Source organism: Bradyrhizobium sp. Arg237L (genome assembly GCF_029990105.1).
Classification (GTDB): domain Bacteria; phylum Pseudomonadota; class Alphaproteobacteria; order Rhizobiales; family Xanthobacteraceae; genus Bradyrhizobium.
On record NZ_JAQMIL010000001.1, the window covers coordinates 171,050 to 228,720 of the forward strand.

The 57,671-nt window shown below is 58.2% G+C and carries 43 protein-coding genes and 1 pseudogene (2 of these 44 running past the window's edge); 28 read left to right on the forward strand and 16 right to left on the reverse strand.

From position 1 onward, the window contains the following. On the reverse strand, positions 1–773 hold the 5' portion of the coding sequence (locus tag OZ411_RS00780) for a DUF4082 domain-containing protein (protein WP_282526380.1). The gene continues 3,790 nt to the left of window position 1, outside the view; only the first 773 of its 4,563 coding nucleotides appear in the window; its start codon is at positions 771–773; its stop codon lies off the left edge, out of view. A 2,272-nt stretch (positions 774–3,045) separates the two neighbouring features. Continuing rightward, a complete protein-coding gene (locus tag OZ411_RS00785) occupies positions 3,046–3,414 on the reverse strand; it encodes an H-NS histone family protein (protein ID WP_130576751.1) in 369 nt (122 codons plus the stop codon). Between the two features lie 743 nt (positions 3,415–4,157). Between OZ411_RS00785 and OZ411_RS00790 the strand changes: the two genes are divergently transcribed. Next, positions 4,158–4,526 (forward strand): H-NS histone family protein, encoded by a 369-nt coding sequence (locus OZ411_RS00790; protein ID WP_130576749.1) that lies wholly within the window; start codon positions 4,158–4,160, stop codon positions 4,524–4,526. A 238-nt stretch (positions 4,527–4,764) separates the two neighbouring features. Here OZ411_RS00790 and OZ411_RS00795 read toward each other — a convergent pair whose 3' ends face one another. The 3 genes from OZ411_RS00795 to OZ411_RS00805 all read right to left on the reverse strand — a co-directional run bounded on the left by OZ411_RS00795 (position 4,765) and on the right by OZ411_RS00805 (position 10,302). After that, on the reverse strand, positions 4,765–6,243 hold the full coding sequence (locus OZ411_RS00795) for an exopolysaccharide biosynthesis polyprenyl glycosylphosphotransferase (RefSeq protein ID WP_130576747.1): 1,479 nt from the start codon (positions 6,241–6,243) through the stop codon (positions 4,765–4,767). A 299-nt stretch (positions 6,244–6,542) separates the two neighbouring features. Further along, a complete protein-coding gene (locus OZ411_RS00800) occupies positions 6,543–7,871 on the reverse strand; it encodes a polysaccharide biosynthesis/export family protein (protein ID WP_130576745.1) in 1,329 nt (442 codons plus the stop codon). A gap of 97 nt (positions 7,872–7,968) precedes the next feature. Continuing rightward, positions 7,969–10,302 (reverse strand): polysaccharide biosynthesis tyrosine autokinase, encoded by a 2,334-nt coding sequence (locus OZ411_RS00805; RefSeq protein WP_282526381.1) that lies wholly within the window; start codon positions 10,300–10,302, stop codon positions 7,969–7,971. Positions 10,303–11,022: 720 nt separating this feature from the next. Here OZ411_RS00805 and OZ411_RS00810 point away from each other — a divergent pair. From OZ411_RS00810 to OZ411_RS00865, 12 genes are all read left to right on the forward strand, one after another. Then, positions 11,023–11,349 carry a hypothetical protein gene (locus OZ411_RS00810; RefSeq protein ID WP_130576743.1) on the forward strand — a complete coding sequence of 109 codons (327 nt, stop codon included), beginning with the start codon at positions 11,023–11,025 and terminating at the stop codon, positions 11,347–11,349. 49 nt (positions 11,350–11,398) lie between these two features. Continuing rightward, a complete protein-coding gene (locus OZ411_RS00815; protein ID WP_282526421.1) occupies positions 11,399–13,549 on the forward strand; it encodes a peptidase domain-containing ABC transporter in 2,151 nt (716 codons plus the stop codon). After that, positions 13,546–14,964, forward strand: coding sequence for an HlyD family type I secretion periplasmic adaptor subunit (locus OZ411_RS00820; RefSeq protein WP_282526382.1), 1,419 nt, complete (start codon positions 13,546–13,548; stop codon positions 14,962–14,964). Before OZ411_RS00815 ends, OZ411_RS00820 begins: the two co-directional genes overlap by 4 nt. A 196-nt stretch (positions 14,965–15,160) precedes the next feature. Then, a complete protein-coding gene (locus OZ411_RS00825) occupies positions 15,161–16,222 on the forward strand; it encodes a Gfo/Idh/MocA family oxidoreductase (RefSeq protein ID WP_282526383.1) in 1,062 nt (353 codons plus the stop codon). A 3-nt stretch (positions 16,223–16,225) separates the two neighbouring features. Beyond that, entirely contained in the window at positions 16,226–17,743 is a 1,518-nt protein-coding gene (locus tag OZ411_RS00830; protein ID WP_282526384.1) for an oligosaccharide flippase family protein, read from the forward strand. Between the two features lie 37 nt (positions 17,744–17,780). Further along, complete coding sequence (locus tag OZ411_RS00835) at positions 17,781–18,275, forward strand: acyltransferase (RefSeq protein ID WP_282526385.1); 495 nt, start codon at positions 17,781–17,783, stop codon at positions 18,273–18,275. 130 nt (positions 18,276–18,405) lie between these two features. Next, on the forward strand, positions 18,406–19,515 hold the full coding sequence (locus OZ411_RS00840; protein WP_282526386.1) for a DegT/DnrJ/EryC1/StrS family aminotransferase: 1,110 nt from the start codon (positions 18,406–18,408) through the stop codon (positions 19,513–19,515). Between the two features lie 75 nt (positions 19,516–19,590). Beyond that, positions 19,591–20,586, forward strand: a complete 996-nt coding sequence (locus OZ411_RS00845) for an NAD-dependent epimerase/dehydratase family protein (protein ID WP_282526422.1) — start codon at positions 19,591–19,593, stop codon at positions 20,584–20,586. Positions 20,587–20,644: 58 nt separating this feature from the next. Further along, positions 20,645–21,505, forward strand: coding sequence for a glycosyltransferase (locus OZ411_RS00850; protein ID WP_282526387.1), 861 nt, complete (start codon positions 20,645–20,647; stop codon positions 21,503–21,505). 225 nt (positions 21,506–21,730) lie between these two features. Further along, the gene (locus OZ411_RS00855) at positions 21,731–22,870 is read left to right on the forward strand and encodes a DegT/DnrJ/EryC1/StrS family aminotransferase (RefSeq protein ID WP_282526388.1); all 1,140 of its coding nucleotides are present in this window, start codon (positions 21,731–21,733) and stop codon (positions 22,868–22,870) included. 79 nt (positions 22,871–22,949) lie between these two features. Continuing rightward, positions 22,950–24,011: a glycosyltransferase gene (locus OZ411_RS00860; RefSeq protein WP_282526389.1), complete on the forward strand. Its 1,062-nt coding sequence runs from the start codon at positions 22,950–22,952 to the stop codon at positions 24,009–24,011. Next, on the forward strand, positions 24,012–24,956 hold the full coding sequence (locus OZ411_RS00865) for a glycosyltransferase family 8 protein (RefSeq protein WP_282526390.1): 945 nt from the start codon (positions 24,012–24,014) through the stop codon (positions 24,954–24,956). 130 nt (positions 24,957–25,086) lie between these two features. On the opposite strand, the gene OZ411_RS00870 is transcribed toward OZ411_RS00865, so the two are convergent. Beyond that, entirely contained in the window at positions 25,087–25,983 is an 897-nt protein-coding gene (locus tag OZ411_RS00870) for a class I SAM-dependent methyltransferase (protein ID WP_282526391.1), read from the reverse strand. Positions 25,984–26,410: 427 nt separating this feature from the next. Here OZ411_RS00870 and OZ411_RS00875 point away from each other — a divergent pair, with 427 nt between their 5' ends. From OZ411_RS00875 to OZ411_RS00890, 4 genes are all read left to right on the forward strand, one after another. Then, positions 26,411–27,418: a glycosyltransferase family A protein gene (locus OZ411_RS00875; protein WP_282526392.1), complete on the forward strand. Its 1,008-nt coding sequence runs from the start codon at positions 26,411–26,413 to the stop codon at positions 27,416–27,418. Positions 27,419–27,536: 118 nt separating this feature from the next. Further along, positions 27,537–28,886 carry an O-antigen ligase family protein gene (locus tag OZ411_RS00880; RefSeq protein WP_282526393.1) on the forward strand — a complete coding sequence of 450 codons (1,350 nt, stop codon included), beginning with the start codon at positions 27,537–27,539 and terminating at the stop codon, positions 28,884–28,886. A gap of 263 nt (positions 28,887–29,149) precedes the next feature. After that, a complete protein-coding gene (locus OZ411_RS00885) occupies positions 29,150–30,316 on the forward strand; it encodes a glycosyltransferase family 4 protein (protein ID WP_282526394.1) in 1,167 nt (388 codons plus the stop codon). Next, positions 30,313–31,038, forward strand: coding sequence for a polysaccharide deacetylase family protein (locus tag OZ411_RS00890; protein WP_282526395.1), 726 nt, complete (start codon positions 30,313–30,315; stop codon positions 31,036–31,038). The genes OZ411_RS00885 and OZ411_RS00890 overlap by 4 nt, the downstream gene beginning before the upstream one ends. 61 nt (positions 31,039–31,099) lie before the next feature. On the opposite strand, the gene OZ411_RS00895 is transcribed toward OZ411_RS00890, so the two are convergent. From OZ411_RS00895 to OZ411_RS00910, 4 genes are all read right to left on the reverse strand, one after another. Next, positions 31,100–32,398, reverse strand: coding sequence for a glycosyltransferase family 4 protein (locus tag OZ411_RS00895; protein ID WP_282526396.1), 1,299 nt, complete (start codon positions 32,396–32,398; stop codon positions 31,100–31,102). An 18-nt stretch (positions 32,399–32,416) separates the two neighbouring features. After that, entirely contained in the window at positions 32,417–33,826 is a 1,410-nt protein-coding gene (locus OZ411_RS00900) for a nucleotide sugar dehydrogenase (protein WP_282526397.1), read from the reverse strand. Positions 33,827–34,418: 592 nt separating this feature from the next. Further along, complete coding sequence (locus tag OZ411_RS00905; RefSeq protein WP_130576720.1) at positions 34,419–35,366, reverse strand: hypothetical protein; 948 nt, start codon at positions 35,364–35,366, stop codon at positions 34,419–34,421. 288 nt (positions 35,367–35,654) lie between these two features. After that, entirely contained in the window at positions 35,655–36,275 is a 621-nt protein-coding gene (locus OZ411_RS00910) for a 2OG-Fe(II) oxygenase (protein ID WP_130576718.1), read from the reverse strand. Between the two features lie 251 nt (positions 36,276–36,526). Here OZ411_RS00910 and OZ411_RS00915 point away from each other — a divergent pair, with 251 nt between their 5' ends. The 5 genes and pseudogenes from OZ411_RS00915 to OZ411_RS00935 all read left to right on the forward strand — a co-directional run. Continuing rightward, on the forward strand, positions 36,527–37,564 hold the full coding sequence (locus OZ411_RS00915; protein ID WP_282526398.1) for a glycosyltransferase family 2 protein: 1,038 nt from the start codon (positions 36,527–36,529) through the stop codon (positions 37,562–37,564). Between the two features lie 366 nt (positions 37,565–37,930). Beyond that, positions 37,931–38,254, forward strand: a complete 324-nt coding sequence (locus OZ411_RS00920) for a hypothetical protein (RefSeq protein WP_282526399.1) — start codon at positions 37,931–37,933, stop codon at positions 38,252–38,254. A gap of 88 nt (positions 38,255–38,342) precedes the next feature. Continuing rightward, a complete protein-coding gene (locus OZ411_RS00925) occupies positions 38,343–41,084 on the forward strand; it encodes an Ig-like domain-containing protein (protein ID WP_282526400.1) in 2,742 nt (913 codons plus the stop codon). 79 nt (positions 41,085–41,163) lie between these two features. After that, the gene (locus OZ411_RS00930; protein ID WP_245475609.1) at positions 41,164–43,110 is read left to right on the forward strand and encodes a type I secretion system permease/ATPase; all 1,947 of its coding nucleotides are present in this window, start codon (positions 41,164–41,166) and stop codon (positions 43,108–43,110) included. Further along, positions 43,050–44,420: pseudogene (locus OZ411_RS00935) on the forward strand (HlyD family type I secretion periplasmic adaptor subunit); the annotation flags it as partial. The gene OZ411_RS00930 and the pseudogene OZ411_RS00935, both read left to right, overlap by 61 nt. A gap of 642 nt (positions 44,421–45,062) precedes the next feature. On the opposite strand, the gene OZ411_RS00940 reads toward OZ411_RS00935, so the two are convergent. From OZ411_RS00940 to OZ411_RS00950, 3 genes are all read right to left on the reverse strand, one after another. After that, positions 45,063–45,569, reverse strand: a complete 507-nt coding sequence (locus tag OZ411_RS00940) for a hypothetical protein (RefSeq protein ID WP_282526402.1) — start codon at positions 45,567–45,569, stop codon at positions 45,063–45,065. Then, on the reverse strand, positions 45,547–46,377 hold the full coding sequence (locus OZ411_RS00945; protein ID WP_282526403.1) for a hypothetical protein: 831 nt from the start codon (positions 46,375–46,377) through the stop codon (positions 45,547–45,549). Before OZ411_RS00945 ends, OZ411_RS00940 begins: the two co-directional genes overlap by 23 nt. A 356-nt stretch (positions 46,378–46,733) precedes the next feature. Then, positions 46,734–47,600 carry a glycosyltransferase gene (locus OZ411_RS00950; RefSeq protein ID WP_282526404.1) on the reverse strand — a complete coding sequence of 289 codons (867 nt, stop codon included), beginning with the start codon at positions 47,598–47,600 and terminating at the stop codon, positions 46,734–46,736. A 611-nt stretch (positions 47,601–48,211) separates the two neighbouring features. Here OZ411_RS00950 and OZ411_RS00955 point away from each other — a divergent pair. Continuing rightward, positions 48,212–48,838 (forward strand): acyltransferase, encoded by a 627-nt coding sequence (locus OZ411_RS00955; RefSeq protein WP_130576702.1) that lies wholly within the window; start codon positions 48,212–48,214, stop codon positions 48,836–48,838. Here the strand turns inward: OZ411_RS00955 and OZ411_RS00960 are convergent. Both OZ411_RS00960 and OZ411_RS00965 read right to left on the reverse strand, forming a co-directional pair. Continuing rightward, complete coding sequence (locus OZ411_RS00960) at positions 48,835–49,191, reverse strand: VanZ family protein (RefSeq protein ID WP_282526405.1); 357 nt, start codon at positions 49,189–49,191, stop codon at positions 48,835–48,837. The genes OZ411_RS00955 and OZ411_RS00960 overlap by 4 nt on opposite strands. A 348-nt stretch (positions 49,192–49,539) precedes the next feature. After that, the gene (locus OZ411_RS00965; RefSeq protein WP_130576698.1) at positions 49,540–49,752 is read right to left on the reverse strand and encodes a hypothetical protein; all 213 of its coding nucleotides are present in this window, start codon (positions 49,750–49,752) and stop codon (positions 49,540–49,542) included. A 1,280-nt stretch (positions 49,753–51,032) separates the two neighbouring features. Here OZ411_RS00965 and OZ411_RS00970 point away from each other — a divergent pair. Further along, the gene (locus OZ411_RS00970) at positions 51,033–51,392 is read left to right on the forward strand and encodes a helix-turn-helix domain-containing protein (protein ID WP_130576696.1); all 360 of its coding nucleotides are present in this window, start codon (positions 51,033–51,035) and stop codon (positions 51,390–51,392) included. Positions 51,393–51,782: 390 nt separating this feature from the next. On the opposite strand, the gene OZ411_RS00975 is transcribed toward OZ411_RS00970, so the two are convergent. Continuing rightward, positions 51,783–52,424: a ParA family protein gene (locus tag OZ411_RS00975; RefSeq protein ID WP_282526423.1), complete on the reverse strand. Its 642-nt coding sequence runs from the start codon at positions 52,422–52,424 to the stop codon at positions 51,783–51,785. 517 nt (positions 52,425–52,941) lie between these two features. On the opposite strand from OZ411_RS00975, the gene OZ411_RS00980 reads away from it, so the two are divergent. The 4 genes from OZ411_RS00980 to OZ411_RS00995 all read left to right on the forward strand — a co-directional run. Beyond that, positions 52,942–53,901: a calcium-binding protein gene (locus tag OZ411_RS00980; RefSeq protein WP_282526406.1), complete on the forward strand. Its 960-nt coding sequence runs from the start codon at positions 52,942–52,944 to the stop codon at positions 53,899–53,901. Positions 53,902–54,081: 180 nt separating this feature from the next. Next, positions 54,082–54,708, forward strand: coding sequence for a class I SAM-dependent methyltransferase (locus tag OZ411_RS00985; protein WP_282526407.1), 627 nt, complete (start codon positions 54,082–54,084; stop codon positions 54,706–54,708). A 204-nt stretch (positions 54,709–54,912) separates the two neighbouring features. Beyond that, a complete protein-coding gene (locus OZ411_RS00990) occupies positions 54,913–57,147 on the forward strand; it encodes a peptidase domain-containing ABC transporter (RefSeq protein ID WP_282526408.1) in 2,235 nt (744 codons plus the stop codon). Then, a protein-coding gene (locus OZ411_RS00995; protein WP_282526409.1) for an HlyD family type I secretion periplasmic adaptor subunit crosses the window boundary here: on the forward strand, positions 57,137–57,671 show its beginning. Its footprint extends 815 nt past the window's final position; the window shows 535 of its 1,350 coding nt (coding positions 1–535); the start codon lies at positions 57,137–57,139; its stop codon lies off the right edge, out of view. The genes OZ411_RS00990 and OZ411_RS00995 overlap by 11 nt, the downstream gene beginning before the upstream one ends.

Consider the following 57,671-nt stretch of genomic DNA (forward strand, 5'->3'; position numbering starts at 1 on the left):
AAATTGGCTCCGCCCCATCCATTGTAAGCCTGCCAGGTCTCGTCAGAGGTTTGAAATACGACATCGCTGTGGCTGCTGTCGTCCCGCACGATGAAGGGGATTTGATTCTCGCCAGACGTTCCATCCAGCCGCGTGAGCTTTGCGATATAGACGCCCGACACAGCATCCGCGGGAACGTCCCAACTCGCCGAGACGGACCAGTTGCCAGCGTCGACCAGTCCCGTCGTATTGTCCCGCAAGGGCGCGGGCTGATTCTGCAAGCCGGTATGATCTATCGTCCCGACCTTTCGGGCACCCATGCCTCCATAATATCCGAGGCGGTAGATATCGATCCTGTAGTGCGTCGAATTGGTATTGATCTTGAAGCTGACCGTCGTGCCGTGATTGACGCTGATGTCCGTGGCGAAGCCCTCGATGTTCGAGTCGCCCGCGCCGTCGATGCCCCACTCGCTTTCGGGATTTCCTTGCTTTTGATTTTCGAGGACGATCGGGTTGGTTGATGTCGCAGCAGCCGTGGCGTTCGTTGTCGCAGCAGCCGTGGTGGTCGTTGTCGCGGCGGCCGCTCGGAGGCCGGGTGATGCCGCCGGCGCGACTTGCGGCGTGGCGGTTATGACCGAGCCGCCCAGAATCCCGATCTGGCCGGTCATTGTGGTGCCGCTGGCGGTCTCTCCGCCGCCAGGGAGCTGCGTCCAGTTCGCCACTGGTGCCACATCCTGCGTCGACATGGCGGCGCTTGTGGAACTGCCGATGAGTCCGGCCTTGTCGGTCGGCACGAAATCGGCTCCGGATCCCCCGCTATGCACCATCTGACCAGCCAACTGCGTCCCGTTGGTGTTGCCCTGACTCATCGCCTGGGTTGGGCAATTGATGTAGCCGCACGAACCGCAGCAAAGCGGTGCACTGGCCGGGGTGGCCACTGCGGGGGTCGTGGGGAGCATGGATCCGGTGATACCCGCGGCAACGGCCGGCGAAGGGGTGCCGCCGAGGATCACGACGGGATTTGACGTTGCGGCTTCAGCCGTCGCGGAGACAGAGGTGGGGCTTGTTGCCGCCGACGCAGCGAGTTCGGCCTTCGCCGCTCCAAGGGACAGAGGCGCTATGAGCGCATGGGCGTTCGCCGACGTTTCCGGCGACCGCAGCGCTGCCAAAGACAAGAACCAGTTTTCGTCTCCCGCAATGGATGCTTCGGTTTCCGGTTTCTTCCCGCGCGGGAGGACGCGTTGCCAATTCTGCAATCCGAGAGCGACACGGCTCCAACCAGAAGCTTCCTCAAAAGCCTTCGTCATATCTGTGTCCTCGAGAAAGAGGGGGAATAAGCCTGAAAAAACCGATCGAGGGGGCAGCCGTCGAGATCGGAAAGGCCTCGGAGCGGCGGCTTCAATGTCAGGGGACCGAGCGCCATCGCGGTACCGCGCGGCCGTGCCGATGGGGATCGTGGGACCGCGACAGGGCGCGTGGCGGCTCGAGAGCTCATGCTTCTCGACACGGCACCCGGCCGTGACTGCAGGCTCGTCTTTGCAGTGGTTGCCGCGACCATGGCACTTTCCCGCTAGCCCCAACGCGATAGGTCGGCTATGAAATTAAATAAGGTATTTAATATTATTTTACCCATTAGTCGAGCGGTAAATTTGCCGCAAAAAATCACAATTAAATCAACGTGTATAACGACATATCCTCAACCTGAGCGGTGTGCGTGTAATACACAAATGCGTTATCCGCTCCTATTTTGCGCTGGATTAAATTCGTGAGGGTCCTGCATCATCGAGAATGTTTGGATGCGGACCGATCCATAATTAAATGCTTAATAATAAATGAGACGAAGAAAAATAAATAATATAATAATCCCGGTCTGGGCCTCGAGCCCTCGGGGACGCACAACGCGAACGCGCGGCTTCCCAGCCAAGTTCTGCTTATTGAATTTTGCTGATCCGATTTCAGAGAGATTTAGACCGGGAGCCGTCGATGGATCGTCATGCCGAGTTCAAGCTAGTTTGCGACAATTGCAACTCACTGAGCATTCGGATTGACCTTGCTGAGGGGGCTCCGTCCTCGACCCCGATCCGGTGTGGCCATTGCGATGCGCCCCGGGGCACGTTGGGTAACCTTCGACGCCTTGCCAGCAAATGTGATTCGCTCAAGTCCGACCTGGACAAGGCGTTCTTTCCAGCGAGACGTACCCCTGACGCGCTTGAAGGCGGTGACCTGCGATAGGGTCCGGAGGCGCATTTCCCATCGTTGCCGTCTGTGGGGCTTTCCGGCCAACGGTCATACGTCGTCCGGCTCGCCCGCGTATGAGCCGAGCGTTCCCCCACCGCAACACTCGCGCGGCGAATTCGTCGCTTCCACGCGGGGTGCATTCAGCGGGCGACGAAACCAGTCACTGTTCTCGGGATGGTCGCGCCGCCGGATAGACTGGCAGGAGCGCACTGCAGCATCGGCGCTATACTTTTATCCGCGAGCGAGAGTCGACTATTGCAAGCCAGCCACACAGAGATCTCGCTCGCATATGCGGGAAGTGTTTAGTTCGATTTGAGAAAAGAGGTAAGGACGCTTCGCGTCGCGCCCGATTTAAGTTGCTTCGTTTCGTGGCTCGATTTAAACTGTTTAAAGCGGACGCGAGTTAGTCTTTCGTCCGGCCGTCGAATTTCCGGGCGGAAGTTTGCGAGACATGCGATGAATTTTCATGCGTAAAATTGTCGCAGGCGGGATGAACCATCATCGATGATCGCCGACTAACGAAAGTGACGATTGCCGACCACCGGTCATTTGTTTGGGTGAGGGGGTCAATAATGAGAAATATTTATAAGTCGAGTGATTGCGTCCTTTGGGATTCCCTTAACGCGATCAAGCAGGCGCAAATTCAGCTTCATCTTTTAAATGGTGAGGGAGCCAACCCAACCGTCATTGCCTCCCGAATTCAACTCTGCGACGTTCTTCTGGGTGAGATTTCGGGCATCCGTACCAGTCTCGCCAGACATCTCGAGTATACACGCGGCGCGGCGCCTGTTCAGTTGCACAGCTAAGATATCTCGGCGAACGACGCGCTCAGGAGCGGTGAGCGTTGTCGTCCGTCGCCTTCTCGCTGTTCTCGATCCTGAACTCCTCCAGCTTGCGCCCGGACTGCAGCGCGGCGACGAGCCATCGGGGTTGCTTGCCGCGACCGGACCAGGTTTCGGTTGGCTCCATCGGGTTGCAGTATTTCGGCGGCACCCGTGGATATCTGCGGCGCGGCCGTTCGGCGCCCGGCTCGGAACCTGCATTATCCTGCATCGGCTCGGGCGGATTAAGTTGAGCCAGGCGTTTCTCCAGCTCGAGCTTCTCTGCCGTGATTCTCTCCGACAAAATCTTCGTGATCTCTTCGTGGAGGAGCCAGAGCTCGTCGAAAGTCATAGTCTCTAAATCGGATTTGCGCATCGTGCTCTCGCGACCAATTTGAGCCTGAGCGGAGGCAATTTCTCTACAAAACACACTCTCTGCTCAGGCGATAAAAAGCGCTGAGCGCCGACGTGAATGGAAGACATTATATGTGACATAAATATTATATCCAATGATTTATTTAATGCTTGATAATTCGTTTTTTATTGGCAAGCTATAGCGGAATTTCAGACGATCTACGGAGTTTAAATAAATAAATAATTGTGCGGAAATGTGGTTTAAGTTGGTATTGTAAGGGTTTGAGAAATGGACCGTATTGAGCTTCCCCTCTGCCATCTTCATGAGACCGTCAGTCGCTTTGTCGTCCCCTCCGCCGCCCTGCGGGACATTCGCGCCTTGCAGGCCCAGATCGAGCTTCGACGTCTCGCCCTGAGGGATATCGAGGTAATTCGCTGCCGGCTACGGCCGCTCATGCGGCGGAGAAGCAAGCGCGTTATCCCGAGCCTGCGTAAGAGGGATGGGAGGCGATTGCGCCAGGCGCCGGCATTCCGCGCCAGGGGCCTGCGCGAGTCCTGCGCCGTGTAGCCTCTTCAAATTTGGTAACATATCTTATTGCGAGTTCCCTTGGGCTGTTGCAGCTTCTGGAATAGGCTGTGGGTACATAAATGTATGCACGGCGGATTTATCCAGAACTTGCCGGGGAACTTTTTGGTATTCCCCTTGATTAATAATGAACGAGGCCATATGACAGCCGATTATTAAGGCGGAACTGCGGGACGACCATGTCGGCGAAAGAAATCGAACTAAAGTCCATGTCTTTAGATGATCTCTGGTCACTTCATGAAGAGATCAGCGCGATATTGTCGGCCCGGATCGAAGCGGAAAAGCGCGAACTTGAGAAGCGGCTGGCGGTTCTTAGCAGGGGTGTGAGTGGCGCGCGTGAGTCGGACGATGCGCGCGCGCTCCAGGGCGGGAAGCCGCGGCGGAAGTATCCGAGAGTACTGCCGAAATACCGTAATCCGAAGACTTCCGAGACCTGGTCGGGCCGTGGCAAGCTGCCTCGGTGGCTTGTCGCCGCGATGAAATCAGGAAAGAAAATCGAAGAGTTTCGGATCAGCGAGAGCGGTTCGAAGGGCCGGCAGCGCGCCTGATCCTCGACGAAGTCCAGGATCGCAAATCCTCGATATCTGGTCGACGGACGACAGCTTGGACAGCATGCGAGCCATGCCATCCGGGCTTAACCGTCTTGCGTTCGTTCATTGGTGCCCCATTGCCGAGGGCGGCTTCGATCCGACCCCTGGAGCGTTTCCGGGCGACGTGGATACCTGCTGGTGTGAAGGAAAAACGTGCCAACAGCGTCGGTTCTGATGCGATCAGAACCGAATACGGTCAAAAGGCGTTGCGCGCGCGCAATACTTCCATTGGGGTCCGGAGCAGAATTGCGAGATCCAGTCGTAGACTCCAGTTGTCGATGTACCACAGGTCGAATTCGACCCGTTGCTCGATCAGGGTCCTCGTGGGCGTCGGGCCGCGGCAACCATGGATCTGAGCCCAACCGGTGAGCCCGGGCTTGACCCGCCGGCGGAACGCGTAGTGCTGGACCGCCTCGTCGAATTGACTGTCGTGCGCCATCGCATGCGGTCGCGGTCCGATCAGGGACATGCTCCCTTCCAGGACATTCAGGAGCTGCGGCAGCTCGTCTATGCTCGTCCTGCGCAGCCACTTGCCAATCCGGGTCACGCGACTGTCGGCGGGCCCGGCTTGGGTGATCGAGGGTCCGTTCTCCAGCACACGCATGGTGCGAAACTTGTAGATCGCAAAGCTCCGGCTGTTGAAGCCGCAGCGTTGCTGCCTGAAAAGGACGGGGCCTGACGAGTCCAGCTTGATGATGACGGCAACGAGCGCCAGCAGCGGCGCCAACATGATCAGGCAAATCCCAGCGCCGATCAGATCAATGCTTCGCTTGGCGGCGCATTCAATTGGGGTGAGAGGCCCGCGCTGCACCTCGACGCCTATGGCGCTTCCGAGATCCCGGGTCGGTCGCGCGAACATCTCCGATGCAGCCCCGACCGGAACGAAGACGACCGGAAACGGCAACACTCTTAGCTCGGCCACGAACTCGCGCAACTCGCACCATCGGTTCGGATCTGCTTCCACAATGATCTGTTCAATGTCGAAGCCGCGTGCATGCCGGACGACAAGGCCGCTAAGTCGCCTGCGGTAGCTTGAACTGGCGCCGGGCCGAGGCAGGCTGAAATGTCCAGCCAAGCGAAATCCCAGTGCCGTGAGCGCCTCCGCCAACCCGGTGTCCTGCGATCGCGCCTGGTCCGTGATCAACACCACATTGCCGCCGGAAAATTTCCGGTCGTTGAGGCCCTTCGAGAGCAGGGCTCTCATGACGCCCCGATGTCCGATCAGCATCGCCAGGCCGACGACGGCAAAGGCGATGCCGGCGCCGCGGGAGAGTTCTGCGCCAATGTTGAAGGCGCCGACCGCTCCGCTGAGCAGAACGAACACGAATATCCAGGAGAGGCAAACGGCGTGGACTTGACGGCGAAATGCGAGCAACTCAGGTGGCCTGTACATGCCTCGCATCTTCAGCAGGGAAACGTAGAGCGCCGCGACGACGATTGCGGAGCCTACGGCCTTGCTGACATCGGCTGCAGTCGCGCCGGCATACAGCCGGTAAAGCAGTGTGGAAAGAATGCCGGCGATCAGGATGATCGCGACGTCGCTGCAGGTCGCGAACAACTCAATGGAGCGATAGCGGATCGGCCATTTTCGTTCTGACTTCAGCGGTGGACTGAAGCTACGAGCGGCAAACTCGCCGTGGACGTCCGCTGCAATGTTGCGGCTTATGAAATTCATGGCTTGCTGAAATGATCAAGGGTGGCCCGTCTTAACCATTATTTAATGTATAATAAACTATTAAATAGAGCAACGATTAATTGCAAAATTAAATGAATTAAATGCGACGCTCGTTCTGGGCCCGCGCGTCGCTGGAGCGGCTCCTGTAGCCGCCGGGCGCGCATCCGGGTGCTTGGGCGGCACGCGATAGCGCTTCTCGCTGCCCATGTGGAGCGGCGCGGTAGCGGCGTAATGGACGCATGATCTCCTCCCGGAGATCATGCCGTGCCGGCAGCGTCGCCGGGCATAAGCCCGCCGAATCACCGAGTGATCGCTGGTGTAATTGTGACCGATGGTGAAGTAATTGGCGTCGGTGTCGTGATCACCGTGCTTGTTCCGCCCGCGGTGGCGGCCTTGAGTGCGTAGCCGTTGGTCGCGTAGATGATCGGGTCGTTTGCCGTGGCCAGGACCGTTCGCACGAAATTCAGGAACTTGGTGGTTTCGACCGTGGCAGAGTTGGACGTGTAGATGACGTCCTTGTTCCGCATTTCAAAGGTTTGAGCGAGGAAATAACCCGAAGGATCGCGGAAATTGATCAGATAAACTATAGGAATGATCGGACCCTTAAAGGGCCTGCAATCGACGCCCATTTCCTTGGCCACCTCGCGCGTCTCGCCCCGATACAGGAAGACCGACGACGGATCAGCCAATCCATCGTTCATGCCGCCCTGCTTGCCTACCGCCTCGGCTAGCGAGATGCGCCACGCATCGAACTTGAATTGCCCCTGCAGGCCGGACGCACCGAACGCGACGAAGGTCTGCGGTTGGCTGTAGAGATAGATGACGTCGTTCGGCAACACGTAGATGTTGTTGGAAGGCTCGTACATCAATGCGCCGAACGGGACGCTAGCCCGGTGTCCCTTGCGCTCGAGCGAGACCCACATGTCATAGCCTTGCGTCGCAGGTCCGCCGGCGCGCGCGATGGTGTCGATGATGCGCTCGGCGGACGGACTCGCACGAAAGCGGCCGGCGTTGCGCACGTCGCCAAGCACGCTGACCAAGGACGTGTTCTGCTCGGCCAGAGCCACGACGACCTGCGGCTCGAGGGCTCGGCCCTTGAGCTTATCCGTGACCTCGTCACGGATCTCCGATGGGGTGCGGCCCAGCGCCCGGATCGTGCCCGCGTACGGAACGGCAATATATCCCTTCTCGTCCACCGCCTGGTTTGGAACCGTAACGAAGTTGCCGGCGCGGACGCCGGCGTCCGATGTAAACAGGCCGCCGGCTGCGGATTCGAATATCGTGATGCTCACCGTGTCGCCCACGCCGAAGCGGAACGCCTTCGCCGGCGCCCTGTCGGCAAAGGCCGAGGACAGCCTTGGCGTATAGCGGCCGAGGACTTCGACAACCTCGGGCGTCAGCTTAACCAAGGCGTAGGGGAGGGTGGCAGGCTCAAGCCCTTCCGACGCCGATCGGACATCCGTCGCCAGCGGGCCGGATCCAGGCGTGATAATGCACCCGGCACAAGATAGCGCCAGGAGGCCAGCAACGATCCTCCCACATGTTTGCAGCGCAATAATGGTGATTATCCCCAAGTCGTCCCAGTAGGGGTAAGGTACATTAATACGCGATTCAGGCCAGCGAATCATCGCGTTAATCTGAAATGCAACCGGTGCTTGTTGCCGATATGCAACATGGCGGGGAGGGGCGGGGGCGCCCGATCCCCGACAGGGTATCGAATCCGCTTCAGTTGGAGACGGTCAGCCCGTAGCGGATATAATGATCGTCGCGATAGTAGTCGCTGCGGTGCGTGTCGTAGCGAGACATCGCCTTAATGTCGGTCTTGTTGAGAACCGCTCCGATGAGGCACTCGTGGATATTGGGGGCGGTGTGCAGCGCATGCTTGACGACGTCGACCTTCGTCTGTCCCCATTCCACCACCAGGACGAAGCAGTCGATGAAGCTTGTCGTCGAACGCACATCGACCAGGGGGGTCAGCGGCGGAAGATCGACGATGACGTAGTCATACGTCGATCTTAGCTGATCGAACAGCTTGCGCATCGAATCCGCCGCCAGCATCTCGCTGGTGTGAAGCACCGGTGTCCGGCTGATGGCAGGCAGGAATGCCAGATTGGTTTTCGGATCGCGCCAGATCGTCTCCTCGATCTGCTTCCCCTGGGTGACGACGTCTACGATGCCTGTAGTGGCGTTCGCGGCGAGGCTGGCGGAAAGCGATGGGTTTCGGAGGTCGCAATCGACGACGATGACGCTCTTGCCGCTATGGGCGATGAGCTGGGCGAGCGAGGCTGCGACCGTTGTCTTACCCTCATTGGGCAAGGCCGAGGTGATGCCAATCACCTGATTGGAGGCTTTGCTGGGATTGAGGTCTATAGCGAGTTTGATGGCGCGGATCGACTCGGCGTACCGAGATAATGGCTTGCCGATGATGGTCCTGTGAAATGTCGAACCAGTGGAAATCTTTCGCTGCCGCATGTCATGATCGGAGTTCCATGACGCTGCCTTTGCTGTCGACGACCGCTTTTCGGCCCGCAATGCCGGCACCAGCGACAGGCACGGTAATCCCAGCGTGGTTTCGATCTGCGAGGACGTACGGAAGACGCGATCCATCATTTCCCTGAACAGGCCGAGCCCCAAGCCCAGCCCAAGGCCGCCGAATAGACCCATCATCATGATGACTGATCCCTTCGGTTTGCTCTTGCTCTGCGGCGGCACCGCGGGATACATCACCCGCGCTTCCGCGATAGGAAAACCTTCTTGCTGCGCCGAGCCCACATAGCGCTGCAGGAACGTATCGTGCAGGCTGCGCAAGCTTTTCGCCTTGCTTTCCAATTCGCGTATTGTGATCTCGGCCAGGTTTGTCGTGCGCGACTGCTCCACAGCCTCCGCCATTCGCTTCTCAATCTCCTGCTGCCGCTGCTTGGCGACCTCTAATTCGCTCCGGCTCGTCTCCGCATACCGCTTGACCTCGTCGAGGATCGACCCGCGAAGCTCGCGCATCCGATTTCGTAAGTTTACCACCGCGGCGTGGTCGCGGCCAAAACGTGGCGCCCACTCGGCGACGCGCCGTTCGAGCTCTAGATATTGCTGGCGAAGATTGGTGATGATGGGGCTGTTAAGTGCATCCGCGCCCCCTGCATCCAAATTGCCGATCGATGGCGAGTTCGCCGGGTTGGCTTCCAGAATTGCCTCGTAGCGGTTCAACTTCGCCAACGCCTCGGACGTTTGCGCGCGCGCGGCGACCAGTCGGCCGTTGAGGTCCGAGACCTGCTGCTCGTCGATCGGCCTTCCCCCGGAGGAAATGACGTTGTTCTTGGACTTGTAGGCACTGACCGCGCGTTCAGCAACGAGGGCCTGCTCTCCGAGCTCCTGTAGCCTCTGCTGCATCCATTCCCTTGCCCGCCGATTTGTCTCCTGCCTCGCTTTTTCCTGATCGGCAAGATAGACGCTCGCGATCGCGTTGGCGATCTCGGCCGCTCGTACTGGGTCGCTCGAACTGTAGCCGATCTCGATCAGATCGCTGAAGCTGATCCGGTTTACTGAGACGCGGCCCTGAAACGCACTGATGAGGCCATCCTGCGGCTCGCTCGGCGGAGGCGGTTGCAGATCCTGCGGCGGAGACAATCCAAATACAGCACGAACTCGCTGAAGCACAGAGGGCAATGACCGCGGCGATGGCTTGAAATCGGGGTCGTCGGCAAGGTTGAACTGAGTGATGATCTGGACTGCCAGCCCTCTCGATTTGAGGACCTCTACCTGAGTTTCGAACAGACTGCGGTCGAAGGCCGGCTCAGCCAAGATCGATTGTTGCCGGATGAATTGCGCCTTGGCGCTATTCTCGAGCATGACCTGGACCAGGGCGGTATAGGTCGGCGGCGTGATCCGCAGATAGATCAGGCACGCGGCCATGCCGAGTACGGTTGCAAGAATGATCACGACGTACTGACGTCGCAGGAATGCAAGAGCGGTATTAATGAGTTCGCCGATCCCTCCGCTCTCGGCCACATCGTTGTAGGCGGGTGCGCGAAGCCTGTCGGGTTGCAGCATGTTGCTCTGGAGCATTCGGTGTTCGCCTCCGCCACCTGTGAATCCGCCGTGCCGCCGCCAGCGTAAGTTTTGGCATGGCCCGCCGAATGCCGGGCGCCGTGCTGCCCTGCACTTAATAAATATACCGGAAAATGTGGTTTGTTCAAATTAAATGTAAGATGGTTAATTTACGGATGCTGAATGTGGCCGTTCGCGGGTATTTTTCGCGGCTATTTAATGTGTGGGACGTTTGAGTAATCTCCGCAAGCATCTCCGCAAAATCGCGGAGAGCGGGAGGTTCGTCCGTGGCCGCCATAGGCGAATTAAGGCTTACTCTGTAGTATAATCTTCATTCAGCCAGGAAACAGGCTTGTTCGTAAATGGGTTGAGCGGAAACTGCGTGGCGGTTCCCCGAATCTAGATTCAGCGATAGGTAATGTCCGCGATAATATATATGTCGTGTGATAGCGACATAATCGATTGACATTTAATTTGCTGCGATCTTTATTTATTGCCGGAGTATCCGGTTGGTCATTTCGGGTGTTGGAGATGCTGAGACGGGGAACCATGCGGCTTGTTTGAGGGCTCCGATGCCTAGCTTTTCGGCTTCCCGCCATTTCCGCGGATGCCGGACGGATATCGAAGCAACAACAGCCCGGTTCTCGCTCGGCCGCTCCAGGTCCGTGACTACCGTCAGCGTCGATCCCCTGGCTGCAGGTCGACGCGGGGCTGAAGTTGGCAGCATTGGAGGCTTTGATGCACGACGAGCTCTATACTGACGGGGTGGAAGAGATCACCATTGGCGGATCGATCGTCCGTGTCGATCTGGTCAGCCTTTCGCCGACCGAACGCGACGCCAACAATGCGCCGAAGAAGGTGTTCCGGCAAAGGCTGATCTTTTCCGTGGAGTCGTTCGCGAACTCAGTCGAGGTGATGCAGAACGCGCTGCAGGGATTGGTCGACGCCGGCGCGGTGCGGCGCAATCCGCCGAAAGGACAGGCCGGCCAGGCCCCGACCACTTCGACGGATCGCGAACCGCCCAACAGCCCACGGTCCCCCAATGTCTCAAGCAATTTCCGTTGAAGCCGACCTCACGGGCGCGGAAGCGTCGCCTGTGAGCGCCGACGAGACCTTGCGCCCGGCCTTGCGGACAGAACTTGAATGTCTCGCAAAGGTCGCCGCCTATCACGGCGTCGATCTGCCGGTTGAGCGGCTCAAGCACAGCTACGCCATCGACGGGGTTCCCGTCTCGGCAACTCGACTGCTGCGCATGGCGAAGGAAGCGGGCATGCGCGCAACGCGCACGCAGCTTGACTGGGGGGCGCTGTTTCGGTTGGGAGAGGCTTATCCGGCTCTGCTCCGACTTTCGAACGGCAACTGGATCGTCGTTCTCGGGGCAGGGCAGGGAGCCGATGGTGCGGAAGCGGTTAGCGTGTTCGATCCGCTCGCCGAGCGCCGGGACGAGCCTCTGATCGTCGACAGGGATACGTTCTGCACCCGATGGGGTGGCGAGGCCATCCTGATCAAGCGCGAGCGGCTTGCTTCGGACCATCGGCCGGCGTTTGGGCTGCGCTGGTTCATCCCCGAACTGGCCCGTCAGTGGCGCCTGTTTGTCGACGTCGCGATCGCCGCCATCATGCTCTATGCGCTGGGGCTCGCGACACCGATCTTCTTCCAGCTCGTCATCGACAAGGTCCTTGTGCACGAGAGCTTCACCACGCTCTATGTGCTGGCAGCCGGTGCGACTGCCGCGCTGGCGTTCGACGCGATATTCGGCTTTCTGCGACGCTATCTTTTGCTCTATGCGACGAACAAGGTCGATATCCGGGTGGCGACCAAGACGTTCGGTCACCTCCTTGGCCTGCCCGTGACTTTCTTTGAGCACATTTCGGCCGGCGTCCTGGTGAAGCACATGCAGCAGGCGGCGCGAATTCGCGAGTTCCTGACCGGCCGTCTGTTCCTGACCACGCTCGACGCGCTGTCGCTGTTCGTCTTCCTCCCGGTGCTGGCGTTCTACAGCGTCAAACTGACATGCATGGTGCTGGCCTTCACTGCCGCGAGCGGCATGGTCGTTGCGCTGCTGATGGGACCGTTCCGGCGCCGTCTCTATAATCTCTACCAGGCGGAAGGTGCACGTCAGGCTCTGCTGGTCGAGACCGTGCACGGCATGCGCACGGTGAAGTCGCTGGCGATGGAGCCGCTGCAGGGCAGGGTCTGGGACGATCGCTGCGCACAGTCGGTGACGATGCGATTCGGCGTCGAGAAGATCTCTGCCGCCGCCCAGTCGACCACCGGATTTCTTGAGAAGATGATGACGCTCGGAATCATCTCCTTTGGAGCGCTCGACGTCTTCAGCGGCGAGATGACCATCGGCGCGCTGGTCGCCTTCAATATGCTGGCGGGGCGCGTGTCGGGACCGCTGGTCCAGTTGGTGACCATGGTTCATGAATATCAGGAAGTCGCGCTGGCGGTGAAGATGCTGGGCGAGGTGATGAACCAGAAGCCCGAACGCGATGGTAATCGCGAGGGGCTGCGGCCCGACTTCGCCGGCAAGATCGAGTTCGAGAATGTCTCGTTCCGCTACGGCTCGGAAGGTGCGCCGGCGCTGGATGATGTCTCGTTCTCCATCGCCCCGGGATCGATATTCGGGATCGTCGGCCGAAGCGGCTCCGGCAAGACCACGCTAACGCGGCTCATTTCCGGGATGTATCCGGTGCAGCGGGGCCTGCTGCGCGTCGACGGATACGATTCGAGGGAGCTCGATCTCGCCCATCTGCGCCAAAATCTCGGATTGGTCTTGCAGGATAATTTCCTGTTTCGCGGCACGGTTCGCGACAATATCGCCTGCGTGAAGCGCGACGCGACCTTTGCAGAGGTCGTCCGCGCGGCCCAGCTCGCAGGAGCCGATGAATTCATCGAACGGCTCCCGCGAGGCTTCGACACCATGCTGGAGGAGGATGCCTCGAACCTGTCGGGCGGACAGAAGCAGCGTCTCGCGATCGCGAGGGCGCTGATCGTCAACCCGCGCATCCTGATTCTGGACGAGGCAACGAGCGCGCTCGATTCCGAAAGCGAGATGATCATCCGGCGCAACCTGCGCCGTATCGCTGAGGGGCGTACCGTCATCATCGTCTCGCACCGGCTGTCGATGCTCGCAGACGCGAACCAGATCCTCGTGATCGACCGCGGCCGGATCGTCGACGTCGATCATCACGACCGGTTGCTTTCGAAGTGCATGATTTACCGACATCTCTGGAACCAGCAGACGAAGCAGATCGCATGACCAAGCCTGAGAAATCCGGCAGCGATGCAAACGCTCCGGTGCGGACGACCGAACGGCGGCGGCGCGGGCTATTCCGGCCCACCAGGCGCCGGCCGCAGGTAGTGACGGAATTCCAATCCGACGCGATCGAGGTCGAGCATCGGGCGCCGCCGCGGATCGCCCGCGTGACGCTCTATTGCGTCCTGGCTCTGATACTCACCGCGATCGGCTGGGCCGCGGGGTCGCAGGTTGACATGATCGTGACGGCGCAGGGCAAGCTGGTCACCACGCGCCCCAATCTCGTCGTCCAGCCGCTCGAGACCTCTGTCATCCGCGAGATACATGTCAAGCCCGGCGACCGGGTCAATCGCGGCGACCTGCTGGCGACGCTCGATCCGACATTCTCGCAGGCGGATCTCGACCAGTTGAGCAGCAAGGTCGGTGTGTTCAATGCCGCAATTGACCGTCTCAAGGCTGAGTTGAATCGTGAGGAGTATGTGGTCGGCGAATCCGCCAACGCCGACCAGGTCCTGCAGCGCAAGATGTTTCTGCAACGCAAGGCGGCCTACGATGCGCAGGTGGAGAACTATCAAGCGCAAATCGCGTCCGCACGCGCCAATCTGAAGACTGCGGAGAACGAAGAGACAGTGCTGCTTCAGCGGCTCGAAACGATGAAATCGATCGAGGTCATGCGCGCGACGCTGATGGACAAGGAAGTCGGCTCGAAGCTGAACTTGCTGCTGTCGCGCGATGCTCGCCTCGATGTCGAAAGCAATCTGGCCCGCGTCCGCGGCAATATCGCCGATTATACGCATCGTCTCGACAAAGCCGAGGCGGACCAGAAGGTCTACGCCGAGGATTTTCGCAAGACGGCTTATCAGGACCTCGTGGAGACGCTGGCGAAGCGGGATAGCGCGGCGGAAGATCTGAAGAAGGCTGAGCTTCGCCGGCAGTTGATCGTGTTGAAGGCGCCGGCCGATGCAATCGTGCTCGATATTGCCAACCGAACTGTCGGTTCGGTCGCCCGTGAGGCCGAGCCGATGTTCGTACTTGTTCCCCGCGATGTGCCGCTGCGGGCCGAGGTTAATGTCGAGGGCAAGGACGTCGGCCAGGTTTCGGTCGGCCAGCCTGTCCGGATCAAGTTTGATGCCTTTCCGTTCCAGAAATATGGGACAGCCAAAGGCGAGGTAGCCGTCATCAGCCAGGACTCGTTCCCGCCGGATCCGAAAGCCGAAGGTGCGCACCGTCCGACCGCTCCCTATTACCGCGTATTGGTCGACTTGTCCGATACGCACCTTCGGCTGCCGGCGGAGCGCGCTCAATTCATCGCCGGCATGGCGGTGACCGCCGAGATGAAAGTCGGGCGGCGCAGCGTGATGTCCTATTTCCTCTATCCATTACTTCGCGGCCTGGACGAAAGTATCCGCGAATACTAGTTGCAGACACAAATTGCACATCGGGCATTTCATGAAGTTGGAATCCAATGCCAGTCGCCTGCTGGTGGTGCCCGTGACCGCGAACGAGCGGTCATGGACGTCGAGCTTGGTGGACTACGCGCCGAGAGGTTTACAGCGGTGCTGGCTGCGGGAGCACGGTCACTGATCTCATATCCAAGAAATTGAGGACATTTTCATGCAAGATATCCGCGTTGGTATGGGCGTCGTTGGATACGGCTATTGGGGGCCGAATCTTGTACGCAACTTCGTCAACAACCCTTCCGCTCGCCTCGTTGCGATCGCCGACCTCGATCCGGGCAAGCTTGCGGCGAGCACGCGCCTCTACCCGGGCGTGGCCACCACTGACCGCTACGAGGACTTGCTCAAGGATCCGAGCATCGATGCGATCGCGATCGCCACACCGGTGCGAACGCATTACGAGTTGGCGCTTGCAGCTCTGAAGGCCGGCAAGCACGTTCTGGTGGAGAAGCCACTGGCGCCAAGCGCGGATCTTGTACGCCGACTTATCGACGAGGCCGATCGGCGAAGGCTAACGCTGATGGTCGACCACACCTTCCTCTATACGCCGGCGGTTCAGAAAATCCGCGAACTGGTGCTTAACGAAGAGCTCGGCGAGATCTATTATTACGACAGCACGCGCTCGAGCCTTGGCCTATTCCAGAGCGATGTGAACGTCATATGGGACCTTGCGGTCCATGATGTCTCGATCATTCAGTATATCTTGAACGAGGACCCCGTGGCCGTCTCGGCGACGGGATCTTGCCATGTGGCCGGCACGCCGGAGAACATGGCGCATATCACGCTGTTCTTCGATAGCAAGTGCGTGGCTCATGTGAGCGTCAACTGGCTCTCGCCCATCAAAGTCCGTCAGACCTTCGTAGGCGGGAGCAAGAAGATGATCGTCTATGACGATCTTGAGCCGACCGAGAAGATCAAGGTCTATGACAAGGGCATCACCCTCGACGAGCCGTCCGAAGACGCCCATCAATTCCGGATTGGATATCGGGCTGGCGACATGTGGGCGCCTCACATCTCCGCGAAGGAGGCGCTGCAGACCGAGATCGAGCATTTTATCGATTGCGTGCGTACTGGATTGCCCCCGATCTCCGGCGGCATGTCGGGCCTGCGTGTGATCGAAATTCTCGAGGCGGCATCACGCTCGATTGCCGACCAGGGCCGGCCCGTTTCGCTGACCGGGAGGCGAACCTCTGTAACGCCGGTCAGAGCCACGGCCTGATACATGAAGGACCTCGATCAGCCTGGGCCGTCAGGCACCGCGCCGGGTTCGCGGCGCTCCGTAAAACGTTCGATCTTCTTTTCCGCGATCGAACGGTACGGCAATCTTGTTGTGTTCCTGGTCACGACTGCCGTGCTGGCACGTCTGCTGACGCCCGCGGAGTTCGGGATTTATGCGGTCGTCAATGCTGTGACGGCAGTCGTTGTCGCGTCCTTCCAGGAGTTCGGAGGTGCCAACTACCTGATTCAGAAGCGCGAGTTGTCGCGCGCCAGCGTGCAGACCGCTTTTACGGTCACGTTTGGAATTTCGGCATTCACCGGGCTGGCGCTGCTCGCACTTTCGGGCGTTCTGTCACAGCTATTCGAGCAGGAAAGTTTGCGGAAAGGGATCGCGGTCTCGGCGCTGAGCTTCCTGCTTGCACCATTCTCTGGAACGATTATCGGCCTGTTTCGCCGTGACATGGAGTTTGGGAAGCTCGCCATTTGCAACCTTGCATCCGCCGTCGTGGGGGCCACGGTATCCATCGCGCTTGCAATGTTGAGCTTCGGTTTTATGGCGCCGGTCTGGGGCGGCGTAGCGGGCAACGTGGTCTTGACCATCATGTTGCTGAGGCAGCATCGCGATTTCGGCGTGTTTCGGCCATCGGTTGCGGATTTTCGTGACGTCGTCGGTTTCGGCCTGTATTCGAGCGGCATAAGCATCATAAACGTGTTGTATAACCTGTCGCCTCAGCTGTTTCTGGCGAAGATTCTCGACTTTACCTCTGTCGGCTTGTACAGCCGTGCCACGGGCATAACTCAGGTTTTCGACCGGCTCGTCGTGCAGGTCTTGAACCCCATCATCATGCCCGCCCTTGTCTCGAGGAGCAGAGATGCGGCGGGTCTGAGGAGCGCCTACCTTGAGGCGATTGAGCTGCTTTCGGTTGTACAGTGGCCCTTCCTGCTCTTCATCGCGATCATGGCGCATCCGATCATTCTGATCCTGCTCGGCCAGAACTGGTTGGAAATCGTGCCTCTGGTTCGCTTTCTCTGCGTCGCGAATTTGGCGCTGTTCGCCGCCTGTTTGAGCTATCCGACATTGGTGGCTACCGGCAGCGTGCGCGACGCGCTCACGTCGTCCTTGATCTCCCTACCGCCCTCGCTTCTCGTCATTCTGTGCGCAGCTTTCTTTGGGGCCGAGGCCGTGGCAGCTTCAGCATTGTTGACCTTGCCGTTCCAGGCTGCTGTGGCTTTGTATTTCATCGGTCGACGGCTTGCCCTTGAGCCAAAACATCTTTCTCGTGCTTTGCTGAAGAGCGCCGTTGTGACGGCTATGTCCGCTTCAGGTGTGATGGTCTGCGCGGCGCTCATCGAAGCGAGGATCGTACCGTCCTTCGTTGGCCTAATCGCTGCGTGCGGTGTCGCCGCCCTCTGTTGGGGGCTCGGGCTGATGCTCACCGGACATCCGCTCCTGCATCACCTTCATCGAGCGGCAGGTGGGGTGGTTGTGATTGCGCCGTGGCTCAGGCTGCGGCGTCTATGAGACTGTTGCAAGGTTGTTGAGAGCTTGGAGATAGCAGATGCCTATCGCGAAGGATGTTCAACTCGGTCGCGACGTCCGAATATTCCATCCGGATCTCGTTAATCTCTATGGCTGCTCGGTCGGAGACGACACTAGGATAGGAACTTTCGTCGAAATCCAGATCGGCGCGAAAATCGGGGCGCGCTGCAAGATATCTTCACACAGCTTCATCTGTGAAGGCGTGACCATCGAGGACGAGGTTTTCATCGGGCATGGCGTGATGTTCACCAACGACAAATACCCGAGGGCAACCACTGCGGACGGCAAGCTGCAGGGACCTGCGGACTGGAAGGTGGAACGAACCCATATCGGCCGCGGGGCATCCATTGGATCCAATGCCACCATTCTTTGCGGTGTCACGATCGGCGCCGGGGCCATCGTGGGCGCCGGCTCGGTGGTGACAAAGGACGTTCCACCGCAGGCGATTGTTGCCGGCGTACCCGCGCAGGTTCGTGAACCGCGCCACGTCGCCGCGGAAGCCGCAGACCGTTAATCAAGGATTAGATTCAGCTCAAATTTCTTCGCGCGGCTATTTTCATTGCGCGATTTATATGATTTAATTTTATCTGGATTAATCATTTAATATATTTAATGGGTCCGGGCGACCCGGAGAGGATAACCGCTTGATACCTTTTCTGGACCTGAAGGCTCAGTATCGCCAGATCAAGCCACAGATCGATGCCGCGGTTGCGCGGGTCATCGACAGCACTCAATTTGTTCTGGGGCCGGACGTTGCCGCCTTCGAGGATCGCTTTGCGGCTTATTGCAACGTTGATCACTGCCGTGCGGTCAATAGCGGAACGTCGGCGTTGCATCTTGCGCTGCTCGCGGCCGACATTGGGCCGGGCGATGAGGTGATCACCGTATCGATGACGTTCGTCGCCACGACCGCAGCGATCCTGTACTGCGGCGCCAAGCCGGTGTTCGTCGACGTCGACCCGGTCTCCTGGACAATGAACCCGGCCTTGATAGAAGCCGCGATCACGCCGCGAACGAAGGCGATACTGCCTGTGCACTTGCACGGACTGATGGCGGATATGGATCCGATCATGGAGATCGCTCGCCGCCACGGGCTCGTCGTCATCGAGGACGCGGCGCAGGCTCATGGTGCGGAATACAGGGGCCGGCGCGCCGGATCCATCGGCGATCTCGGCTGCTTCAGCTTCTATCCCGGCAAGAATCTCGGAGCATACGGGGAGGGCGGAGCGGTGGTTACCAACAGCCCGGACCTCGCACGACGGATTTCGCTGCTCCGTGATTGGGGCCAGGAATCCAAATACAATCACGTTGTCGCCGGCTACAATTTCCGCATGGACGGCATTCAGGGCGCCGTGCTGAACGTCAAAATGGACCACCTCGAATCCTGGACCGACAGGCGCCGGACAGTGGCTGCGCAGTATGATTCCATGCTCGAGAAGCTTCCGTTCGAACGACCGCGAGCGCCGACCCACAGCCGGCATGTCTACCACGTCTACGCGGTAAGGCTTCCCCGGCGTGACGAGGCGCTGAAGGTGCTGCAGGAAGGCGGAATTGGTGTGGGCATTCACTATCCCGTTCCGGTTCACCTGCAGAAGGCCTACGCGAATCTTGGCTGCCGCGCAGGCGATTATCCCGTCACTGAACGGCTGGCGAGCGAATTCCTCTCGTTACCGATCTATGCGGAACTGCGGCCGGATCAGGTGGCAGAAGTCGTGGCTCGGCTGCAGAAGGCGGTACTTGCCGAGGCTGCCTAAGGCATCCCGGTCAAAGCAGCATGTCATGCACATCTGCTTTCCGAGCTCCAACAACAGGAGAGCATCTTGGCTGATCTGAAGGGTAAGCGGATTCTGGTTACGGGTGGGGCCGGTTTTATCGGCTCGCACATCATTGACCTGCTGTGCGACGAAGGGTGCCTCGAAATCGTTGCGCTTGATAACATGGTGAGAGGACGGCCCGAAAATCTTCGGCACGCCGTCTCGCGCGGTCCTGTGCGACTCGTCCACGGAGACATCCGCGACGGCAAGCTCATGGCAGCGCTGGTGCAGGCGGCCGACATCGTCTTTCATCAGGCCGCACTCCGCATCACCCATTGCGCCGCCGAGCCGCGCTTGGCCATGGAAGTCATGGTCGACGCGACGTTCGATCTGCTCGAACTGTGCGTCAAGCACAATGTCCAGAAGGTTATCGCGGCGTCCTCCGCATCGGTGTACGGCATGGCGGAGGAGTTTCCCACGACGGAGCGGCAGAATCCTTACGACAACCGTACCCTTTATGGGGCGGCTAAGGCCTTCAACGAAGGCCTGCTGCGCACCTTCAACGACATGCACGGGCTCGACTATGTCGCCTTCCGCTATTTCAATGTCTATGGCGATCGCATGGACATCCATGGCCGCTATACGGAGGTGCTGATCCGCTGGATGGAGCGGCTAGAAGCGGGCCTGCCCCCGATTATCTTCGGCGATGGTCAGCAGACCATGGATTTCGTCCACGTTCGCGATGTTGCTCGCGCCAACATTATGGGGGCGAAGGCAAAGCTCACCGATCAGGTTTTCAATGTCGCGAGCGGGACCGAGACCAGCCTGTTGCAGCTTGCTACGACCCTCGCTTCGGTGATGGGCCATCGTGGCTTGTCGCCGGAATTCGCGCCGGAGCGATCGGTCAATCCGGTGCCGCGCCGCCTGGCTTCGACAGGAAAGGCGGAGCGCCTGCTCGGCTTCCGCTCGAGTGTGCCGCTCGAACAGGGACTTGCCGATCTTGTGAAATGGTGGCGAGCCGAACGCGGATCGCTCGAGCCATCCCGCCAGAAAGAAGCGGTGGCTTCGTGATACCGATCGCACTGCCGCTGCTCGCGGGTGAGTTTGATCCATTCCGATCCGGCTAGCCATGATTTCGATCGTCGTTCCGGCCCACAACGAGAGTTCCGTGATTGCGCGGACGCTGAGCCAGTGGGTCACCAACCCGGCTTCGGACGAGATCGGCGTGGTCGTCGTTTGTAACGGGTGTACTGACGACACTGCGACCGTCGCCCGGCGCTTCAGTCCGACCGTCCATGTTGTCGAGTCGGATATCGCAGGCAAAACCCACGCGCTGAATCTGGGTGATCAAATCTCAAATGGGTTTCCTCGGATTTATGCTGACGCCGATATTGTTCTGTCGCTTGACGCCGTTCGAGCTCTGGCGAAGCGCCTCGAGCAGGGCGACGTTTTGGCGGCGGCGCCGACGGCAGATATCAATGTGACGGGCTGTTCCTGGCTGGTCCGAAAATACTACGGAATTCGGTCACGACTGCCATCTTCGCGCCAGGGAATCGGTGGGTCTGGCGTCTATGCCCTATCCGAGGCGGGGCGCAGGCGATTCGGCCAGTTTCCGGATGTCATTGCTGATGACACCTATGTTTGTCTTCAGTTCAGACCAGGAGAGCGGGCCACACTGCCCTGCGTCAGCTCCACGGTATTCCCCCCACGCACTGTGCTGCAACTGATCGCGGTCAGAACGCGTGCCTACAGGGGAATATTCGAGCTCGTCCAGCGCTTTCCCGAACTGCGCGTGAACAAAGGAGAAGCCAATAATCGGACGCTCATTGCACTGTTCAAAGAGCCGCGCTTGTGGCCCGGATTATTGGTCTATTGTTGTGTCAACATTGTTGCCCGGCGCAGGGCGACCATAGCTTCCCGAAGTGGAGCTCATCCGTGGCAACGCGATGAGACTTCTCGTGCAGCGCTAACTGCAGATTCACTCAAATGAGGGCGTAATTGGGTGTTCGCGGCACGGCAACTAATATCTTGATTCTAAATGGGCCGCCATTTAATTTGAATGTCATATTAAATCAATGAAGGTAAATCCTGTGATGCGAGGACATCGAGGCGCCCCAGTCCGACCCGACGTGGCTGCCAGGTGGTCAACGGACTGGATCAGCTCCAGGTCTTACGAGACCGAGGGCTCAGTGCACAAGCAGGAGGCGCTAGCTTCATGATCCCGATTGCCATTCCGCTTCTTGACAAGGAGGAGGCCGACGCGGCTCGCGAGGCCGTGCTATCCGGCTGGGTTTCGCAGGGGCCGCAGGTTGCCGCGTTCGAGCGGGAATTCGCTGCTCTGGTTGGTGCGCCTCATGCGTGCGCGGTCTCGAATTGCACGACGGCATTGCACGTCGCCTTGACTGCGGCAAACATCGGGCCTGGCGACGAGGTGATCACCGCAAGTCATTCCTTCATCGCAACAGCCAACTGCATCAAATATTGTGGCGCGACTCCGGTGTTCGTGGATATCGACCCGGACAGTTACAACATAGATCCGGATCGGGTAGCCGAAGCGATCACGTCGCGCACGCGTGCGATCATCGCCGTTCATCAGATGGGCATGCCCTGCGATCTCGCGGCGCTCGCTGCGTTCGCCGATCGTCATGGCCTCATCCTGATCGAAGACGCGGCCTGTGCCGCCGGCAGCGAGGTCCGGGTGAACGGCCACTGGGAGCGGATCGGCAAGCCGCACGGCCGGATCGCGTGCTTTTCGTTCCATCCTCGCAAGGTCATCACGACCGGCGAGGGTGGAATGCTCACTACCGCGGACGCGGAGCTAGATCGAAAGTTCAGACTGCTGCGCCAGCACGGCATGAGTGTGCCGGACACAGTGCGCCATGGCTCCGCGCAAGTGATTTTCGAAGACTATCTGATGGTGGGCTTCAATTACCGCATGACCGATATCCAGGCCTCGGTTGGCCGCAAGCAACTTGAGCGGCTCTCCGAGCTTGTCGCGCGCCGTCGCTCGCTTGCCTCCCGCTACACGGAACTGCTCGGTAACATCGAGGGATTGATCTTGCCTTTCGAACCGCAGTGGGCTCGTTCAAACTGGCAGAGCTACTGCGTCAGACTGCCGGATCGCGTGGATCAGAAGGTGCTGATGCAGCGATTCCTTGATCAGGGAATTGCAACTCGACGCGGCATCATGTGTGCGCATCGCGAGCGACCCTACTCGAATGACAAGCGGCCTCACGACCTTCGGCAATCGGAGCTTGCGCAGGATCACTCGATCCTGCTGCCGCTCTACGCCCAGATGACTGAGGAGAATCAGGTGCTGATTGCGGAGACGTTGAAGAAAGAACTTCAAGTCTAAACAGATCGTGTCGATGTCGCGAGCCGGCAGTTGCGCTGGTGACGCCGATCATTTCGGTTGGGCTCAGGGAATCAGGCGCATGGCCAAAGTCGATATCGTTGTACCCTGTTACAATTATGGGCGGTTCCTTGAAGCCTGCGTGGGGAGCGTTCTCAGGCAGTCCGTCGCAGATCTTCGCGTGCTGATCATCGATGACGCTTCGTCCGATAATTCGCTCTCGGTGGCGAGAAAGTTGGCGCGAGACGACCCTCGAGTGACCGTGGTCGCGCACGAGCGGAACAAGGGGCATATCGGCACATACAATGAGGGAATTGCCTGGGCCTCCGCCGATTACTTCCTTCTGTTGTCTGCGGATGATCTGCTGGTCGCCGGCGCACTCGAACGCGCCGTCGAAATCATGGACAAAAATCCGGACGTTGTTCTCACGCATGGCGAATGCGTCAGTTGGAACGATGATTCGCCGATCCCGAATATCGAACCGACGCAAGACTACACGTGGGCTCGCCAGGATCTCCTGGAAGAGATGTGTGCGATTGCGACGAACTTTGTTTGGACGCCGACCGCTATTGCGCGAACGAGTACGCAAAAAGCAATCGGCGGCTATCGAGCATCGTTGCCGCACAGCGGCGATATGGAGATGTGGCTTCGTTTCGCGGCGAGCGGTTCGGTGGCGCGCATCGATGCGGTGCAGGCAATCTATCGAAGGCACTCAACTGCAATGTCTAACGCGTACTTTGCCGAGATAATATCCGACTATCGACAGTGTCAACTTGCGTTTGAGAGCTTCTTCGATGAATACGGGGATCGTCTCGGCACCTCGCGTGACTTGAAAGGCTTAGCTCGTCATGCATTGGCCGAGCGAATATTCCAGCGCGGGATCGCGCTGCTGCGACGGGGCCGCCTTAATGACGGCCTCCGCCTCATGCGCGAGGCGATGGCTATGGATCGCCGGCTGCGTTACTTGCCTCCGCTCTGGCGGTTGCTGAAGATTCCGGGCGAGGGCGGCCGTCAATGGGCTTTGTCAGTTATCAGAAGGACGCCGGGCAAGCTATTGGGGTGGGCATCGCAATCGCCGAAGAGTCAGCATCAACCCGAGGTCGATAGCAGTCATTTCTCCTCCGGGAACCATGTAGGTCATTAGATGGACTCAAAACGGATACGAGGTCCAATCGTCCTCGCTTGTGACAGGCGTTACGCCATGCCACTCGCGACGACCCTGCGGTCGATTGTGGAAACGGATAGAAGCGGCGAACCGCTCGAGTTTCATGTGCTTGCCGACGGGCTTTCCGAGCGTGTTCGAAGGAGGATATTGGACTCCCTTCCGCATGGTTCTGCGTCGATCCGATGGATCGAGGTGGACTTGGGAATGTTCCAGGAGTTCTCGACGATTAGTTACATTTCAAAAATCACCTACGCCCGATTCCTCATTCCGCGTATTTTCCCGGATACGGTCTCCAAGGTATTGTATCTGGACTGCGATCTTCTCGCTCTTGATGATCTGCAGGCGCTCTGGGCAACAGATCTGGAGGGAAGTGTTCTTGGCGCGGTTCTGGACGGTCTCGATTCTCAGCTGAAAAATCAAACCGTTCGCCTACCGGTACCTCGCGTGCGAGATTACTTTAACGCCGGTGTACTTCTGATAGACCTGCACCAATGGCGAAAGGCGCAAATCGTCGAAACAGCGTTAGAATATCTCAAGCGCTGTCCTGGATCGCCCTACTCGGATCAAGACGCATTGAATGTTGCGTGCGATGGCCTTTGGAAAAAGCTCGATTCCCGATGGAACTATCTAGCTTACAACGAGAAGCTCGACGTCTCTGAATTAGCAGGCGAGTACAAGCCCAACATAGTTCATTTCACGACCTGGAACAAACCTTGGAGAGCTGGCGTTCCAAACGCGAATGCCGCGTTGTACGACTCGTTTCGAAGCCGCACGCGGTTCCCCCGCAACTCCATGGACAGAATGGAAGCTACGCTGCGTATCGGTTGGTCCCACATAAAGGGCTTCCAGAAGGCGAGACAAGGCAAATCAACTCGCTCGGACGCTATGGTCGATCGTCAGGCTGATCAGAGTAGCTTCAAATAATCGAACAGTTTCTTCCTTTAATCATTCGACCGCGAGGTTGGCCGGTGGCAGTCACCCCCAAAGATCCGCCTCTGATCTGGGTGACATTTGAGGTCGGAGGGGCAGGGGTTTGCGATTCGGGCCATCCAGCCTAAGCAGCGGTCAACAGGAAAGCTGCCTGATCTCCCTGTTGTTCGATATTCAGCTTTGCCGCTCGCTTGGCAAACCCTCTCAACTCATGACGGCTAAACACATCCCTTGGCCCGGATGATGTGAGCGGCTTAGACTTCCGGTACATTTCGCTTCCCCAGAACTGAAACGCAGTAGAATCATCAATCGATTGTCTGACAGACAGGCCGCAGCGCTCCGCCAACGCGCTCATTCCCTTGCGAGAGGGAATCACAATGTGGCGTGGCGCATCCAGTTGCACCCAATTCGGGCCGTACTCCGTCCATGCTTGCGAGGACGAAGTTGGGATGCGAACCAGAATGCGGCCCCCGGGCGCAAGCAGCTTTCTTGCATCGCCAAGACTTTGGCCCGGATCAGGGACGTGCTCTAACGAGTGATTGAACATGATGAAATCAAACTCGCCCGACATGCTTTGAAGATCCGATTTGTGAATCGTCACGGCTCCTGATGTCGGCTTGGAAATGTAGGGGTCTACTCCAGTAAGGTTCTTGAACCCTGCGGCAGACATTCTATGAAGAAGTTTCCCGGACCCGCAGCCAACGTCCAGCACCCGAGAGCTAGGATCAATCTTAAAATCTCCGATGACCCCCACGATGGGATCGTACCTCACAAAGGACGCTACGGCCCCCAGTATGCTTTTGATGCCGAGTGCATGCGCATCCCTGATTGCGATGACCCGCGAATTTCGCGAAGGCTTGGCGAATGAATAATACCCGTCAGGGTAAAAGCGACCCTCATCTGCGACATCCGCCAGGCGCTGGATCGTCCCACAATCAATACATTCCTGGTATTCAAACCGCTCTCCTGTACCAAACATCATCTCGGTAAATACGTGGCGGCGATGTTCGCGGTCTGACAAGCAAGCTTTACAAATCATCTCAAGTACCTAGCCACTCCAGGGGTTCGAATCCGGCTCAGCCAGCATCGGAGAAGCCGTAACGGGTGTAGTGGTTGTCGCAATAATGGTCGCGGTGAAATTGACGAGTTCTCCAATGCCGCAGCCTTCGGCCTGGTCGCTCTGCCCAGCCCCGTTGATCGGAGCACGGGTCCTGTCACTTTGCAGCCTATTCATCTGAAGGTGCTCGCTCGCTCCACCTGTCGATCTCCCCGGGTCGTGGCCCGCACCATGACGTTCACCGGGGTGCCGATTAACGCTCCGGCTGAGGTTTGTTGCATTATAATAATATATTGGATAAAATCGGCGTTGTCCAAATTAAATAGTGGCTGGTTAATTTGGCTAATGTATTGAAGACAAAATACTGGACTTGACTGACCGGGAGCTTTTCATGACGTCCCAAGCACATCCGCCCAAAGTCGAAGGGGTGCCTGAAGGTCCCCTCGTCACGGTCGTGATGTCCGTTTACAACGCAGGGGAATATCTACGGCCGTCGCTGCTGAGCATAATCGATCAGACGTATAAAAATCTGGAGATCCTCGTTATCGACGATGGCAGCACGGACGGCTGCTTCGACTCAGTTCAAGACTTGCTAGTGGACGAGCGTGTCCGTGTGATCCACCAGGCAAATTCGACCAAGCCTGTGGCTGTCAATCGGGCGCTCGATCAGATTCGCGGCGAGTTTTACGCAATTCAAGACGCGGATGACATCAGTCATCCAGCGCGAATTGAAAGACAGGTTCGTGCGCTGCTCAACAAGCCGCGTTTGGCTGCCGTATTCTGCGGTAACGAGCTTATCATTAACGGGAAATTCATGGCGCCCGTGTTTGCGCCGCAAAGCGAGGACGACTGCCAGTCTGAGATTCGAGCCTTTCGAATGCCTGCCCTTGATCCGACAGGAATGTTTCGAATGTCATTGGTCGGGGACATGCGGTTCGAGCCCTCGTTGAAGGTTGCTGAGACCTACGACTATATATTGAGAATTGGGGAAATATATCCGATGACCGTGTTGGGCGAGTGCCTTTACGCGTATCGCATCCTTCCCAATTCACTCACCCGGCGTGCGCCAACGTGGCGCAGGCAGTTCGAGGCTGCGGCATTCAAGCGAGCGTGCGAGCGGCGAGGTGTACGGTTCGAGCCAGAATGCGAGGATAGCAGCCACAGCTCTCGTAACAGTTTGCTGGACAACAACATCGCCGCCCATTTTATGAGAAGCGTGTTGGATTTTCGTCGGTCAAACCGTCGCCTTTCGGCGTTGAGGACGGGTTGGCAATGTGCTTGTTTGCATCCCGCGGATCCGCACTACTACAAGGCGCTTGTTTACGCGCTGATTTCACCCACCGTAGCGAGGCGCCTGCGTCGTAACTTCCAGGCTATTCCTTTGGAGACGACGAAATGATGCGCGTCTTCGGACGGAACGGTCGCTTTACGCGGCGCCTCAATTTTGAGCGCTGCTTCTTTTTTGCGGAACGTCTTCGGCATTGGGGGTATTCACGTTGAACCGCAGAAGCTTAGAATTGGATTCGGGTTTTCAACTTGCCTATCTGCAGGATCGGCAGCTGAGTTCAGTCAGGCGTGCGGCAAGCGGCTCGCACTCGCGTACCGAGCTATATCTCAAAGTATTACTGGTCGCGATTTTTCTGCCCGAGGGCCTGTCTTTCTTCGTCGGTGATTTTCGCCTCTCGGTCGCTCGAGTTCTGATTTTTGTTTCCTCCATCGCGGCGATATCGCGACTCTCAAGCGCGCGAGCTGTAGTCTGCGTGCCATCAGATATTTTGGCCCCGGTTGCGGGCGTTTGGATGATGTTTGCCGCCACCATCACAGGTGGTCTTACGGGCCTTAAAGGGGCGGGAATAGACGCAATTGTATTCACTGGCGGATATCTGACGTTCCGGTATCTCACTCCTGGCGATAGTTCCGTGCGACTCGCACGCTTCTCCTGCATGCTGGCAGTTCTGATTGTCTGTATCGCGCTTCTCGACCCTTTGAATGATAAACTGTTCACCTATGAATTCATCAAAGGCATTACTGGTTATGTGAAATTCAGCTATGAAGGCGCATTAGCGACGAAGGCCGAGACCTTGTATAGGGAAGGGGTCATTCGCGCCATGGGGCCGCTGGAGCATTCGATATTATTCGGCGCTATTTGCGCTTGGTTTGGGACCGTGGCCTTGATTACGTTTAGGTCCCAGGTATTTGGCTGGGCTGTTGCAGGTATTGCGCTCATCGGTGTGTTGTTTTCGCAGGCGCGGAGTCCGTTGCTGGCTTATCTGATCGGATTTGCGCTCGCGATGTTCTATGTTGCAACCCCTCGCTTCACGGCTCGATGGAAGTTGGTCGGACTGTGTGTGACTGCCATAGTCGTTACTGTTTTCACTTTCTCTGGCAACCCTGTCGTAACGCTTGTACGCCTTTGCGGAGTAAGCCCGGAGGCGGCCTGGTACCGTCAAGCGATCTGGCAGGTTGGGGGGCGTGTCGTACTCGGTTCGCCGATCTTCGGAATTGGTGCGAACGGCGACTGGGATTGGCAATCCAACGGCGCGCTTTTGAGTGAGAGTGTGGATGCCTTTTGGCTTGCTAATGCAATGGCGTATGGAATTCCCGGAAGCATATTAGTTCTTTTGACGATTGTGGGCGCATGCTGGCTTGGTTCGATCGATAAATCGCGTCACCTTACTCCGGAAGAAGGACGGCTGTCGGTCGCGCTCGGAGTTGTCATAACAACCATCGTTTTTCTGGGGTTTATGGTGCACTTTTGGGGCATCTGTTTGATCCTTATCGCTGTCTTTGCTGGGATGCGAGCGAACCTCGCGGAAACCGCCATCCTGCGTGATAGAGCCGCACGAGCGGCGGAAACATGGGTGTGATCGATGACCGGAGATGTTTGACTGCGAGGTCATGGCGCCGTGCCAAGCGGAGGAGCCCGCGGAGCGGATCGTTATGTCGCCGGCAATCAAATTAAATAAATTAGATAATTATTGAAATGTCTGATAGTTAATATTTAATGCTCCGGAGATTCTAGTCGTTGAATCAGCGCGGAAGACGCGGAAGAGTGGAGCGCACCTTTTCGAAGAGTGCCATGATTGCTTTTGGCACAATCTGCCGGTTGCGCCGTGTGTAAGGGAATGAAATGAATCAGCGCCACCTTTCCGGCAGCCAGGCAGCGCGGCGGATCGCCTTCGCCACGATCGGCGACGCAAGCGAGGTCAGGTTCTGGTCCGGCACCCCGTTTCACATGTCGAGATCGCTCGCAAATGAAGGTCATGAGGTGGTCCATATCGGTCCCCTGAATGCACCGATCCTGCCTCTTTACAAGACGTATTCCAGACTTTGCCGCACCTTTCATAGGCCGGGCCTCTCCCCATTCCATGCGGGGCCTGTTGTTGCGCAGTATGCAGCGGACGCAGCACGCAAGATCCGCGCCGTGTCGCCCGATATCGTCTTCGCACCCGCCGGGTCCAACTTCGCCTGGAATGTGCCTGAGGGCGTTCCCCTCGTCTATGCATCCGACGCGACCTTTCGGCTTGTCGAGAACTATCATCCCAACTATCGGAGCTTGTCACCCACCGCTCGAGAAACTGCTGAACGCCTGGAACGCGACACAATCGCGCGCGCGGATCTGGTCCTCTACCCGTCGGAATGGGCCGCCGAATCTGCGATTAGGGACTACGGCGTTGACCGTGCGCGGGTCCATGTCATTCCTTGGGGAGCCAACCTCGAGGAAGCGCCGGATCGTGCCTCTGTGCTTGGCTGCCGCAAGCCGGGTCCGTGCCGGCTCCTCTTCATCGGTGCCAACTGGAAAGAGAAAGGCGCGGACATCGCGGTCGGAACTCTCGCTGAGCTAAGGGGCAGGGGCGTCGACGCGGAGCTCGTGATCTGCGGATGCACTCCGCCCAAGCCTGTCACCCAGGAGGGCCTGACGATCATTCCTTTCCTCAATAAGAACGATCGCGAGCAGCGCAACCGGCTGGATCAACTCTATCGCGACGCGGATTTCTTTCTGCTACCGACCCGGGCAGATTGCTACGGCATCGTGTTCTGCGAGGCGGCGGCCCACGGCGTACCGAGCATCGCGCCGGCAACGGGTGGCGTGCCCGGCGCTATCCGCGATGGGGAGACAGGCATCTTGCTGCCACCGGATGCGACGAAGGAGGACTATGCGACGGTCATCTCCGAGATCTTTGCGAACCCGGACCGGCTGGCACGCCTGAGACAATCGAGCCGCGACGCTTTCGAAGTTCGGCTGAACTGGCGGGCCTGGAGCCGGCGTGTCTCAGATCTGATACAAACTCTATGATTGTCCTGAACTATCACGAGCTGGTGGAAGCGTCGCCTTCGAATGCGTGGTGCCTGACGCATGAAACATTCGATGCACATCTCGCGCTTTGCAAGGACAGGCTGGTTTCGCCCCAGTGGTTTCTGGAGCATTGCCCCAATCCGAAAGCCAGTCGCACCGGTTCGGTCCTGCTAACCTTCGACGATGGATTTCTTTCGGACTATACGCATGTCTATGCGCGTTACGTGAAGACTGGTCGCATTCCGGGTTTCATGTCCTTTATCCCGGTGGATTTTGTGGGCTCGCCGGGACGTATGAGCTGGGAGATGATTGAGGAACTTGGCAGGAACGGCGTTGCGATCGGCTCACATGGCATGGCCCACGTCGATTTGACCACTGTCTCGGATGTCGAACTCAGTCGCGAGCTCACGGTATCGAAATCGATGCTGGAGGATCGGCTCGGGCAACAGGTTACTCTCTTCGCCTTCCCATACGGGCGCTTTTCCCGGCGCGTGTGGGACGCGGCTCTGAAGGCCGGCTACACGCACCTCTTTACGATCCAGCTTGGGTATCATCGAGGGTTCGAACCTTTTCTCTATTCCCGCCTTTGTCTGACGAACCGCATGGATGCGGACTACATGCGCCAGCACGTGCGCGATCCGGATGCGATGCGTGGCGTTGCCTGGAGGGTCAGCACAAGGCTGGGGCTCTATCGCCAACTGATGCGCTGGCGGCATCGATAAGTCGGTTAGTAGGATACTTTGATCGACGAGCCGTGCCAAAGCCGGCCAATGACAAAGACAATCAATTTGACTCGGTCAGGCTTGCCGGGAGGGGGGACGCGGAATCGTGGTTCTTTGGCGCCGGAGAGACCTTATTTGATTTGAAAAGAGCGTCGTACGCCGCAATCAATTTCGGCTCTTCATGCTCCCACGACAACTCGTCGCGCACACGCTTGCGTCCATACATGCCCATCTCGCGGCGACGATCTGGGTCGTCGATGAGTTCGAGGATCTTGTCACCAAAATCGGCCGTGTCGGGGTTGCGCGCATAGAGAGAAGCAGACTGGGCCGACACCCGTCCTTCGACTAGATCGAACTGCACGATTGGCTTGCCGAGCGCCATATACTCCATGATCTTGTTCATGGTCGACATGTCATTCATCGCGTTGGGACGATCCGGATTGACGCAGACGTCTGCGGTCGAAAGCACCTTGAACAGCGTCGTGTCGTCGACCCTGCCAGTGAAAGTGACAAATTCCGAAAGTCGCATCCGCGCACATGCGTCTTTGAGCTGCTCCAGGCTTGGCCCTGCGCCCATGATAACGAACTGGACGTCGGTACGTTGACATGTGGACGTAATGTGCCTGACCGCCTCTAGCAGAAGGTCAATGCCTTCCTGCTCCCCGATCACGCCGACATAGGCGACCAGATGTGACCGGCCATTGCGCCATGTGTCATCGGGGGCGAGCTCACGCACGCGCGCAAGATTTGGCCCTGAGCGGACGACAAACACGCGATCGGGTTCCATCTTGCCGCGCTGGACAGCGACATTGGCGTAAGACCGGTTGGTGGCGATGGAAATGTCAGCCAGGCCGAAAGTCAGGCGCTCGAGAAAGACAAGCGCCTTCCACATCAGCCCGCGATGTCCAAATTTTGCCTCGAACAGCTCGGGGTTCAGATCATGATGGTCGAATACGAACTTCTTGCCGAACAGGTACTTGTAAAAGGTCCCGACCAGGAAAATGAGATCTGGCGGATTGCAGGCGTGAATGACATCGAAGCCACGCCCCCAAAACACCTTGAGCGAATAGGCGAACTCCCACCATAGCGCGCTGCTGTATTCGGCAAGATAGCCGAGCTTGCCCTTGGCCTCGATTGGTAGCGGATGGCGGTAGACATCGATGCCGTCGATCGATTCGAACGGAGTTTCTGCGAACGGACCACGGGGACAGATCACGGAGACCTCGTAACCCGCCCTGTGCAATGATTGCGCCTCCGCCCAGACCCGGCGATCAAACGGAACGGGGAGATTTTCAACAATGATCAGAATTCTCCGCCGGCGTACGTTGCGCGTGGCCTCAACGACCGATGCCAGTGTCATGATCGCTGTCCCGGCGACTTACCAACAAATGCCGCGATAGTCGTCTGCGGTCTGCTTTTCAGGCGAAATGCGTACAAGATCGATGATTACTTTGTCGTGGCCGTTCAAGACCAATGAGTTCTTCAGAAACTCCTTACGGTTCCCCACGACGAGAACGTCGGCAAAGGCGGCGACGTCGCTCATTTTCTCCCGAAGCAGACAGGCAATGTGCGGCAGGCGACTCGTCAGGTGATCCCGGTTGACCCCCGTGAGCTGAGACAGGCGAACGTTCGAGTCATAGATCGCGAGCTCATAGCCGCGACCAATCAACCGTTCCGCAATCTCGAGCATCGGACTGTAGCGCAGATCGTCCGTGTCCGGCTTGAAGCTCAGCCCGACGAGCCCGATACGCCGTTTTCCGGTCGCAGCAACAAGTCGGAAAGCGCTGCGAATTTGGTTCTCGTTCGCCTGCAGCACGGCGTCGAGCAGGGGCGTGTCAACGTCGACATTTCGTCCTGCATAGCGCAAAGCGCTCACGTCTTTTGGCAAGCAGGACCCGCCAAATGCAAACCCTGGTTTGAGGTATGCCGGCGAGATATTTAGCTTCTTGTCGGCAACCAGGACGTTCATGACTTCGTGGCTGTCGACGCCCATCGCCTTGCAAAGCAATCCCATCTCGTTCGCGAAGCTGATTTTGGTCGCGTGCCAGGCATTGTTCGCATATTTGACCGCCTCGGCGGCACGAATTGACAGGACCAGAGGCGTTACCGCGAATCGCTCGTGAATTTCCATGAGCCGCCGAAGCGTAAGCGGATCATCGTCGACGCCAATTACAATGGTTCCAGGATCATCGTAGTCGGCTATAGCCGTTCCCTCCCGCAGAAACTCGGGCAGATAGGCGACTCCGAAATCTTGCCCCGCTTTCTTGCCAGACGACCGCTCCAGAATGGGTATGACTACGTTTTCCATCGTGCCCGGCAGCATCGTCGAGCGCATGACAACGGAATGGAAGTTTGTGGTCTTGCGGATACTTTCTCCAATTTCCTGCGCCACCCGCGTCAGGAATGATGTTTCCAGTGATCCGTTCTCCTGCGAGGGGGTTCCAACGCAGACCAATGAAATGTCCGTCGACGAGACGGCAGCCGAAGAATCGGTGGTTGCCTTGAGGCGGCCAGCGCTGACACCGGAGCCAATGCTTTCAGCGAGCTTTGGCTCTATGATTGGCGATAGTCCACGGTTCAGGACGTTGACCTTGTCCTGATTGACATCGACCGCCACGACGTCATGTCCGTCGCGTGCAAGACAGGCTGCCGATACTGTGCCGACATAGCCGATCCCGAAGACGCAAATCCTGTACTTGCTCGCGCTGTCTACGCGAACCTTTTCTTTCTTGTCCAGAATTGAGCTGTCCCATGCCGGGCGGGACGGACTGTGAACGAGCGCATCCATGTCTAATCTCTTGGCTTTTAATGGGACCAATTTAAATGCCAAAAAACTATATTTAAATATAATGGGAAATCAACCCAAATTTAATGTCGTATTAAATATTTAAAAGGGGGGCTTGGGCAAGTGGTAAACCCTGACCGGGGCGGGGTTTTTCGCGGCAGCTCCAATCCGATGGTTGTGCGTCGGCTTCATAGCCACACAACATTTGCTCTTGTCGGCAGGCGGCGTGGAGCAGGATTGTCGCTAGACAAAAGGCAGTAGATTTGGGTCGGGCCTCGCCCGCACCACTAGGTGGCCGCTATCGCGCCTCCGCTGTGCCGAGTCGGCGCGCGTGAACGCTTGTTTGGGCATCAGCGTCATCGAATTCGATGTCAACCGCAGCGATGCCGCTACGCGCTTGCTTCTAGGAAGCGCGGCGGCGCTCCGATGTGATAGCCTCGCCCCGGCATCCTTGTCTGCGCGGTCTAGGTGTGGGGCGCTCCTTACGTCTTGCCCATCTTGCTGATTGGTAGCGGGATTGTGGATCCCGACCGTCCGCGCCAAGCATTTAGTGCGTTTCGCGCCCGCAAACCGGCGAGAGGTCGATCCGTTCCCGTCACCGCGGTGGGTACGCAGCTGGCCGCGGGATGGGGTTTCCGAGGACGAGCCGATCGCCTTCCCAACTAGCCCAGCGCACGTTCTCCCACTGCGCGATGTTGACGCGGCGACCTTTGACCACGTCGAACAGGAATGCCCTGTAACGGAACGAACCACGCACGAAGTATACGTTCTTCAGGCTCACCGAAGAGCCGCCGTCTGCCGGGATACGAAGTCCGAAAGTGCCGCCCTCGAACAATACGTTCTCGAAGACGTGTGAGCCTCGCCAATCATCGGCCGACCAGTAACCCGCGGTCGTGGCTCCGGCCATCTTGAACGTCGAGTTCTTGACCGTGACCGTGCCCGTGGAACCTGGGGCATAGCACTGCAATCCATCCGCATGGTCATTCTCGACCCCCGTAGCCTCGATATAGACCCACGTCAGATTGATATTGCCGCTCTTGCAGCGAACGCCTTCTCGCGACTGAATACGAACCCGCGTGAGGCTACAGGAGCCAAGGCACGTGATCGTCGGGTCTCCTGAGTTCTCAATGATCGACAGGTCTGTTCGGGAGGAGTCCGGCGGCAAGGCGATATTGGTCTTGCCGCTCGTGACGTTGGCATAGACGGGGTCGTTGAAGCTCAGCGGGACGTCGGCAGAGCTCGGTACCGGATCAGGCGAGGGATGAGGCGTGGGGCCGGGCGTCGGGGCAGGAGCGGCCACCCCGCGCTCCTCTGCGGTCAGACGATAGCCGTCCGCGGGCATCTCGGAGAGAGGCTCCGGAGCTCCCAAGGCGCGCTTATTGCAAGCGTCCTCCGCCTTATCAGCCAGTGTGTGGCTCGAGAGTATCGCGCTCGACGAATCTCGGCACATCGACTGTGCAGCCTCAGCCCGCGTCGATGTGACAGTCGGTTGGGCAATAACTGCCCCGGCCGGCAATAACGCCAGCGTCATCAGGTACCGCATGGGACGCTCCTAAAGCGGAATTTCCGCCGAATCTCTGCACCTCCGTCTAGCCCGGATATCTCGCAGCAGATAGGCGCATCGAAGTGCCAAGACGGCGACGCGTTATCACAAGATAGCCGATGTTCCGGCCGCTATCGAGGCCCTGTTCGTGCGGTTTTTCTGTTGCCGCCAGCAGATTTGGAGTTGCTGGCTGCACAGGTGGATCGGGAGCGAGCCGAAGGCGGCGATCCAGCCGCCCATTGCACCTGCAACCCGTTTCGCCGTTGCCAGGATGCTGGTTCTAATCGGCTAATTTATCAATGAGACTTTGAACATCAGCGTGATGCGCAACAACGGACACAGGCGCGAGATGCCGCGCGCCACATGCGGGATCCAACCGGGAAATTTCACAAGTCGGTTCGGCTTGGGGTACACTGCGCACAGCAGATCATCTCCGCCTTCGTTGAAGAACAACGTCTCGCCCGCCCAGTCCGGGTGCCAATGCAGATGTGGATAATAGAGCAGCGTATAATGCTCGGGCCCGATCGAGTCCTTGTGCACCCCGCCTTCGGCACCGGACGGATAACCGTTGGCGTAGCAGCGCAGCAGCCGCGACCGGCCGCGCACTTTCTGCCACATCGCCTCAACCAGCGGGTATTGGCTCAGCTCCTGCTCGGCCTGCGTATGTCGATCCAGCCCAGCGGTTGGCACCTCCCAGAACCCGGCGAAGTGCTTGAACCAGTAACGGCTGGCGTCGTTGCCCATATGTGAACGCGCGCCGTAGCCCCAACCGGGAGCCTGCAAGAACTCATACATCTGCTCTTGCTCGACCTTGTTCAGATAGTTGTCTATCACTTCCACATCTGCGGCGCTGTACTGGCGCTGACTCGCGGAGGGTTGGCGTTGGATTGCTGTTGGCGTCGCTGACATTGTTTCATCCGATGACATTAATCGCACCTCGCAGCCCGATGAACCTATAGGTGGGCATCTGTCTTAGGATTGGGGTTGTCCATAGGCCGAAACATGATGAATATGTGGCTGGTAGGTTAGTGCATTTTGGCGTTGCCGTCAGAGAATTTCTGGGACTGGGTCTGTCGGAGGCTGCGTTCGAACACGCGCAGGTCTTTAGTGGGCGACGGTCATTCGTCAGCGTCGACAGCAAATGAGAAGGTGTCCGGGCTATGTCGACCGCTAGCGTCAAACTTGCTGTCATCATCGTCTCATACTGCAATGCCGATGATGTCGATCGTTGCTTGAAGTCACTCGCTCGTTCGGATTGGGATCACTTTGAGGTCTTCATTTGCGAAAATGGCGGGGAAGCAGCCTACGGGAGATTACTGGCTGCGCTCGTGGGGTCGGATCGAACGTTGCAACGAATTTCCGATGCGTCGGACACTCTTGACCAGCCACAGAAACGAGTGGTGTCGGTAGCGAAATGCCGATTTCAGAATCGCGCGAATGTCGTCCGAGTTGGGCTCGCGACCGAAAATCTCGGTTACGGAGGCGGCGTCAACGCGTGGCTAGAGCCACTACTCGGCGTCCCCGACTGGGGGTCAGTGCTTGTCCTTAATCCCGATACCGAAGTGGATAGCCGTAGCCTGTCGGAATTAATTGCCAAGTCTGCCGAGGGATTCGGCATGGTTGGCGGAAGCCTGGTTTTCGACAACAGCCCCGACAAGGTCATCAACTACGGATTGCATTGGTCCCGTGTGACGGGCCGCGTCGTCGCCGTAGGAAGGAATGCGCCAGCGGGTAGCGCACCATCGGCCGAGGACCTTGGCAGGATCGATGCCGTAAGCGGCGCGTGTGTTCTGGTAACGCGAGCGTTCGTCGAAGACGTCGGTCTCATGGCCGAGGACTACTTCCTCTATATGGAAGACCTCGATTGGGGACGCCGGCGGGGAAAGCACCGCATTGGCTTCGCGAGCAAAGCTGTCGTTCGCCACATTGGGGGAACGACCATCGGATCTGCCGTTGCCCCCGAGAAGCGCTCGCATCTCTCGATCTATCTGTCTGCCCGCAACAGCATTCTCTATGCTCGGCGCTTTGCGGGATGGCGCTGGATCTGCCATTTCGGAGTCGGGCTGTTGTTTGCAGCGCGATATATGCTCAAAGGCTCCTTGTCGGCCGGAAGAGTTGCTTTCGTGGGCTTGCTGGACGGCGCAAAGGGCAAGACGGGGCGGCCGGACGCCGCGCCCGGGCCGCAACAGCTCGGTTGATCGGCGCGCCGATCCCAATCAGGTCTAAGCACACGCCATTGGTTTGAACTTGCCCGGATGGCGGAGGGGGCGCCGGCATGTCAACTGTCCCCTCCAATACCGCCCCAACGGCAATCGACCCGAAAATCGACACGAGTATGTTCTTGATTTTGGCGGGCGAAATGCGCGTTTCAATATCCGTATTTTCCAACCGGTGAGCGTATCACCCCGGTATCCGACGGCAGATTCATCGATCCTCGACGGTTCGACTATTTAATCGTTTTTGTCCGCAAGATAATATTGACGGGGCGGGCTGATTCGGGCGGCCCCAGTATTCCCCAGCATGTGTTGAGGCTCGCCGTCGCAGCACTATGAAGCGAGCGCCGCGTGAAGATCAAACCGTTCTTGCGGCTATTTGGTCGTATTAAACGCCGTGATCTTATTAAATGCCTTGATGCGAAATTTACTCTGCGCAAGAACTGCCCGAAGCCGGCGTTTTTTCGCAATGCAATTAACTGCGCAGAAATTGTCGCTCCTTACCTTGAGGTCAACGTTGCGGTGCTGAGAACACCGGATTTATTCTTCTTGTGGTTTTTCGAGCACACTGAGACTTTGACCAGGGTAGCTAAGAAATCACCTTGGGTGGGCCGTCATGTCGTCCCAAAAAAGCCTCTGCCAACGACCAAGACGCATACCCGGGCGCTGCGCTAGCAGAGCTGCACTTGGGGTATCGTCGCTCGGGACAAAATTGGGCGCGTGCCTGGGACAAACTAGATAGGCACTATTAGGAGAGAACTAGATGGTATCCATTCCGCTGAGCTGGAATGACCCGATGTTTAACAGCGTCACTAATATCAATGGCGCTTCGGTTGCACAGGGCGGGACGCTTTCGAATAAGAGTATCAGCGACATGTCCAGCGGCGATGCGTCGGTCGGAGGCACGGGCTCGTTCAACCTCGACACCGTCCGCATTGATTCAAGGGAAGGCGTGCGCGTTGGGACCGGCGGCGACTTCAACATCAATAACTCGTATATCGAAACAACCGGACTGGCGGGCGATCACGCCGATGGTATTCAGGCCTATGCCCCCGGGGCCAGCGGGAATATCACCGTCACAAATTCATCTATTGTGTCCCACAACAACTCAAATGCGACCGCTGGAATTTGGATTGCGGATAATTATGGCGGGTCGCTCACGCTGGACAATGTGATGTTCGAGGGCGGTCCGTATGGACTGCGTATTGCCGCCGATGATCAAGATATCACGGTAGCTCTCAAGGACGTGTATTTTGTGGGACCCTTTGGTGGTGGCCCGCTACTCTTTCAGCAAGTGAATGCGAAAATACACATCACTCAGTGGGAAAACGTACGCACCGCGACGATCGTGAATGGTCAACTCGTTCCGGGCGATCTCATCCCGGCGCCTTTGCCGGTGGAAGGCGGCGGCGCTCCGAGCACGCCTCCGAGCAACCCTCTGGACGCGCCGGTGATCGCTTCATACTCGAACGACACAGGAAAAGTCGGCGACGGTATTACCAGCGACAACACGCTTCAGTTGAAGGGGACCGCTGCGGCAAATAGCACCATCAAGATCTTCGACGGCACGAAGCAGATCGGTACGACCACTGCGAATGCGAGCGGGGGTTGGGAGTATATTACGTCGGTGCTGACCAACGCCCAGCACGTGCTGAAGGCAACGGCCACCAACACGAGCGGCCAGACCAGCGCCGCTTCTGCCGCGCTTACGGTGACGGTCGACAATATTGCTCCGACTGCCCCGGCCGTGAAGAGCGATTCGGTCGTCGACACGAACAAGGTGCTGTTGTCCGGCACCGCCGAGGCGGGCAGCACGATCAAGGTCTATGAGGGGACGAACCTGGTCGGTACCGGGACGACGGCCGCGAATGGTACCTGGAGCATCACCACTAGCGCCATGTCGACCGGATCTCATACGCTGACGACCACGGCGACGGACGTTGCCGGCAATGTCAGTGCTGCCTCGCAGGTGGTCGATCCGGTGATCGGTGGCCCGACGACGACGCCGCCGACCCAGCCTTCCGCGACGCCGAAGATTGTCTCCTTCTCGAACGACAGCGGCAAGGCCGGAGACAACATCACCAACGACAACACGCTGACGCTCAAGGGCACCGCCCAGGCCAATGCCACGGTCAAGGTGTTCGATGGCAACACTCAGGTCGGGTCCATCAAGGCCGACGCCAGCGGCAACTGGAGCCTGACGACTGCGGCGCTGAAGGACGGTGCTCACAGCTTGACCGCCACCGGCACCGATTCGTCCGGGAAAGCCAGCGCGACGTCCACAGCGCTCGCCGTCACCATCGATACCACGGCGCCGACCGCGCCGGCGTTGAAGGCGAACTCTGTTGTCGATACCAGCCACGTGCAGTTGTCTGGAACGGCCGAGGCTGGCAACACTGTCAAGGTCTATGACGGGTCGAATGTCGTCGGTACCGCCACGGCGGGGACGAACGGGAGCTGGAGCGTCACCACCAGCGCTCTGTCGAACGGCACTCACGACCTCACCGCGAAGGCAACGGACGTTGCGGGCAATGTCAGCGCCGCGTCGCAGCCCTTCCATTCGGTGATCGGTGGTGGATCGACCACACCGTCTGGATTGACTGGCCTTGTCCAGGTCGACAACCATTATTTCCTCGGAGCTACTGGCCCCGAGCTGAAATATAGCGGCGCCGCTGTGACAGCCGGCCAATTCGATGACTGGATTCCAATCAGCTCAGTCAAGCTGGATGGCGGCGGCTACGATGTTGCGTGGAAAGACTCAAGCGGGCAGTTCACCTTCTGGACTACGGATAGTCAGGGCAACTTCAAGTTCTACCCGACCCACGGCGTTGCTCTTGCTGCCAACAGCACAACGGTCCAATCGTATGAGACTATTTTCCATCAGGATCTCAACGGGGATCACACCATCGGTGTTCCGGGCACAACCCCGACAACGCCAACCACTCCAGCTTCAGCGGTGAATTTCAGTTCGCTCACCACGAGCTCGAGCAATGTAGTTACGATGAAAGGCACTGCTGATGCATTCAGCCAAGTCAAGATGTACGACGGCAAGGCGTATATCGGGACGACGAGTGCCGGTGCCGACGGTAACTGGAGCTTCACGAGCACGTCTGCCGTATCCAACACCGTGCACTCGTTCAAAGCGGTAGGGGTCGACAGTGCCGGTCACACAACGGCCAGTTCGGGTAGCGCGATCCTTGGCTCGACAGGCAGCAATACGCTGACGAGCACATCGGGCAACGACTTGTTCGTCGGCAAGGGTCATCCAGACACGTTCGTATTCGCTGCGAATTTCGGTAAGGATGTCATCAAGGACTTCGCTGCTTCCGGGCCCTCGCACGATACGATCCAGTTCAGCAAGAGTGCGTTCAGTGACTTTGCCAGCGTTCTCAACCACGCTTCGCAGGTCGGGCAGGACGTGGTCATTGCGAACGGAGCTGACTCGCTCACGCTGAAGAACACCAAGCTTGGTGCACTGCAGAGCCACGACTTCCATTTCGCGTAAGCGAAGGGGCGCAATAAGTCGAAGAACATTCAGCGCCGTGGAGATTAATCTCCACGGCGCATGTTAGGGGACACGTGCCATGACTAATCTTGGACGGCGGGGAGATGTCTCCCCGTCGGTAAATATTGAGGAGATGGAAGTATCGCGATGGGCGATATTTATCGCCGCCTTAGGACTTCTGGCAGAGCGGGCGCGATCATCGTCGCGAGAGCTCACCAGGTTGGGCGAGCGTTCGGTCGAGATCGTGCGAGCGCGGCTGTTTGCCCGCCCGCCGCGTCCTGCCGACTTCTACGATGAGCCGCAATCCGAGATATCGGCATTCCTGAGTTCGTGCCGTCGGATATTCTGGAGCCTTGCCGCCTTCAGCGGCCTGAGTAACCTGCTGATGCTCACCGGCTCGTTCTTCATGCTTCAGGTTTATGACCGGGTGCTGCCCGGTCGCAGCATCCCGACGCTGGTCGCGTTGTTGGTGCTGGCGATGGTGCTTTATCTGTTCCAGAGCGGCCTCGACCTCGTCCGAAGCCGGATCAGTGTTCGGATCGGGCGTTACCTCGATGAAAGGCTCGGCCTTCGTGTGTTCGATGCAGTCGTGCGCCTGCCGCTCAAGACGCGCGGTGATGGCGACGGCCTGCAGCCATTGCGCGATCTCGATCAGGTCCGCAGCTTCTTGTCCGGAGGCGGGCCGACCGCGCTCTTCGATTTGCCCTGGATGCCGATCTATCTTGGCATCTGCTTCCTGTTCCATTTCTGGATCGGCGTGACCGCGCTGTTGGGCGCGCTGGTGCTGGTCGGAGTCACGGTCCTGACGGAGACCCGAACGCGCGGTCCGGCGAGGGCCTTCTCGCGTCTCGGGGTCGCGCGCAACGCACTCGCCGCCGAGGGGCGGCGAAACGCCGAGGTCCTGCAGGCGATGGGGATGAGGCGGCAGGCGGCGCTGCGCTGGCAGGACGTCAACAGCAAGTATCTCTCGGCGCATGAGCAGGCGAGCGACGTTGCGAGCGGGCTCGGCGGGCTCTCGAAGTTCTTTCGCTCGTTTCTGCAGTCGCTTGTTCTTGCGGTCGGTGCGGTTCTTGTCATCAACCAGGAATCGACCGCCGGCATCATCATCGCCGGCTCGATCCTGACGGCGAGGGCGCTTGCGCCCGTGGAGGTGGCGATCGCGAACTGGAAGGGATTCGTTGGCGCCCGACAGTCGGCGCATCGGCTGGATCGCTTGCTGAAGCTCCTTCCCGACGAAGTTTCGCCGCTTGGACTGCCTGCGCCCAAAGAGGCGCTCGTCGTGGAGCAGCTCTATGTCGCGCCCCCGGATTCAGAGAAGCTGATCCTCTCAGATGTCTCGTTTCAGTTGAAAGGCGGCGAGGGCGTGGGAATTATCGGCCCCAGTGGGTCCGGTAAGTCGACGCTGGTTCGGGCCCTGGTCGGCGTCTGGCCGCGGCTGCGCGGCAAGATCAAGCTCGACAACGCTGCGCTGGAGCAATGGTCGCCCGACGCGCTGGGCAAGCACATCGGCTATCTGCCGCAAGACGTCGAGCTGTTTGAGGGCAGCATTGCCGTCAACATCGCGCGGTTCGACCTTCAGGCCACATCCCAGGGGGTGCTGGATGCCGCACAGGCAGCCGGCGCGCATGATCTCATCCTCTCGCTCCCGGATGGCTATGCCACCAAGGTCGGCGAGGGCGGAATGGCCCTATCCGCCGGTCAGCGGCAACGCATCGGGCTCGCCCGGGCACTCTACGGCAATCCCTTCCTGGTGGTGCTTGATGAGCCGACATCGAACGTCGATTCCGAAGGCGAAGAGGCGCTCACGGAAGCGATCCTGAATGTTCGCCGCCGTGGTGGCATCGTGGCGGTGGTTGCGCACCGGCCGAAGGCGCTCGAAGCGGTCGACCATGTCCTGGTGATCGGCGAAGGAAGGCTTCAGTCGTTTGGGCCGAAAGAGGAGGTGCTCAACAAGGTGCTGCGACCAGCAGCTCCGCTCCGGGTTGTGGCAGACGGGCAGGGAGGCGGACGATGGATCGCCAAGTAGTCCAAGTTGTAACGCCGGCGCTGCACTCCATCCAGCGCTACATCATCGTCGGCATGTTCATGGTCGGCTTCGTCACCTTCGGTATTGGCGGCTGGGCTGCGACGTCGCAATTGTCGGGCGCCGTGATTGGCCAGGGCGTCGTCGTGGTGGATTCAAGCGTGAAGAAGGTCCAGCACGCCACCGGCGGCATTGTCGGCGAACTGCGTGTCCGCGACGGTGACCGCGTGAAAGCCGGAGATATTCTGATCCGCCTCGACGAGACCCAGACGCTTGCGAATGCAACGATCGTCACCAAGAGTTTCGACGAATTGCTCGCTCGCCAGGCGCGCCTTGAGACGGAGCGCGACGGCGCCGATCAGATCGTATTTCCGCCGACGCTGCTTGAACGGGCGAGAGACAGCAAACTGGAGGCGGGGCGCGCGATCTCGGCGGAGCGCACCTTGTTTGATCTGCGCCGACAGTCCCGGAGCGGCCAAAAGGCGCAGCTCAAGGAGCGCAAGGCACAGCTTCAGGATGAGATCAAAGGTTATGCCGGTCAGGCCGAGGCCAAGCAGAAGGAGGTCGACTATATCCGCCAGGAACTCGAGGGCGTCAGGACGCTCTTCCAAAAGAACCTGGTGCCGATCACGCGCCTGACCGCGCTCGAGCGCGACAGCGCGCGGCTGGAAGGCGAGCGTAGCCAGTTGAGCGGCATGATGGCGCAGGCAAAGGGAAAGATCGCCGAAATCGAGCTTCAGATTATCCAGATCGATCAGGACCTGCGAACCGAGGTTGGCAAGGATCTCATCGAAACGCGCTCCAAGCTTTCTGAACTCACCGAGCGGAAGACCGCGGCGGTGGATCAGCTCAACCGCATCGATATTCGCGCGCCGCAGTCCGGCCGCGTTCATCAGCTTTCGGTTCACACCGTGGGAGGTGTGATCGCGCCCGGTGAGCAGATCATGCTCATCGTGCCCGATGCGGACGCCCTCGCGGTCGAAGTCAAGATCGCACCGCGCGATATCGATCAGGTGTATGCCGGCCAGACCGCGACCATGCAATTTGCGGCGTTCAATCAGAAGACGACGCCAGAAGTCGACGGTGAGGTTAGTATGGTGTCGGCGGACCTGACGCAGGACCAGCGGACCGGCGGGAGCTATTACACGGCGCGCATCCTGCTCAAGGCGGACGAGCTTGCAAGGCTCGGATCGGCCAAGGTGGTGCCGGGCATGCCGGTCGATGTCTTCATCAAGACGCCGGCGCGAACCGCGCTGTCGTACCTGGTCAAGCCATTGCGGGATCAGGCCGGGCGCGCATTCAAGGAACGCTGAGATTAGCGAACTGGCGGCGTGGTCGGTCATCCATCATAGCGCGGGTGACCGGCCCGCTCGCGAAGACTCCGCCATCGATATTGATGCTTTTTGTCCGCCGGAACGCGCTGGTCCGGCGGGCCGATGATGTGGCCTGAGATCGCGCTCATTGCGCGTCGCTCGAAACTAGCCGAATCAATTCCGCAACGCCCATGCCAAGTAGGCACTTCATGGAGGGCGACGGTGCATCGCGATTTTATGTATATTAATTTTATAATATAAACTTGAATATGCCTTCAAAACATTTATTATTTTAATTGCGACAATGGTGATTTTGAGGACTGTTCGGCTCAATGATTGCTTGGTTGAGGGGTGAGGTTGTGTGGGACGGACGGGCCCTTTTGGTTCCCGCAACCGTGCCATCCGGTCAGGCCATTTGCAGGATACCTCGTGAGACGGTTCACGTGCTGCGATTGTATTCTGACGCGATCGGTCGTGAGATAAATCTTGAACGGCAGAACATAGTGGAGAAGCTTGCTCCATTCCTCATTACGAAGCTGGCCCGAGCCAACCACGGCGAAGTCGTTGAGTTGTTCCCTTGGGAGGTCGACGACTAAAAGGGCGATGCCGATCCGTCCGACCTGAGGAATCTCCAAAAAACAGTCATGAATTGTGTTTCGACGGATCCGCACGACCCAGTCTCGTGGTGGGACTTTGAAGCTCACCCCACGGAAGTCGTTCGGCGTTGCAGGACGAGTTCTCCGCCACATTGATGACAGGCGAAACGGTTCTGGTCAGACGAAGTTCGCGAAGAAATCTGGACCAGAGATAATCTAGCACGGTCCAGAATACCGGTTGCTGCGTATACAGCTCGCCGCGAAAGACGACGAACGAGCGTTGCGCTCCTGCGGTAAGATGCCGAATGAGGTTCGCGTTCGATCCATCGGGGGTCAGCTTTGCGACGTGCATTTCGCATGATGCTGTAGTGGCGCGGATGACCAGCGTTCCGGTCTCGTAGGTCGTGACCACATTGAAGTGCTTGCGTTCAAGAAATTCAACAAGGTCTTCCTTTAGATGACCTTGATAGTCAGGCGGGAGCACGATCTTCCATGCGATGGCTAGCGCGAGCGCGGCGGCAAGCGCTCCCTTAAATACGCTGGAAAAATTCACGCCTCACCCCTAGCAGGCAGCAACCGAGGATCAAGCCCAGCATGAGGATATTGCTAACAGCAGCTCCCAAATCGCTATGGAATGTTTCGTAGTGCCATTGGCTTAAGCCCATCAAACTCATCCGCGTAACATTCACCGCGATCACCGACGCGCAAGCCAGTAAGCACCAGAACACATCGTGGGTAGATCTCTTATGGTCGACCAATCGGCTCACGGTAACCCAGCAGAGAAATGCAAGCGACATGTTTGCAAGCGAAGAACAACTTGGCAGGATGACCAAAACTCCCGAACCGTCGGCGAACTCAACGATGTCTCCGGTCCGGGGAGTGTGCAATAACCAGCCGACAAGCGAGGCATCCATCCGCAATATGAAGTCGGCAAAGAACTGAAACAACAGCCGGCTCCAGAGCACAGGCACGGTGGTTGCCACCAATATGAAAGCACCACGCCGAGATGACGGATTCTCGGTGAAGATGATGACGTAGAAGCCCAGCGCCGTTACTGCGAGCCAGCTCAAAGCGCCGATTGGCAGAATGACCAGAAATGCAAATGCTGCGCCTATGGCGAGTTCGAAAGAACGAATCCCAACCGTTCGATCTTGAAGAACGAGGTATACCCCCGCGGCACACGATACCCAAACAAGTACGCTCACCTCGAAGGTTTCAAAGAAGGCCTCCACCCACCCAAGCTTGTTTATCGATTGGATGACGCGTGCCGCGAGCCCACTCAAGCAGCCAAGGGCAAAGAGTCCCGCGAAGAACTCGCCGCGCGACTGATCGCTCGCCACTTTCGATAGGTTTCGGGTCAAGATTAATTCATTTAAAATGGTCATTGCGATTTAATAGCTCGCTTTATTTACTTTATCCATCGTTTTTGCGATGACAGAGGTTTTTATGGTCGGGCTCTGGTATGAATCGTTGATGGGGCCGCCCCGAGCGGTGGACGGGCGCGCCGGGAGCGGATTCCATGTAAGGAGCCCGCTCACCCAATGTCGCGGCCGTGGCGGGCCCGCTCACCAAATCGAGTTGCTATACACTTCTTGCGTTCCATGCAGTGCAACCCGATCGGTTCGGAGTAATATACTCGAAGAAGCCAGTACCGGGATCTGGCGGTTCACATTGCTGCGTAGTTGCGCAGAGTCTGTAGTTGCGCAGAGTCTATTGTCTAGCCGTTTTTCATTTCTCTATGGAAGTGCTCTAAGACAAAGTGGCGGTACACCTTACGCGCCTGAACGTAGATATGGTGCATAGGCATGGAACCCCAACCTTCCATTGAGACTACGGGGTCTGAACGTAACCCATAATACGTGGCGCCGAAGAGATTATAGTGACCGGCTCCGTTATATATGTTGTATTGCAACGACAACTCAGTCTCATTTGCAACCACGCGGTGACTGTTCGTGCTCATGAGGGGTTCAATAGCCAATGTATAGGCTATAGGGCCTGTTGTTTTCCAGACGCCCCTGCCTCCGACGCCGTGTACCCACGATCGGTAATTTTGAATGTTTTTCAGGACCTGTTCAATCACTCTCCTCAGAAACGGATGGCCAGGCACGGTTATGATATGCCACTGCTGCACTTCCCGTTTTCGGTCAAAGCCAAACTCTTTTTGCATGCCCCAACCAGCGAACGGCTCACCAGGCTCATTACGCCAATGCGCTAGAATGAACTTGTCGTCCGGTCGAATAACGCTGTCGAGGGGCTTGAGAGTTGTGCTTTTGATATCAAGATAGACGCCTCCATGCTTGTACATGAGGAGATAGCGGAAAAGGTCCGCTCGCGCTGCTCCGTACTGCGGATTGATCCTACGGAACAGATTACTAATTTCTGCGCCATAAGAGTTGACGATAAAAGTATCGACCGCTCGATCGTCGTACAGTCGATATTCCCAACCCGGGTTCATGGCTTTGATGGCTTGGATATTGTCTGCCAAGACGTCAGATAGCCGATTTTTCGAGGGGCATGTTTGATGGATAATCCGGGGAATTTGAGATCCCATATCAAAGGTCGGAATTTCGATTGGAGCATTCATGCTGATCTCCATACGTCGTACTTCGAAGGGCGATTTGGTGTGCGGTGGTATGACGGTGCAAAACGTCGCCTTTGTAGAACTCTTCTATCTAGGCGGATACGACGGCGGGCGCAGCGAGGCGCCAAGGTCGTGGAGGCAACCGCGAGGGGGTCGGCGGGACCGGGGGCCTGCGCAAGGTCAGTATCGTGCCGCGAGCCGATGACCATCCGATCCGGCCAACCTTGTGATCCTAGCCTGAGCTTTGGAGAGTATCGACTTCAGTAACGTGTTGTATCTATGGACATTTATAAAATGCGCTTGCAGGCGTGCTACGGCCATTATCGTCTGCTACCGTGAGGCTTTAGTCAATTAAAAGGTTGATCTACGACCGTTAATATATTCTATTTAATTTGAAGGTTGGAAATATTAGATGATGGTTTAAAGTGGTTTATTAAATCCCGCTGGCGTCATGGGGGCGCACCGTATACTTGCAGCCTCCGGCGGCTGCGGGTGACGGAGAACGCGAGATGAGCAGCAGGCCTCGCGTGGCGGTTCCCGTTGCGTCCTCGTTCGACGCATGATGGTGATACAATGAAGCCCGCCCAGGATTCGGCTGAACAAGAGGGCTTTGGATGTCGCCAGACTTCAATTCCGGAATGTCCGAACAGCGCGTCGACGAATGGCTCGGGCTCGTCAGGCGTTTTCTGCAGATTCTCGCAGCGCGTAAGAAACGTCAGTTCTCCCGAAGGGTGTCGATCGGCGATCTCCTCACAGAGCGAGGGGATAACGCGGCCGCGTACGGCTTCGGCGAGGGCACCACGATGTACGACAACGTACTCGTGCTCGGAGACGTCCGGGTCGGCCGGCATACATGGATCGGACCCGGCTGCATTCTGGACGGTTCGGGCGGAGGCTTGCAGATCGGCGATTGGTGCTCGATATCCGCCGGCGTTCAAATCTATACACATCATACCGTCAATCGCTCTATCTCGCTCGGCGAGAAGCCGGTCGACTACGCTCCGACCAGGATCGGAAACGGTGTCTATATCGGTCCGAATTCCATCGTTCAGATGGGCGTGACCCTTGGCGACAAAGCCATCATTGGCGCGAACTCCTTCGTCAATCGGGATGTGCCGGCGGGCGCCAAAGTATTCGGATGCCCGGCCCGAATGCGAGAAGCCGCGGAATCACCGGCTGGGGGCGTCGGCTGTGATCACGGCGCCAAGCCTTCTCGTGCTTCTGCCGGCTCTGCTGATTAGATCTGCCGACGGCGTAGCGCTTGCTCGAAATAGAGCGCCGCGCGGCCCAAGAACATGCCCACGCTGCCGCCCGCCATCTTTTCAAAGGCGTCCACCAGTCGCGCGTGCCGATCTATGGTCACGAGTTGCATGAGTTCAAAGAGTGCGGCGCTGCCAATGACGACGAACCACACAAACATGACGTGGCGCGGATAGGCCAAGTGGAAGAGGAAGCCGACGGTCGCAAATGCGGCAATATGTTCCAGGCTGGTTGAGGCCGGGAGCGTTGGCCTCGCGCCGATTGGCGACACCGAGGCATAGGCAAGAAAGCACAGGAGTGCCCAAGCGACGACCGCGACGAGTTTCTGAGCCATGGGGGCACTGGTTCTTAGAGGAAATCCCGGAGGCGAGCGATTTCGATGATCTGTTCGGCGGGCAATACGGCCGTCACAAGCCGCGTTTGCGGTTCAGTACGTATCTCGTAGAGATGGCGTTGGTGTGCAGGCTTGGCCAGGAATGCCCGGATACACGCGTCCAAAGAGCCCTCAAACAAAACGTATGGTTCAGGCCAGCGGGTTCTCTTTGCGCGCTCATTCCCGATTGAAGGCCATTTCCTCAGTGTCGCAGTTGCGCTGAAATCGACGGGCGCGCACGGCAAAGATCCAATATATGCATCCGCCTCGCGCGTCCGGTGAGGCGAGGGTGCGGTTGTTTGCGCCGCTCTAATCATGGGGCCAGTCGAAGCTGGACGGGCCGGGATCCACGCCTGAAGAGACGTGGAACGTCTTGGCCTCTCCTTCGCCGGCGATTTCGGTCGTCGAACCATCACGCAGGGGCTTCGAAGGTTCGATCGAACTTGGCGGCATCATCTCTTTCCAGGCCGAAACCTTGGTCGTAACGCCATTGGGCAGATTGCAGATGCTGCGCTGGGACACTGTCCTCTCCTGCGGCTTTAGCTGCGCTGCACTATCTCCCTGGTCGGAACCTCCTTAAATTTCATGGCCGCGCATGCCCGCAGAGGTGGCCGCTGGCATCAAGTAAATTAAATATATTTAAATCGCAAGCGATTTAAAAGGAAATAATTGGGTGTGTGGGAGGCCGCCGGTGCGGGCCTGCAATCGAAGTTGTGCCGCAGGCAAGCGGTCAGCATGCTTTGTGACGATGCTTACCGCACGGTGACGGTTGAGCGCGTCAATGTTTGACATAGCGCGCACCACCGCTCGACCTGCTGCAGGCCGCGCAGCAGCTCGAACGGCGGAGCGATCGTGTGTCCGTTCCGGTGGTAGCGGATGCAAGGGCGCAATCGGACAGTTAGAGCGCCGCCTGGCTCGGCCTGTGCACCGGGAGTCGATTAGGATCGAAGGAGATGGCCGGGTCAAGCGTGCGTGAGCGTCGGCGGGCGAGCGTCTCGCTCGGGTAGAGAGATCAAAGAAGGCTGTGGAGCTTTGTTAACGGGGCCATCACATAGCAGTGTTCAGACCCATGATAGGGGAATGCCAGAGGTAAAATGCGAGAAGGCGATGCCCGCAGTGATGTTTTATTTTCAGATGGAAATCCATTCGAGGTTGACCCGCGGTTCCACGCTGACTAGGCTATCGTATAGTTAAAACAGCTCATACTTCTCGAATTAAGTGAGCCGAAAATTCCAGTGCAGGGTCATGGGCCGAGATAGTTCTGGGCCTGGTGCAGCGGTATCCTGATCTTCGAGACCCTTCGGAGGAAACCATTTGTTTGGTGCCTTCGGAAGAAACCGCCTGAATCTGCGCTTCGCTCAATTGACCTCGCGGTGCAATCGGATATGAGCGGTTCGACTGTTAAATGGCGATGCGATCGAAACAACGTTGTTGCGGCGCTCCGCCGTGGAGCGCCGATGATGTCCAACAATGATCCAAGGAAGCGGGACTCGGATCGCGATGATCGTGGTAGCGGAAGGTTGGTTTAACGCGACACGACCGGCGAACGAGGTCAAATTGATACGCGGTTACCGCTATGAAAATCAGGTTGCACCGCATCTAACACGAACGGCTAGCTTGCGCGGATAATGACTAACATTCTACCTGGAGCAAGGGCGTTAGCGACGCCTTCGGTGTTTCGCCTCTCGTTTCTGACTGTGGGTATTTATGATAATTGTGATGCTGCTCGGGCCGAGTCTTCGGCTATGTCGGGTGGCGGATCCGGCCGCTAGCTGCCGGCCCGAGCGCGTTTAGGCGGGAAGATGAAGAAGCACTCTCACGAGGAGATATTGTTGAAGCTCGTTCGAGCAGACGACCTTGCTCGAGCGGGCAATTCCCAAGTGGAGATTTGCAAGGCGCTCGGGGTAAGCGTGATGACGCTTCATCGTTGGCGGAAACTGCCTCTGCGCAGGACTGATGCGGTCGTTCCGTCCGATCCTGTGGGTGAAGGGAAGGTGCCAACCAACTCGCCAACGATTGATGAAATGCGCCGTGTGCTGGAGGAACTCACGCTGGAGAACCAGCGGCTGCGGAAGATCGTCACGGATCTCCTGCTGGAGAAGATGCGGCTTGAAGAAGCTTCGGCCGAGGCCTTTCCCGTTAGCCAGGCACGCAAGGCCTGATCAATCCTTGTTGAGCCCTCGTGACCGCAGCTAGCTGATCTTCCGCTGGGGTGACAATCGCAAACTCCATGGCGGGGCTTCCGGCAGCCAAAGTGCTTGCCGGCAAGGCCGAGCATTGTTGCGGGAACAGGCGTTGGATGTTGCAATGATCCGAACGCTTGATTGACTGTGAACAAACTCGCTCCGAGCGGCCGGCATATATGTCGCGGACGCTTTTCGTAGACATCGCGCGCTATCGTCGGCTTCGGTGGGAGTGGTGGAAATCGCGCTAAAGCATGATGATTTTCTTCGAATCATCATCCCGCTCTATCTTGTTTGAGCATGATCTCCGCGCAAACGCTTCGCGTTTGTCGCGAGGGAAAACCGGTATCCACTTTTCCGGATGATGCTCTAATCCTCTCCAACCGCCCATTCTACTGCGTCTGCGAGCTGTTGGATCTCCTGATCCGCCGCGTCTCCGGGCATGAAGCTCGCGACCGATTGACCGCTTGTAAAGGAGCGGACGAATGCCGAGCGACTGGCGATGGGAGGCGCGACGATCTCACCGAACTCGCTCAACTCCTCGACCAGTTGTCGGCCCTCGAGGGTGCGGCGATCGAGCCGGTTAGGAACCAGAATGACCTTGATCGCATCGCGCCGGCGCGCGCGTGCCGCATCGATGATGGCAAGCGTCTGTACAGTCGCGTCGAGATCAAGTCCGGAGGGGGTGCAGGGGACTAGTATCAGGTTTGCCAGGGCGATCGACGCACCCATTTCGCGCGCGTTCGGGGCGGTGTCGATTACCACGAGACCGGCCTGGATATTTCGCACCTCCTGGGCCCAGGCGGATACGGTGGTGCCTTCCAGAGCCATTTCGTAAACGGGGAATTCCAGGTTGCCCGGCTCGGCCCACTGCGAGGCGGAGCGCTGCGGATCACTGTCGACCAGCGCGACGTCATGACCGCGGCGCGCCAGCTCGGCCGCGATACAGACCGCAATCGTGGTCTTGCCAACCCCGCCTTTTCGCTGGGTCACAGTAATGGTCCTCCGCATTGGTATGGGAGAGGTCATGCGGCGCCACACTAACAAATCTTCACATTTCAAAGCAAAATCAGCCGGTTACACTACCACTACCTAACGCATATCGACAATTGGCTTCTTCATGGAACCTCCCGGGATGTTCGGATTGTGGCCTGCCTGATCCCCACGCATACCTCATCCGCAGATTCCGTATGGTTGTAGCCGCGGATTGTGCCGAAATTACCCGAAAAAGCGCCCCTTCGGGGGCGGACTCGGATCGCCGGCCCGGCGATTAACAATGGCGTGACATTGAGCTCAAATCTGAGTTAATCGCGCGTGAATTTAATCCTTGACTTCGATTGTGCAGCGCGACTAACAATGGCTTAACAAACGACGCGATGCACCTTAACATTGAACATGGTTGTGTCGGGTTGAACTAGGCCTCTTCACTCTCGTTGTAGTTGTAGCACCTTCAACTTGCAGCACATTGGCGCTGACCGGCGTGTCAGCTGATCGGTTGAAAAATCTTGGAATCTTGCCAGAGGGTACCATGGCCGTTACCTACTTGACGAAGACTGAGCTGGGTCAATTTCTCCACCACAGCGGCAACAACATCGAGTCGAGTGTCAGATCGGCATTGATCGACTCGTTAGAGCAGAGCGGTGTGTTCAACGATGGCGGAGAGGATGGCACGAGGGGATGGTTTCAATCCGGACCATTTGCCGGTGGGCCGGTGGCTCCCACCATTCAGCTGCTGGACGTTAAAACCTCCACGACGGTCGACACGACTCCCAATCTGAAAGCGATCATCCTCGATGACGCCGGTGGAAAAACGCTCAATGTGAACGGTGCCGACAACGACGTGTTCGTTGCAATGGGCAAGGGCTCCGACACCGTGCACCTGCACGACAGTGGCGATGATACGGTCTACGGCGGTGGTGGCAACGACCTGATCACCGGCGGACACGGCAATAGCTCGCTGTTTGGCGGTGCCGGCAACGACAGCATCTATGGCGGCACCGGCAACGACACGCTGGATGGCGGTAGCGGCAACGACTACCTGCTGGCCGGCACCGGTGCTCAGTCGCTGGTCGGCGGCGATGGCAACGATCTGATCAAGGACCTCACGTCCGGGCACAGCACGCTTTCGGGCGGCAGCGGCAATGACACCTTGGTCGGCGTGCAGGGCGATGTTTTCGAGGGTGGCAGCGGTAACGATCAGATCTGGCTCTATGGTGGCGCCGCGGGTGCAAACTCGACGTTGCAGGGTGGAGACGGCAACGATACCTTCCACATCCAGTCGCACTCCGGGAACGATACGATCATTGGTGGCAACGGCAACGATACGGTCGACTTTGCGGATCGTTCCTTCTTTGATGTCACCAAGATTGACGTTGATGCGAGCACGTCAACTTATACGCTCCACTTCAGTGACAATCAGACGGTTGCGGTCAGCGGAGTTGAAGATCTTCACTTCAACGACCAGGTCGTCACTCTGCCGAAACTCTAACTCGGCTGCTGAAGGTCATGCTAGTGAAGGCCCCGCTTCTGCGGGGCTTTTGCTTTTGTGACCGGAAGATGAGTTCAGGCGCGATTTTACGCCTTTGTCAGGCCACATCGATCAGGTGATGTCGTTTACGCTTGATTTCGTATTGTTCTCACCCGCGTCCGATTGCGTCAGGAACCAATCTTGTCCGCCAGTATGAAGCGCTTGCTTAATGCGGGCTCCGGCCCCGGACCTGCCCGCCGAATTGCTCGAATGGTTGGCGAGCAAGGTTGGGAGGAAGTGCGCTTCGACATCGATCCGGAAGTCAAACCGGACGTTCTCGGCTCAATCTTTGATCTCGGCGGTTCCTTCGAACCGCAATCATTCGATGCTGTCTGGTCGTCGCATGTGCTCGAGCATCTCTATGCGCACGAGGTCTTTCCGACGCTGCGTCAGTTCCATCGGGTCTTGAAACCCGACGGGTTCGCCTTGATCACAAGCCCGGATATCGAATCAGTCGCTCAATTCATCGTCGAGCACGGGATTGCCGCCATCGCCTACAATTCGCCGGCGGGTCCGATCAGGCCGCTCGACATGCTCTACGGCCATTCGCGCGCCATCGAGGAGGGGCATGTCTATATGGCCCATCGCACCGGATTTACGGCCGAGCGCCTTGGCAACCTGCTGTTGATGGCGGGCTTTCCGACCGTGTCGATAACAACGGAGAACTTCGAGGTTTGCGCGCTCGCGCTGATGCCCGAGGCCGATAGCGAGGGCATCCAGAGGACTTTGTTAGAAACGGGCTTTAATTTTCAGGAAGCGTCGGTCTAGACGCTGATCACGGTGCCGGTTCGGCTGACAGTGCAACCTGCAGTCGACGGCCGCGAGCATTCGCTATCACGCTAAATGTTAGTATTCCTGTCGTTTTTGTTGTATATATGTTAGTGCTAAGAACGGCGCATCGTTGGTCGCGCAGCGGTATCTCCGTAGAAGATCGTAACAGACGCTAGTAACAGATACATGGACCGAGCTTTCATGATCATCCAAGCGGTCGCCGAGAATACTGATGCGGATCCAGTGCCTCCGTCGGCGCTCGAATGTCTGATCATCGTCGCTCGACAGCACGGGCTGCATCTCACCTCAACGCAACTTATCAAAGACAACCTGCTGACCGATCAGGAAGTGACGCCTGATCAGCTCGTCCGCTGCGCGGAAAAGGCGGGCATGCGGGCGAAGCTCGTCAAGCTTGATTGGGACGGGCTTTCCCATCTGAAAAAGGCGCTCCCCGCTATCATTCGCCTGCGCAACGGAAGCCATATGGTGCTGTTGCGTGTCGATGGAGACGCCAACAACACGCGTATTGTGTTGAGGGATCCGAATGCGGCGGAAGATGCGCTGCTCGTGATCGACCGGCCGCGCTTCGAGGACATCTGGTCCGGAGATGTCGTTCTGGTCAAGCGCAACTATGAAATCTCCGACGAATCGCAGCCGTTCAGTTTCGGTCTCGTGGCCGCGTTGCTGTTCCGCGAACGTCGCATGGTTCGGGATGTTGCAATCTCTGCGCTGATCCTCGGATTCCTTGGTCTGGCGCCGATCATGTTCTGGCGCCTGCTGTCGGACAAGGTGATCTTCTACAAGGCATACAATACCTTCTATGTGCTGTGCATCGCGATGCTGGTGATGATCGCCTTCGAGGCGGCATTCGCGTTCTTGAGGCAGTTTCTGGTTCATCGCCTGACGACCAGGCTTGATGTCAAACTATCCACCTACGTCTTCGAAAAGGTTCTCAACCTTCCCATCGACTATTTCGAGCAGACCGCAGTGGGGCTGGTGGCGCGCGACATCCGCGAGGTGTTCCGCATTCGCACCTTCCTGATGGGGCAATTGTTCGGCACGATTCTGGATTCGACGACACTGATCTTCTTCCTGCCTATCATGTTCTTCTTCAGTCCGATCATGACCTTGGTGGTCCTGGCGATGGCGGGATTGATCGTCGTATGGCTTATGTTGATGCTGCCGACCTACCGTAAGGCCTCGTCCTCCGTCCTTGCAGCGGAGGGGGCACAGGGCGCCTTTCTGGTTCAGACGCTCAACGGCATCCGGACGGTGAAGTCGCTCGCGCTCGATGCGAGGCAGCGCCATATGTGGGACGTGCTGGTCGCGCGCGTTGCGAAGGCCCGGCTTGCGGAAGGGATGACCGGAAACGCGATCCAGGCTGTCGTGCGCCCGTTGGAGCGGCTGGCAGTAAGCGGTTCATTTGCGCTGGGCGTCTATCTCGCGCTTGTCGCCAATGACCCCGTCGTCATCGGAGCGCTGTTCGCCTTTCTGATGCTGTCGCAGCGGGTCTCGGGTCCGCTGATGCAGATGGCGCAGCTCATCAATCAGTACGACGAAGCGCGAAGCGCGGTCGCCACCGTCGGCAACCTGGTCAACCAGCCTGCCGAAGAGGGGCGTTCCGGACATGGAGTCCGCTCGCCGCTCGTGGGCAGAGTGGAGTTTTCCGGCGTCACCTTCAAATACAAGGGTGCTGTCTCGCCGACGCTGAACCGCATCTCCTTTGAAGTGCCCCAGGGGACCACGCTTGGCGTGATGGGTAAGAGCGGCTCCGGCAAGACCACGCTCACGCGCTTGTTGCAGCGACTTCATTCGGACTACGACGGATTGATCAAGATCGACGGCATCGACGTTCGCGAATACGACGTCGACCATCTGCGCCGGAACATCGGCGTCGTGCTGCAGGAGAATTTCCTGTTCAGCGGCACGATCCGGGAAAACATCTCCGCGGCCAAGCCGGATGCGACCTTTGATGACATCGTCAAGGCCGCCAGGCTAGCGGGCGCGGAGGAGTTCATCGACAAGCTGCCCCGCGGCTACGAAACCCAGATCTATGAAGGTTCTCCCAATCTGTCGGGAGGGCAGCGGCAGCGGCTCGCGATCGCGCGCGCGCTGATCGTCAATCCGCCGATCCTGATTCTCGACGAAGCGACCAGCGCGCTCGATGCCGATAGCGAGGCGATCGTGAACGCCAACATCTCGCGGATCGCGCACGGCCGGACGCTGATCATCATTTCACACCGGCTGTCGTCGCTAACGAAGGCCGACGCCATTCTGGTGCTTAATCGCGGCGTGGTCGACGACATCGGACGGCACGAGGAGCTGTTGGAGCGCAACGACATTTACAGTTCGCTTTGGTACCAGCAGAATACGCATCTGGTGCCTGCGAACCGGAATGATAGACCAAACTTCCGGAGCCCGACCCTTGTCTCCTAATCAAGCGTCGCTTGCCACCGTTCGCCAATTCCAATCGGAGACCGACGCAATCCGGGAGGAAGCCGAGCCGCTGGTTGCGCGGGCCACCCTGTTTGTGCTTTCCGCGTTCCTGGTTGCGATCGTCGCGATTCTGTGCCTGATGCGAGTCGATCGCGTTATTTCCAGCATCAACGGCAAGATTGTGCCGGCCGGTCAGGTCAGCGTTCTGCAGGCGCTGGATCCCTCGATCATCAAGACGATCGATGTGCGGGAAGGCGAGCAGGTCCAGCCGGGACAGTTGCTCGCGACGCTCGATGCAACCTTCACGTCGGCCGATTTGACCCAGGCGAAATTGCAGATCGCGAGCCTCGAGACGCAAGTGGCGCGCGACGAGGCTGAGCTGAAGCAGCAGCCGCTCGTGTTCCCCGGCAAGTCAGACCCCGATTTCCAGAAATACGCGGCGCTGCAGAAGGCGCTCTATGATCAACGGATGGCGCAATACACCGCCCAGCTCAACAGTTTTGAATCGAAGATTAAGCAAACCC

Excerpts from the sequence above, each read along its gene's own strand:
- OZ411_RS00785 (WP_130576751.1), bottom strand. The coding sequence starts at position 3,414 with ATGCGCAAATCCGATTTAGAGACTATGACTTTCGACGAGCTCTGGCTC.
- OZ411_RS00790 (WP_130576749.1), top strand. The coding sequence starts at position 4,158 with ATGTCGGCGAAAGAAATCGAACTAAAGTCCATGTCTTTAGATGATCTC.
- OZ411_RS00795 (WP_130576747.1), bottom strand. The coding sequence starts at position 6,243 with ATGAATTTCATAAGCCGCAACATTGCAGCGGACGTCCACGGCGAGTTT.
- OZ411_RS00800 (WP_130576745.1), bottom strand. The coding sequence starts at position 7,871 with ATGATTCGCTGGCCTGAATCGCGTATTAATGTACCTTACCCCTACTGG.
- OZ411_RS00805 (WP_282526381.1), bottom strand. The coding sequence starts at position 10,302 with ATGCTCCAGAGCAACATGCTGCAACCCGACAGGCTTCGCGCACCCGCC.
- OZ411_RS00810 (WP_130576743.1), top strand. The coding sequence starts at position 11,023 with ATGCACGACGAGCTCTATACTGACGGGGTGGAAGAGATCACCATTGGC.
- OZ411_RS00820 (WP_282526382.1), top strand. The coding sequence starts at position 13,546 with ATGACCAAGCCTGAGAAATCCGGCAGCGATGCAAACGCTCCGGTGCGG.
- OZ411_RS00825 (WP_282526383.1), top strand. The coding sequence starts at position 15,161 with ATGCAAGATATCCGCGTTGGTATGGGCGTCGTTGGATACGGCTATTGG.
- OZ411_RS00830 (WP_282526384.1), top strand. The coding sequence starts at position 16,226 with ATGAAGGACCTCGATCAGCCTGGGCCGTCAGGCACCGCGCCGGGTTCG.
- OZ411_RS00835 (WP_282526385.1), top strand. The coding sequence starts at position 17,781 with ATGCCTATCGCGAAGGATGTTCAACTCGGTCGCGACGTCCGAATATTC.
- OZ411_RS00850 (WP_282526387.1), top strand. The coding sequence starts at position 20,645 with ATGATTTCGATCGTCGTTCCGGCCCACAACGAGAGTTCCGTGATTGCG.
- OZ411_RS00855 (WP_282526388.1), top strand. The coding sequence starts at position 21,731 with ATGATCCCGATTGCCATTCCGCTTCTTGACAAGGAGGAGGCCGACGCG.
- OZ411_RS00860 (WP_282526389.1), top strand. The coding sequence starts at position 22,950 with ATGGCCAAAGTCGATATCGTTGTACCCTGTTACAATTATGGGCGGTTC.
- OZ411_RS00865 (WP_282526390.1), top strand. The coding sequence starts at position 24,012 with ATGGACTCAAAACGGATACGAGGTCCAATCGTCCTCGCTTGTGACAGG.
- OZ411_RS00875 (WP_282526392.1), top strand. The coding sequence starts at position 26,411 with ATGACGTCCCAAGCACATCCGCCCAAAGTCGAAGGGGTGCCTGAAGGT.
- OZ411_RS00885 (WP_282526394.1), top strand. The coding sequence starts at position 29,150 with ATGAATCAGCGCCACCTTTCCGGCAGCCAGGCAGCGCGGCGGATCGCC.
- OZ411_RS00890 (WP_282526395.1), top strand. The coding sequence starts at position 30,313 with ATGATTGTCCTGAACTATCACGAGCTGGTGGAAGCGTCGCCTTCGAAT.
- OZ411_RS00895 (WP_282526396.1), bottom strand. The coding sequence starts at position 32,398 with ATGACACTGGCATCGGTCGTTGAGGCCACGCGCAACGTACGCCGGCGG.
- OZ411_RS00900 (WP_282526397.1), bottom strand. The coding sequence starts at position 33,826 with ATGGATGCGCTCGTTCACAGTCCGTCCCGCCCGGCATGGGACAGCTCA.
- OZ411_RS00905 (WP_130576720.1), bottom strand. The coding sequence starts at position 35,366 with ATGCGGTACCTGATGACGCTGGCGTTATTGCCGGCCGGGGCAGTTATT.
- OZ411_RS00910 (WP_130576718.1), bottom strand. The coding sequence starts at position 36,275 with ATGTCAGCGACGCCAACAGCAATCCAACGCCAACCCTCCGCGAGTCAG.
- OZ411_RS00915 (WP_282526398.1), top strand. The coding sequence starts at position 36,527 with ATGTCGACCGCTAGCGTCAAACTTGCTGTCATCATCGTCTCATACTGC.
- OZ411_RS00925 (WP_282526400.1), top strand. The coding sequence starts at position 38,343 with ATGGTATCCATTCCGCTGAGCTGGAATGACCCGATGTTTAACAGCGTC.
- OZ411_RS00930 (WP_245475609.1), top strand. The coding sequence starts at position 41,164 with ATGACTAATCTTGGACGGCGGGGAGATGTCTCCCCGTCGGTAAATATT.
- OZ411_RS00950 (WP_282526404.1), bottom strand. The coding sequence starts at position 47,600 with ATGAATGCTCCAATCGAAATTCCGACCTTTGATATGGGATCTCAAATT.
- OZ411_RS00955 (WP_130576702.1), top strand. The coding sequence starts at position 48,212 with ATGTCGCCAGACTTCAATTCCGGAATGTCCGAACAGCGCGTCGACGAA.
- OZ411_RS00960 (WP_282526405.1), bottom strand. The coding sequence starts at position 49,191 with ATGGCTCAGAAACTCGTCGCGGTCGTCGCTTGGGCACTCCTGTGCTTT.
- OZ411_RS00970 (WP_130576696.1), top strand. The coding sequence starts at position 51,033 with ATGAAGAAGCACTCTCACGAGGAGATATTGTTGAAGCTCGTTCGAGCA.
- OZ411_RS00975 (WP_282526423.1), bottom strand. The coding sequence starts at position 52,424 with ATGCGGAGGACCATTACTGTGACCCAGCGAAAAGGCGGGGTTGGCAAG.
- OZ411_RS00980 (WP_282526406.1), top strand. The coding sequence starts at position 52,942 with ATGGCCGTTACCTACTTGACGAAGACTGAGCTGGGTCAATTTCTCCAC.
- OZ411_RS00990 (WP_282526408.1), top strand. The coding sequence starts at position 54,913 with ATGATCATCCAAGCGGTCGCCGAGAATACTGATGCGGATCCAGTGCCT.